This window comes from Thermus sp. NMX2.A1 (assembly GCF_000511705.1).
Lineage (GTDB): Bacteria > Deinococcota > Deinococci > Deinococcales > Thermaceae > Thermus > Thermus scotoductus.
Genome location: NZ_ATNI01000116.1, coordinates 1 through 49050 on the forward strand (window position 1 = coordinate 1; position 49050 = coordinate 49050).

At 64.6% G+C, this 49050-nt stretch carries 41 protein-coding genes, 1 tRNA gene, 1 pseudogene and 1 riboswitch; of the genes and pseudogenes, 22 read left to right on the forward strand and 21 right to left on the reverse strand.

Features of this window, described 5'->3' with window-relative positions:
• Positions 1-58 precede the first annotated feature (58 nt).
• Both TNMX_RS11465 and TNMX_RS11470 read left to right on the forward strand, forming a co-directional pair.
• Complete coding sequence (locus TNMX_RS11465) at positions 59-1624, forward strand: acyl-CoA carboxylase subunit beta (protein WP_038032407.1); 1566 nt, start codon at positions 59-61, stop codon at positions 1622-1624.
• Between the two features lie 96 nt (positions 1625-1720).
• Positions 1721-2392 (forward strand): type-5 uracil-DNA glycosylase, encoded by a 672-nt coding sequence (locus tag TNMX_RS11470; protein WP_038032408.1) that lies wholly within the window; start codon positions 1721-1723, stop codon positions 2390-2392.
• Here TNMX_RS11470 and polX read toward each other — a convergent pair.
• Positions 2370-4097 carry a DNA polymerase/3'-5' exonuclease PolX gene (gene polX / locus TNMX_RS11475; RefSeq protein ID WP_038032409.1) on the reverse strand — a complete coding sequence of 576 codons (1728 nt, stop codon included), beginning with the start codon at positions 4095-4097 and terminating at the stop codon, positions 2370-2372. The genes TNMX_RS11470 and polX overlap by 23 nt on opposite strands.
• A 32-nt stretch (positions 4098-4129) precedes the next feature.
• On the opposite strand from polX, the gene TNMX_RS11480 reads away from it, so the two are divergent.
• A complete protein-coding gene (locus tag TNMX_RS11480) occupies positions 4130-4378 on the forward strand; it encodes a hypothetical protein (RefSeq protein WP_015717202.1) in 249 nt (82 codons plus the stop codon).
• Here TNMX_RS11480 and TNMX_RS11485 read toward each other — a convergent pair.
• Positions 4344-5342: a dihydroorotate dehydrogenase-like protein gene (locus TNMX_RS11485; protein ID WP_038032410.1), complete on the reverse strand. Its 999-nt coding sequence runs from the start codon at positions 5340-5342 to the stop codon at positions 4344-4346. The two genes, TNMX_RS11480 and TNMX_RS11485, sit on opposite strands and share 35 nt — an antisense overlap.
• A 15-nt stretch (positions 5343-5357) precedes the next feature.
• A complete protein-coding gene (nifJ, locus tag TNMX_RS11490; protein ID WP_038032411.1) occupies positions 5358-8861 on the reverse strand; it encodes a pyruvate:ferredoxin (flavodoxin) oxidoreductase in 3504 nt (1167 codons plus the stop codon).
• An 82-nt stretch (positions 8862-8943) separates the two neighbouring features.
• Here nifJ and TNMX_RS13055 point away from each other — a divergent pair, with 82 nt between their 5' ends.
• Complete coding sequence (locus TNMX_RS13055; protein ID WP_019550208.1) at positions 8944-9081, forward strand: hypothetical protein; 138 nt, start codon at positions 8944-8946, stop codon at positions 9079-9081.
• A 32-nt stretch (positions 9082-9113) separates the two neighbouring features.
• Positions 9114-10340, forward strand: coding sequence for an aminopeptidase (locus tag TNMX_RS11495; protein WP_038032412.1), 1227 nt, complete (start codon positions 9114-9116; stop codon positions 10338-10340).
• A 117-nt stretch (positions 10341-10457) separates the two neighbouring features.
• Here the strand turns inward: TNMX_RS11495 and TNMX_RS11500 are convergent, their stop codons facing one another.
• From TNMX_RS11500 to hslO, 3 genes are all read right to left on the reverse strand, one after another.
• Positions 10458-11696 (reverse strand): O-acetylhomoserine aminocarboxypropyltransferase/cysteine synthase family protein, encoded by a 1239-nt coding sequence (locus tag TNMX_RS11500; protein WP_038032414.1) that lies wholly within the window; start codon positions 11694-11696, stop codon positions 10458-10460.
• A gap of 152 nt (positions 11697-11848) precedes the next feature.
• Positions 11849-12262, reverse strand: coding sequence for a universal stress protein (locus tag TNMX_RS11505; RefSeq protein ID WP_038032416.1), 414 nt, complete (start codon positions 12260-12262; stop codon positions 11849-11851).
• Positions 12263-12274: 12 nt separating this feature from the next.
• Complete coding sequence (hslO, locus tag TNMX_RS11510; RefSeq protein ID WP_038032418.1) at positions 12275-13297, reverse strand: Hsp33 family molecular chaperone HslO; 1023 nt, start codon at positions 13295-13297, stop codon at positions 12275-12277.
• 36 nt (positions 13298-13333) lie between these two features.
• Here hslO and cysS point away from each other — a divergent pair, with 36 nt between their 5' ends.
• Entirely contained in the window at positions 13334-14779 is a 1446-nt protein-coding gene (cysS, locus tag TNMX_RS11515) for a cysteine--tRNA ligase (protein ID WP_019550202.1), read from the forward strand.
• Between the two features lie 87 nt (positions 14780-14866).
• Here the strand turns inward: cysS and TNMX_RS11520 are convergent, their stop codons facing one another.
• From TNMX_RS11520 to TNMX_RS11540, 5 genes are all read right to left on the reverse strand, one after another.
• A complete protein-coding gene (locus tag TNMX_RS11520; RefSeq protein ID WP_038032420.1) occupies positions 14867-16600 on the reverse strand; it encodes an acyl-CoA dehydrogenase family protein in 1734 nt (577 codons plus the stop codon).
• Between the two features lie 9 nt (positions 16601-16609).
• A complete protein-coding gene (locus TNMX_RS11525) occupies positions 16610-17803 on the reverse strand; it encodes a thiolase family protein (protein WP_038032422.1) in 1194 nt (397 codons plus the stop codon).
• 12 nt (positions 17804-17815) lie between these two features.
• Positions 17816-20107 (reverse strand): 3-hydroxyacyl-CoA dehydrogenase/enoyl-CoA hydratase family protein, encoded by a 2292-nt coding sequence (locus tag TNMX_RS11530; protein WP_038032424.1) that lies wholly within the window; start codon positions 20105-20107, stop codon positions 17816-17818.
• 122 nt (positions 20108-20229) lie between these two features.
• Positions 20230-23166 (reverse strand): transcription-repair coupling factor, encoded by a 2937-nt coding sequence (gene mfd, locus TNMX_RS11535; RefSeq protein ID WP_038032426.1) that lies wholly within the window; start codon positions 23164-23166, stop codon positions 20230-20232.
• A gap of 54 nt (positions 23167-23220) precedes the next feature.
• Entirely contained in the window at positions 23221-24066 is an 846-nt protein-coding gene (locus TNMX_RS11540; RefSeq protein ID WP_038032428.1) for a DegV family protein, read from the reverse strand.
• A 52-nt stretch (positions 24067-24118) separates the two neighbouring features.
• Here TNMX_RS11540 and TNMX_RS11545 point away from each other — a divergent pair, with 52 nt between their 5' ends.
• Genes TNMX_RS11545 through TNMX_RS11560 form a run of 4 tightly spaced genes read left to right on the forward strand, consistent with a single transcriptional unit; the run spans position 24119 to position 28028 of the window.
• Positions 24119-24700, forward strand: a complete 582-nt coding sequence (locus TNMX_RS11545) for a pyroglutamyl-peptidase I (protein WP_015717218.1) — start codon at positions 24119-24121, stop codon at positions 24698-24700.
• A complete protein-coding gene (locus TNMX_RS11550; protein ID WP_038032429.1) occupies positions 24697-25734 on the forward strand; it encodes a glycosyltransferase family 4 protein in 1038 nt (345 codons plus the stop codon). Before TNMX_RS11545 ends, TNMX_RS11550 begins: the two co-directional genes overlap by 4 nt.
• Entirely contained in the window at positions 25728-26804 is a 1077-nt protein-coding gene (locus TNMX_RS11555; RefSeq protein WP_038032431.1) for a glycosyltransferase family 4 protein, read from the forward strand. Before TNMX_RS11550 ends, TNMX_RS11555 begins: the two co-directional genes overlap by 7 nt.
• Positions 26805-26816: 12 nt before the next feature.
• Positions 26817-28028, forward strand: a complete 1212-nt coding sequence (locus TNMX_RS11560; protein WP_038032433.1) for a glycosyltransferase family 4 protein — start codon at positions 26817-26819, stop codon at positions 28026-28028.
• On the opposite strand, the gene TNMX_RS11565 is transcribed toward TNMX_RS11560, so the two are convergent.
• On the reverse strand, positions 27967-28650 hold the full coding sequence (locus TNMX_RS11565) for a glycosyltransferase family A protein (RefSeq protein WP_038032434.1): 684 nt from the start codon (positions 28648-28650) through the stop codon (positions 27967-27969). The genes TNMX_RS11560 and TNMX_RS11565 overlap by 62 nt on opposite strands.
• Positions 28651-28664: 14 nt before the next feature.
• On the opposite strand from TNMX_RS11565, the gene TNMX_RS11570 reads away from it, so the two are divergent.
• Positions 28665-29831: an MFS transporter gene (locus tag TNMX_RS11570; protein WP_038032436.1), complete on the forward strand. Its 1167-nt coding sequence runs from the start codon at positions 28665-28667 to the stop codon at positions 29829-29831.
• Positions 29822-31003 (forward strand): polysaccharide deacetylase family protein, encoded by a 1182-nt coding sequence (locus tag TNMX_RS11575; protein WP_038032438.1) that lies wholly within the window; start codon positions 29822-29824, stop codon positions 31001-31003. Before TNMX_RS11570 ends, TNMX_RS11575 begins: the two co-directional genes overlap by 10 nt.
• Here the strand turns inward: TNMX_RS11575 and mnmD are convergent.
• Positions 30912-31565: a tRNA (5-methylaminomethyl-2-thiouridine)(34)-methyltransferase MnmD gene (gene mnmD / locus TNMX_RS11580; protein WP_038032439.1), complete on the reverse strand. Its 654-nt coding sequence runs from the start codon at positions 31563-31565 to the stop codon at positions 30912-30914. The two genes, TNMX_RS11575 and mnmD, sit on opposite strands and share 92 nt — an antisense overlap.
• Before the next feature lie 18 nt (positions 31566-31583).
• Here mnmD and TNMX_RS11585 point away from each other — a divergent pair, with 18 nt between their 5' ends.
• Genes TNMX_RS11585 through TNMX_RS11615 form a run of 7 tightly spaced genes read left to right on the forward strand, consistent with a single transcriptional unit; the run spans position 31584 to position 38215 of the window.
• The gene (locus TNMX_RS11585; RefSeq protein WP_038032441.1) at positions 31584-32327 is read left to right on the forward strand and encodes a DUF554 domain-containing protein; all 744 of its coding nucleotides are present in this window, start codon (positions 31584-31586) and stop codon (positions 32325-32327) included.
• A 26-nt stretch (positions 32328-32353) separates the two neighbouring features.
• Positions 32354-32623, forward strand: a complete 270-nt coding sequence (gene gatC / locus TNMX_RS11590) for an Asp-tRNA(Asn)/Glu-tRNA(Gln) amidotransferase subunit GatC (RefSeq protein ID WP_172640125.1) — start codon at positions 32354-32356, stop codon at positions 32621-32623.
• Between the two features lie 2 nt (positions 32624-32625).
• The gene (gene serS, locus TNMX_RS11595; protein WP_038032444.1) at positions 32626-33894 is read left to right on the forward strand and encodes a serine--tRNA ligase; all 1269 of its coding nucleotides are present in this window, start codon (positions 32626-32628) and stop codon (positions 33892-33894) included.
• Complete coding sequence (menC, locus tag TNMX_RS11600; protein ID WP_038032446.1) at positions 33885-34994, forward strand: o-succinylbenzoate synthase; 1110 nt, start codon at positions 33885-33887, stop codon at positions 34992-34994. The genes serS and menC overlap by 10 nt, the downstream gene beginning before the upstream one ends.
• Positions 34967-35749 (forward strand): GNAT family N-acetyltransferase, encoded by a 783-nt coding sequence (locus TNMX_RS11605; RefSeq protein ID WP_038032448.1) that lies wholly within the window; start codon positions 34967-34969, stop codon positions 35747-35749. The genes menC and TNMX_RS11605 overlap by 28 nt, the downstream gene beginning before the upstream one ends.
• Positions 35730-36839 (forward strand): amidohydrolase family protein, encoded by a 1110-nt coding sequence (locus tag TNMX_RS11610; protein ID WP_038032450.1) that lies wholly within the window; start codon positions 35730-35732, stop codon positions 36837-36839. The genes TNMX_RS11605 and TNMX_RS11610 overlap by 20 nt, the downstream gene beginning before the upstream one ends.
• Positions 36839-38215, forward strand: a complete 1377-nt coding sequence (locus tag TNMX_RS11615; protein WP_038032451.1) for a chloride channel protein — start codon at positions 36839-36841, stop codon at positions 38213-38215. The genes TNMX_RS11610 and TNMX_RS11615 overlap by 1 nt, the downstream gene beginning before the upstream one ends.
• Here the strand turns inward: TNMX_RS11615 and TNMX_RS11620 are convergent.
• Positions 38103-38756, reverse strand: coding sequence for a PIG-L deacetylase family protein (locus TNMX_RS11620; protein ID WP_038032453.1), 654 nt, complete (start codon positions 38754-38756; stop codon positions 38103-38105). The two genes, TNMX_RS11615 and TNMX_RS11620, sit on opposite strands and share 113 nt — an antisense overlap.
• 68 nt (positions 38757-38824) lie before the next feature.
• On the opposite strand from TNMX_RS11620, the gene aroH reads away from it, so the two are divergent.
• Complete coding sequence (gene aroH, locus TNMX_RS11625) at positions 38825-39193, forward strand: chorismate mutase (RefSeq protein ID WP_015717231.1); 369 nt, start codon at positions 38825-38827, stop codon at positions 39191-39193.
• Positions 39194-39225: 32 nt separating this feature from the next.
• On the opposite strand, the gene TNMX_RS11630 is transcribed toward aroH, so the two are convergent.
• From TNMX_RS11630 to TNMX_RS11650, 5 genes are all read right to left on the reverse strand, one after another.
• Positions 39226-40818, reverse strand: a complete 1593-nt coding sequence (locus tag TNMX_RS11630; protein WP_038032454.1) for an aldehyde dehydrogenase family protein — start codon at positions 40816-40818, stop codon at positions 39226-39228.
• A 19-nt stretch (positions 40819-40837) separates the two neighbouring features.
• Positions 40838-41323 (reverse strand): pantetheine-phosphate adenylyltransferase, encoded by a 486-nt coding sequence (coaD, locus tag TNMX_RS11635; protein WP_038032456.1) that lies wholly within the window; start codon positions 41321-41323, stop codon positions 40838-40840.
• Positions 41324-41839, reverse strand: a complete 516-nt coding sequence (locus TNMX_RS11640) for an RsmD family RNA methyltransferase (protein WP_019550176.1) — start codon at positions 41837-41839, stop codon at positions 41324-41326.
• A 10-nt stretch (positions 41840-41849) separates the two neighbouring features.
• Positions 41850-43340, reverse strand: coding sequence for a PhoU domain-containing protein (locus TNMX_RS11645; protein ID WP_038032464.1), 1491 nt, complete (start codon positions 43338-43340; stop codon positions 41850-41852).
• Positions 43341-43380: 40 nt separating this feature from the next.
• A tRNA-Pro gene (locus TNMX_RS11650) sits at positions 43381-43457 on the reverse strand.
• Between the two features lie 116 nt (positions 43458-43573).
• A riboswitch (SAM riboswitch) is annotated at positions 43574-43710 on the forward strand.
• 130 nt (positions 43711-43840) lie between these two features.
• Between TNMX_RS11650 and TNMX_RS11655 the strand changes: the two genes are divergently transcribed.
• Both TNMX_RS11655 and metX read left to right on the forward strand, forming a co-directional pair.
• Positions 43841-45106: an O-acetylhomoserine aminocarboxypropyltransferase/cysteine synthase family protein gene (locus TNMX_RS11655; protein ID WP_038032458.1), complete on the forward strand. Its 1266-nt coding sequence runs from the start codon at positions 43841-43843 to the stop codon at positions 45104-45106.
• A pseudogene (gene metX / locus TNMX_RS11660) lies at positions 45103-46246 on the forward strand (homoserine O-acetyltransferase). The gene TNMX_RS11655 and the pseudogene metX overlap by 4 nt, the downstream one beginning before the upstream one ends.
• A 9-nt stretch (positions 46247-46255) precedes the next feature.
• Here metX and mnmE read toward each other — a convergent pair.
• Together mnmE and hemL are read right to left on the reverse strand one after the other, a co-directional pair.
• A complete protein-coding gene (mnmE, locus tag TNMX_RS11665) occupies positions 46256-47554 on the reverse strand; it encodes a tRNA uridine-5-carboxymethylaminomethyl(34) synthesis GTPase MnmE (RefSeq protein WP_038032460.1) in 1299 nt (432 codons plus the stop codon).
• A gap of 3 nt (positions 47555-47557) precedes the next feature.
• Complete coding sequence (hemL, locus tag TNMX_RS11670) at positions 47558-48832, reverse strand: glutamate-1-semialdehyde 2,1-aminomutase (protein WP_038032462.1); 1275 nt, start codon at positions 48830-48832, stop codon at positions 47558-47560.
• Positions 48833-49050 lie beyond the last annotated feature (218 nt).

Consider the following 49050-nt stretch of genomic DNA (forward strand, 5'->3'; position numbering starts at 1 on the left):
GGCCGGGCCCCCTTACCGTGGAAGCAAACCCGGCTTCTTAGTATATCATGCGGCCAGTATGGCCGATAACGCCAAGCTTATCCTGGATGAGCTACTGGCTGAGCTGGAGGAAAGGCGGAAAAGGATCCTCCTCGGCGGGGGAGAGGAACGCATCCGCAAGCAGCACCAGCAGGGGAAACTCACCGCCCGGGAGCGAATAGACTACCTTTTGGACCCGGGAAGCTTCGTGGAACTCATGCCCTTCGCCGAGCACCTGGAAACCGGCCTCATGGAGGGGGTTGAGGCTCCAGCCGACGGGGTGGTGACCGGCTACGGCACCATCGGGGGCCGGCTGGTCTTTGTCTTCAGCCAGGACTTCACCGTCCTGGGCGGCTCCTTAGGCAAGATGCATGGGCGCAAGATCGCAAGCCTCATGGACCTGGCGGCTAAGGTGGGGGCTCCCATCATCGGTCTCAACGACTCCGCCGGGGCCCGCATCCAGGAGGGAGTGGATAGCCTCTCGGGGTACGGGGAGGTCTTCTACCGCAACGCCATCTACTCCGGGGTAGTGCCCCAGATCTCCGCCATCCTGGGGCCCTGCGCCGGGGGAGCGGTCTACAGCCCCGCCATGACCGACTTCATCCTCATGAGCCGGGGGACCAGCTACATGTTCATCACCGGCCCCGAGGTGATCAAGAGCGTGACCCGGGAGGAGGTGAGCTTTGAGGAGCTGGGCGGGGCGGACGTGCACATGGAGAAAAGCGGGGTGGCCCACCTCGAGGGCCAAAACGACCAGGAGGTCCTGGACCTCATCAAGAAGCTTCTCACGTACCTGCCCCAAAACAGCCGGGAAAAGCCCCCGGTGGTGGAACCCAAGGACGATCCCCTCCGCCCCACCCCGGAGATCCTGGACATCGTCCATCCCGATGCCAAAAGGCCTTACAACATGCACCAGGTGATCAGGACCCTCCTGGACGACGGGGAATTTTTGGAAATCCAGCCCGGCTTCGCCCGGAACATCATTGTGGGCTTAGGCCGGCTGGGCGGTTACCCCGTGGGGGTGGTGGCCAACAACCCCCGCTTCATGGCCGGGGCCTTGGACATCAACGCCTCCGACAAGGCGGCCCGCTTCATCCGCACCATGGATGCCTTCAACATCCCCATCCTCACCCTGGTGGATGTCACCGGGTTCCTGCCCGGGGTGGCCCAGGAGCATGGGGGCATCATCCGCCACGGGGCCAAGATGCTTTTCGCCTACGCCGAGGCCACGGTGCCCAAGATCACCCTCATCGCCCGCAAGGCCTACGGCGGGGCCTACCTGGCCATGAACTCCAAGGACATGGGGGCGGACGTGGTCCTGGCCTGGCCCACGGCGGCGGTGGCGGTGATGGGGGCCGAGGGGGCCGCCAACATCATCTACCGGCGGGAAATCCAGTCCTCCAAAAACCCCGAGGAAACCCGCCGCCGCAAGATCGAGGAGTACCGCCGGGCCTTTGACAACCCCTGGGTGGCCGCCGGCCGAGGTTACATTGACGATGTCATAGACCCCACCCACACCCGCCGCATCCTCTACCAGCACCTGAGGATGCTCTGGGACAAGAAAGAGGAACGCCCCTTCAAGAAGCACGACAACATACCCCTTTAGGGTGCATGGCCTAAAATGGGACTAGACCATGGTCTGGGTCTGGCTTGACCCGCCCAATAACCCCCGCCCTAGGGCGGGGGTTATGCTTATAAGCCGATGGATCTTTTCTCGTGGGATGCCTTTAAACAGGAACTCACCGCCTGCACCCGCTGCCCACGGCTGGTGGCCCACCGGGAAGAGGTGGGGCGGAAAAAGCGCCGCGCCTTTCAGGATTGGACCTACTGGGCCAGGCCCGTCCCCGGTTTCGGGGACCCCCAGGCACGCCTGGTTCTCTTCGGCCTGGCCCCCGGGGCCCATGGTTCCAACCGCACGGGCCGGTCCTTCACCGGGGATGCCTCCGGAGCCTTCCTCTACCCCCTCCTCTACCAGGCGGGCCTCTCCAGCAAGCCGGAAAGCGAGCCCCACGACGACCTAAGGCTCTACGGAACCTACCTTACCGCCGCCGTGCGGTGCGCTCCCCCGGAGAACAAGCCCACCCGGGAAGAACTCCTGGCCTGTAGCACTTGGACCCGGTTGGAGCTCGGGCTCCTTCGGGAGGCCAGGGTCTACCTGGCCTTGGGCCGCATCGCCCTCGAGGCCCTCCTGGACCACTTCGGCATGAAGAAGTCCGCCCATCCCTTTTTCCACGGGGCCCACTACCTCCTGCCGGATGGCCGCCACCTCCTGGCCAGCTACCACGTTTCCCGACAGAATACCCAGACGGGCAGGCTCACCCGGGAGATGTTCCTGGAAATCCTGCTAAAGGCTAAAGGCCTCGCCGGCCTTTAAGCCAGGCGGTGAGCTCCGGGTAGGAGAGCACGTTGAGCACGCGCTCGGGCCCTATCCAGGCCCTCTGCGCCGTGCCCACCGCAAGCTCCATGAAGCGCAGGTGCTCCACCTGGTGGGCATCGGTGGAAAGGCTGATCCATAGGCCCATCCCGTAGGCCATGCGGGCCAGGTCATCCGGGAGGTCCATGCGGTCGTAATACCCATCGATCTCCACCGCCACGCCCCGTTCCATGGCCTTTTTAAACACCGCCTCCCAATCCGCCTCAACGGGCGCCCGCCTCCCGATGAGCCGGGCCGTGGGGTGGGCCAGCACGTGCACGAAGGGGTTTTCCAGGGCGCGCAGGATCCTTTTGGTCTGCTCGGCCTTGGAAAGCTTAAAGCTTGAGTGGATGGAGATGAGCACCAGGTCCAGCTCCCGCAAAACCCAGTCCGGGTAGTCCAGGGAGCCATCGGGCCGGATGTCCACCTCGGCCCCCGCCAGCAGGTAGGGAGGACCATGGGTTTCGTTGAAGCGGCGGATGGCTTCTATCCGCTTCAGGGCCTCCTCTGGGGAAGGACCTCCCGCCACCCGCACCGCCGGGGAGTGGTCGGTGACCCCCAGGTACTCGTAACCGAGGGACTTGGCCGCCTGCCAGAGCTCCTCGAGGCTATTCTGCCCGTCGGAGTACGTGGAGTGGACCTGCAAGTCTCCCTTCACCTCGGAAAGCTCGAGAAGCCTGGGAAGCCTTCCCTCCAAGGCTGCCTCGATCTCCCCGTGGTCCTCCCGTAAGGCAGGGGGAATGAAGGGTAGCCCCAGGGCCTCGTAAACCCCTTCCTCGGTCTCCCCTGCCAGGCGCTCTTCGCCCCTAAAAACCCCGTACTCGGAAAGCTTCAAACCCTTTTCCTGGGCCAGGCTCCGAAGCCGGATGGAGTGTTCCTTGCTCCCCGTGAGGTACTGGAGCCCGGAGCCCCAACTCTCGGGCGGCACCACCCTCAGGTCCACCTGGAGGCCGTTTTTCAAAAACACCGTGGCCCGCTCCTTGCCCTGGGCGTACACATCCTTCACTTGGGGAAGCTTCACGAACGCCCTCACCACCTCCTCGCTTCTTTCGCTGGCCACCAGGTAGTCCAGGTCCCCCACCGTGTCCTTATACCGCCGGGCGGACCCGCAAAGTTCCGCCCTCTCCACCCCGGGCAGCTCCCGGATGGCAGCGAGGAGGTTCCGCGCCAAGGAAAGCACCGCCCCCAAGGGCCTTCGCTTGCCCGCCACCTGCACCAGGGCCAAGCCCTCCCGGATGCGCTCCGCCTTCTTCTGGCCAAAGCCCTTCAGGCGAAGGAGATCGCCCCTATCCAGGGCTTCCCTTAGTTTTTCCAGGGAGTCGATGCCCAGCTCGTCGTAGAGCTGCCGGGCGGTCTTGGGTCCCACCCCGGGCACCTCCATCACCGCCAAAACCCCCTTTGGCACCCGCCCCGCAAGCTCCCGGTGTTTTTTAATCTCCCCGGTTTTGAGAAACTCCAAGATCTTTTCCGCCAGATCGGGCCCGATCCCGGGAAGGGCCAGCAGGGCTTCCCTTCCTCCCTTGGCCACCTCCTCAATGGGGGTATCCAGGTCGTACAGGGTGCGAGCCGCCTGGTAGTAGGCCCGGACCCTAAAGGGGTTGTCCCCCAAGAACTCGCTCATGAGCCCGATCTCCTCAAAGAGGCGGGCCAGCTCCTGGTTCCTCATGCCCTCACTATACGGGTATACTGGGCCTGCCCATGCCCCCACCGGACCGGTTCCGCAAGGCGGTGTTGGAGATGCTGAAACAGGAGGGCCGGCCCCTTCACTATACCGAGGTGGGCCGCCGCCTGAAGGAAGCAGGGCTCTGGGCCGAAGTGAAGGAGCCGGAAAAGATCGCCAAGATCCGACTTTCCGCCTTAGCCCGCTGGTCCAGAAGCCCGGTGGTGGCCCTGGGAAAGGGGTTTTACGCCCTTAGGGAAGAAGGCGATACGAGCCCAGAACCTTGAGGTAGTTGGCCCTTTCCAGGGCAGCGGGTTCCGCCACCTTCAGGTAGCTCATCACCCCCCGCATCTCCTCCACGCTTGCGTACTCCTTTTCCTCCATAAAGGCCTTGAGTTCCTCCAGTACGGTGCGGAAGTGCCCGGGCCCCTTTTCCAGGACGGCCGAGGTCATCATCACCACCTGGGCCCCGGAAAGAAGCCCCTTAATCGCCTCCTTCCCCGAATGCACGCCCCCGGTCAAGGCCAGCTCCAGGCCGACCCGGCCGTAGAGGAGGGCGATCCAGTGGATGCGCAAAAGGGCCTCGTAGGGACGCGAAAGGCTTAAGGTAGGCACCACGGAAAGGGTCTCCAGGTCCAAGTCGGGCTGGTAGAAACGGTTGAAGAGGACTAGGGCCCGGGCCCCTGTGGCCTCCACCTGTTTGGCAAAGTGGGCGAAGGCGGTGAAGGCGTGCCCCACCTTGACCGCCACAGGGATCCGCACGCTTTCCACCACCGCCTGGATGGTTTCCAGGTACATGGCCTCCACCTCCGCCCCGGAAAGGGCCGGGTCGGTGGGAATGTAGTAGAGGTTAAGCTCTATAGCGTCGGCCCCTGCCTCCTCCAGAAGCTTGGCGTACTCCACCCAGCCTCCCCGGCTGATGCCGTTCAAGCTGGCGATGAGGGGGATGGAAACCCGTTCCTTGGCCCGGGCAAGAAGGTCCAGGTGGCGCTCAGGGGTCAGGCGGTACTCGTGGGCCCGGGGAAAGTAGGAAAGGGCCTCGGCGTAGCTTTCGTGGCCGTAGTGCAGGTAGTGGTCCAGCATCTCCTCCTCGAGGGTCACCTGCTCCTCAAAGAGGGAGTGCATCACGATGGCCGAAGCCCCTCCGTCCTCCAAACGCAAAAACCCATCCAGCTTCTCCGTAAGGGGCGAGGCGGAAGCCACCAAGGGATGCTCCAGCTTTAGCCCCATATAGGTGGTGCTGAGGTCCATACCTCCCTCCTCCCTTTAGCTCGGCACAGCCTCCTTCGCCGCCATGCGGGAAAGCCTCTCCCACCTTTCCCGCACCGCCTGCTCCGCCAGCCTTAAGAAGGCCTCGGCCCCCTCGGGGTGGGTCTGGAGGAGAAGCCGGTAGCGGTTTTCCACATAGAGGTATTCCCTAAGGGGCAGCGTCGGGGGCTTGGAGTCCAGGGTGAGCCCCTGGCCAGGGATGTAGCGGAAGAGGGGCCAGTACCCCGTGCGCTCCGCCAGCCTCTGGTGCTCCATTCCCTTGGCCATGTCAATGCCGTGGGCGATGCAGTGGCTGTAGGCGATAATGAGGGCCGGGCCCTTATGGGCCTCCGCCTCGAGGAAGGCCTTCAGGGTATGGGCGTCGCTGGCCCCCATGGCCACCTGGGCCACGTAGACATGCCCGTAGCTCATGGCCATGAAGGCCAAGTCCTTCTTGGGGGTGGGCTTGCCTGCTGCGGCGAACTTGGCCACCGCCCCCAGGCCCGTGGCCTTGGAGGCCTGCCCCCCGGTGTTGGAGTAGACCTCAGTATCCAGGACCAACACCTTCACGTTGGCCCCGCTGGCCAGCACGTGGTCCAGGCCCCCGTAGCCGATATCGTAGGCCCAGCCATCCCCCCCCACGATCCAGACGGAATGGGGGATCAGGGCATCCGCCACCGCCAGGAGGTCCCTAGCCCTGGGATCGTCCAGGCCCTTTAGCCTTTCCCGCAAGAGGGCCACGTCCCGCCGCCTCTTTTCCACTCCCTCGGGCCCCTCCTCGGAAAGTAGCCTCTCCAAAAGCTCCTGGCCCAGGATGCCTTGGAAAGCCCTTAGAAGCTCCCTGGCGTATTCCGCCTTCTTGTCCAAGGCCAGGCGCATGCCCAGGCCAAACTCGGCGTTGTCCTCAAAGAGGGAGTTGGCCCAGGCCGGGCCCCGGCCCTCCTTGTTCTTGCTCCAGGGGGTGGTGGGCAGGTTGCCCCCGTAGATGGAGCTACACCCGGTGGCGTTGGCCACGATGAGGCGGTCGCCGAAAAGCTGGGAAAGAAGCCTTAGGTAAGGGGTTTCCCCACATCCCGCACAGGCCCCCGGGAACTCAAAAAGGGGCTCTAGAAGCTGCACGTCCTTGACGGTGTGGAGCTTAAGCCCAGACCTGGGAGTTTCCGGCAAGGAGAGGAAGAAATCCCAGTGGCGGTTCATGGCCTCCCGCACCTCGAGGCGGGGTGCCAGGTTCAAGGCCTTGCGGCTCGGGTTCTGCTTGTCCTTGGCGGGGCAGACCTCCACGCAAAGGGAGCAACCCGTGCAGTCGTCGGGGCTGATGGCCAGGGTAAACTCCCCGGTGAGTTCCTTCCACATGGCCTTGCGGTGGGGGGAACCTTCGGGAGCCTGGGCCAAGGCCTCCTCCGGCACCACCTTGGCCCGGATCACCGCATGGGGGCAGACCAAGACGCACTTGCCGCACTGCACGCACACCTGGGGATCCCAGGTGGGGATGAACTCCGCGATGCCCCGCTTCTCGTACCTGGCCGTCCCCGTGGGGTAGGTTCCATCCGGGGGAAAGGCGGAAACCGGCAGGGAATCCCCTCGCCCCAGGGCGATGGGGCCCAGCACCTCCCGCACAAAGGTCGGCGGGTGGTCCACCATAGGGGGCACCCGTTCCTTTTCCGAGGTGATCCTTCCGGGAATGGGCAGGGGCTCCACCGCCTCAAAACCCAGCTCCACCGCCTGGAAGTTTTTCTCCAGAACCGTCTTTCCCCGCTTGCCGTAGGTTTTCTCTATGGCCTTCTTGATGCGGGCCTTGGCCTCCTCCTCGGGCAACACCCCGGAAAGCTTGAAGAAGGCCGCCTGCATGATCACGTTGATCCGCCCGGGAAGACCCACCTTTCGTGCCAGCTCGTAGGCGTTGACCACATAGACCCTAAGCTTCTTCCTGAGGATCTCTTCCTGAACGGGCCTCGGCAACCGGTCCCACACCTCCTCCCGGGGATAGGGGCTATTGATGAGCACCGCGGCCCCTTCTTCGGCCACCTCCAGCATGGGCAGGCGTTCCAGGAAACTCCACTGGTGGATGCCCACGAAGCTGGCCTTCTGCACCAGGTAGGGCTTGTTGAGGGGATTTGGCCCAAAACGCAGGTGGCTTACCGTGCGGGAGCCCGACTTCTTGGAGTCATAGACGAAGTACCCTTGGGCGTAAAGGGGGGTCTCCTCCCCGATGATCTTGATGGTATTCTTGTTGGCGCTCACCGTGCCATCGGCCCCCAGGGCGAAGAAGACCGCCCGCACCGAGGCCGGATCCTCAAAGTCCACCTGTGGGTAGGAAAGGCTTGTGCCCGTCACATCGTCCACGATGCCCACGGTGAAGCCGTGGCGGGGCCGGTCCTTTTTGAGCTCCTCGTATACCCCCAAGGCCATGGCCGGGGTGAACTCCTTGGAAGAGAGGCCGTACCGCCCCCCCACCAGCAGCGGTACCTCCCCGCCCCTAAGGGCAAAGGCCGCCGCCACCTCCTGGAAAAGGGGCTCCCCTATGGCCCCCGGCTCCTTGCCCCGGTCCAAGACCACCACCTTGCGCACCGTTTTGGGGAAGGCGGCAAGAAAACCCTCCGCGTGGAAGGGCCGGTACAGGCGTACCCGCACCATCCCCACCCTTTCCCCTCGCTTTAGGAGGTGTTCCACCGCCTCCTCCACCGCCAAGGAGCCCGAGCCCATCACCACCACCACCCGCTCGGCCTCTTGGTGCCCAAAGTACTCGTAGGGGGCATAGCGGCGCCCGGTGACCTGGGAGAAGTGCTCCATAACCTCGGCCACCACCTCGGGTAGCCGCAGGTAGTAGGGGTTGATGGCCTCCCGGTTTTGGAAGTAATGGTCGGGGTTTTGCGCGGTACCGCGGATCACCGGGGCCTCGGGGGTCAGGGCACGCCGCCGATAGGCCTCGAGGGCCCCGAAGGGAAAGAGGGCCTTAAGCTCCCGGTCGGAAAGGGGCACGATCTTCTGCACCTCGTGGGAGGTGCGGAAGCCATCCATGGCGTGAAGCACGGGCAGGCTTGCCTTCAGGGCGGTGATTTGGGCGATGCCCGCCAAGTCCTGGGCCGCCTGCACGGAGTCCGACACCAAGATCGCCCACCCGGTGGGCCGCACCGCATAGAGGTCCTGATGATCCCCGAAGATGGACAGGGCATGGGTGGCCAAAGCCCGGGCCGCCACATGGATGACCCCGGGCAGGGCCTGGCCGGCGATCTTGTACATGTCGGGGATCATGAGAAGGAGGCCCTGGCTGGCGGTGAAGGTGGTGGCCAGCACACCCTCCTGGAGGGCTCCGTGCAGGGCCCCCGCCGCCCCGCCCTCGGACTGCATCTCCACCACCTTGGGTACAAGCCCCAATAGGTTGGGCTCCCCCTTGGCCGCCCACTCGTCGCAAAGCTCGGCCATGGGGCTTGAGGGCGTGATGGGGTAAATGGCCACCACCTCGCTCAGGCGGTAGGCCACCCGAGCCACCGCCTCGTTGCCGTCCACGGTGATGGGACGCATAGGACTCACCTCTCCTCCACCATAGTGGGCCCGGTGGGTGAGAAATGTCCCCCCTTGGCGGTGCGGGGTGTAGGCTAAGGGCATGGCAGCGTGGCGCTACCCCTTGGCCTTGCTCCTGGTGGGGATAGCTTTCGCCTGGGAGGCTTACCGGCCACTTTTCCTTCTGCTGGCCGCCCTCGTCCTCCTCTTGGGCCGGCCCAAAACCTGCCCCCGGCCTTGACGAAAGTCCTTCCAGAGGGAAGACTTGAGGGCGTGGGCACGCTTCAGGAGAATCTAGAAAAGCTGGCCGCACTGGCCATCCGGGTGGGGCTCAACCTGCAACCGGGGCAGGAAATCATCGCCACCGCCCCCATCGAGGCCGTGGACTTCGTCCGCCTCCTGGCGGAAAAAGCCTACGGGCAGGGGGCAAGCCTCTTTACCGTGATCTACGGGGATAACCAGCTTTCCCGTAAGCGCCTCTCCCTGGCCCCAGAGGAGGGGCTGGACAGGGCTCCCGCTTGGCTTTACGAGGGCATGGCCAAGGCTTTTCGCGAAGGCGCTGCCCGGCTTGCGGTTTCCGGGAATGACCCCAAGGCCTTAGAAGGCCTTCCCCCTGAGCGCATCGGACGGGCCCAGCAGGCCCAGAGCCGAGCCTACAAGCCGGCCCTCGAGGCCATCACGGAGTTCGTCACCAACTGGACCATCGTCCCCTTCGCCCACCCCGGCTGGGCCAGGGCGGTCTTCCCGGATCTTCCCGAGGAGGAAGCCGTGGCCAAGCTCTGGCAGGCCATCTTTCAGGCTACCCGGGTGGACAGGCCGGATCCCGTGGCCGCCTGGGAGGCCCACAACCGAAGCCTCCACGAAAAGGTGGCCTTTCTGAACGCCAAGCGCTTTGCCGCCCTCCACTTCCAGGGGCCGGGCACGGACCTGACGGTGGGCCTCGCGGAAGGCCACCTGTGGCAAGGTGGGGCCACCCCCACCAAAAAGGGACGCATCTGCAACCCCAATCTGCCCACGGAGGAGGTCTTCACCGCCCCCCACCGGGAGCGGGTGGAGGGGGTGGTGCGCTCAACCCGGCCCCTGGCCCTGGGAGGCCAGTTGGTGGAAGGCATCTGGGCCCGGTTTGAAGGGGGGTATGCGGTGGAGGTAGGGGCGGAAAAAGGCCAGGAGGTGCTCCTCAAGGTCCTCGCCACCGACGAGGGAGCCCGCAGGCTGGGAGAGGTGGCCCTGGTACCCGCCGACAACCCCATCGCCCGAACGGGTTTGGTCTTCTTCGACACCCTTTTTGACGAAAACGCCGCCAGCCACATCGCCTTCGGCCAAGCCTATGCGGAGAACCTGGAGGGCCGCCCCATCGGGGAGGAGTTCCGGAAGCGCGGGGCCAACGAAAGCCTGGTGCACATCGACTGGATGATCGGCTCTATGGAGATGCAGGTGGATGGGATTTTGCAGGATGGTACCCGCGTGCCCCTCATGCGCGAGGGGCTTTGGGTGATCTGAAAGCTGGGAGTTTCCTAGAGGATCCCGCCGTGGAAATCCCACCGGCGGGATCTAGGCTTGGGGTGGCGAGTTAGTGCACAGCTTCACGATACCACACGCTTGTGCCTTTCTTCCCCCCTAGGCCCCTTCCAAGGCCTCCCGGAACCAAGCCACAAGATCCTCGGGATCCTCCAGCCCCACGGAAACCCGCACCAGCCCCGGGGTAACCCCCGCCTGAAGCCTCCCCTCCTCCGAAAGGCGGCTATGGGTGGTGGTCCAAGGATGCACCAAAAGGGTGCGGGCATCTCCCAGGTTGGCGGCCTTTGGCAGGGGTATGGCCTTGAGGAAACGGCTGGCTGCCTCCTGGCTTCCCAGGTCCAGGGTGAGCATGGGCCCCCCCGAGGCCAGGTACTTCCGGGCCATGGGATAGGCCGGATCCTCGGGCAGGCCAGGGTAGCGAAGGGACTGGATCTTCGGGTGCCCCTTCAGGGCCTCGGCCAGGCGATGGGCGGTTTCGCTCATGCGCCTCACCCGCAGGGCCACGGTTTCCAAACCCTGGAAGAGAAGGTAGGCGTTGAAGGGGGAAAGGGCCATGCCCATAAGGGATAGCCCCAGGGTACGCACCCGCTCCGGATAACACCGAGGTCCCAGGGCCTCCCAGGGAACCTGGCCCCTGGCATCCTTCTCCAGGAACTGGGGATAGTTTTGCCAGATGCGGCTTTCCCTCACCACCACCGCCCCTCCCAGCACGGAGCCGTGGCCGCTTGCCCATTTGGTGAGGCTTTCCACCACCACGTGGGCCCCCCACTGGAGGGGCTTGGCCAGGGCACCGGCAGCGCCAAAGGTGTTGTCCACCACCAGGGCCATGGCCTTTTCCTCCGCCAAGGAGGCTAAGCCCTCGAGGTCCGGCACCACCAGGGCAGGGTTGGCCATGGTCTCCACGAAGATGGCCCGGGTCCTCTCCGTGAGGGCTTCCCGTACCCGATCGGGCTCGGGCTCCACATAGCGCACCCTTATGCCCATGGGAGCCAGGACCTGCTGGAAAAGGCCGATGGTCTGGCCGAAAAGCCCCTTGGCCGCCACCACCTCATCCCCCGGGCGCAGGAGGGAAAAAAGGGCGGCAAAGGTGGCCGCCTGGCCCGAGGCGAAGACCAAGGCCTCCATGCCCCCTTCCAGGGCCTTTAACCGCTCCTCCAGGGCCTTGCCAGTGGGGTCCTTCTGCCGGGCGTAGACGTAGCCCTCCCCACTGGCAAAGCGCTCGGCTCCTTCCTCCAGGGTCTTAAAGCCGTAGGCGGCCACCGCGTAGATGGGAAGCCCCACCGCCCCATAGGGGTCCTCCGGTAGACCTGAAAGCACCGCCAGGGTCTCGTACTCCATGCCCTAAGATTACCGGAAGGCCGCCACGCCCTCAGCTCCGAGAAAGGGCAAAGGCCAAACCCCCTAACGAAAGGTAGAAGAGTCACCTCCAGCCAGCCGCCAAGGCTGGAGGTAATCCTGCTCCACCCTCAAGCCTTCCAGACCCCTACCAGCTAGCGCACCAGGAGTACGGGGCAAGGGGCCTCCGCCAACACCTTCTGGCTTTGGCTTCCCAGGAAGAGGCTGCCGATCGCCCCCAGGCCCCGGGTACCCATGACGATGAGGTCAGCCTGCTCCCCTATGGCGGCTTCCAGGATGGCCTCCGCAGGGCGTCCCTCGAGGAGAAGGGCATCCTCCCGGGGCACTCCCGTGAGGCCCACGGCCTCCGCCAGGATTTTTTCCGCCCGCTCCAGCCGCCTTTTCAAGGCCTCCTGGAAGAAGGGCTCCCCCAGGTAGTCGGGGACAGGCTCATAGACATGAACCACCACCAGCCTGGCCCCATGGGCCTCGGCTTCCATCTTGGCTATCCTTGCCGCCCGCTTGGCATGCTCCGAACCGTCATAGGCCAGGAGGATGGTCTTGAACATGGCCTCAGCTTATCAGGCCTGGGCCCGTTTTTCCGAAGGAATTTCCACCTTACGCCCGCAACGGCAGGTATCCCCCTCGATCCGGAAAAGGGTGCCGTCCGCCTTGGGATACAGCCAAAGGGTGCCGCAGTCAGGGCAACGCACCTCCGCCACCAGGGAACGGATCTCCTCCGGGGAGAAGCGGTAGACCTCCCCGCACCAGTGGCAGACCACCTCCGCACCCCCGTCCTTCACGATCATGTCCTCCCGTTCCTCGGGGGTGAAGAAGACCAGGGCCTCGAGGGCCTTCTCCCGGTTGCAACGGCAGCGGAAGCGGGCGGGGATCTCGTTTAAAGGGTAGCCCAGGGCCTTGAGATCCGTCCTTTCAAAACCCAGGCCAGCAAGAAGCCTTTCCAAAGCGGCCTCCAAGCCCTCCCGCAAGAGGGGCGTGATGCCGCTTAAACCTGCCAGGTTGGCCTCGAGGCGGGAAAGAACCTCCTCGGGAGTATCCGGCATCACCTGGATGGCCACACCCCCCGCCACCTCCACCTCCCCTTCCCCCTTGACCCGCACCCCTAAGAGGACGGCGGAGGGAATCTGCTCCGACTGCCAAAGGTAGTGGGCGAGGTCCTCGGCAATCTCCCCGGAAACCAGGGGCACAGTGCTGGTGTAGACCTCCCCATTCGGAAGGCTCCGGTCCACCCGCAACACCCCGGCCCCGAGGAGCTCCCCCACGTTGAGCTTCCCATCCTCCCGCAAGGGCACCTCCGCCCTCGGGTTTCGCACGTACCCCCGGACGTTTCCAGCCGCATCCGCCTCGGCCACGAGCCCGCCCAAGGGCCCCGTGCCCTCGATGCGCAGGGTTATCCGCTCCTTGGGCGTCTTTAGGAGGAGCTGCGCCAGCAGCAAGGCCCCGGTCATGGCCCGGCCCAGGGCGGCGGTGGCCGTGGGGGAAAGCCCGTGGCGGCGCCGGGCTTCCTCCACCACATCCCCTGTGTCTGCGGCCACCACCCTAAGCTGGCCACCCCCTGCCAAGCCCCTCAGGATCCTGCCCATACCCCGCCATTATGCCATGGGCCTATAATCCCCCATATGGGCCTGCGCATCTACGACACCTTGCAAAGGAGCAAAGTGGATTTCACCCCCGCCACCCCGGGGCACGTGGGGATCTATGTCTGCGGCCCCACCGTATACTCCGACCCCCACCTGGGCCATGCCCGGGGACCCATTGTTTACGACGTGCTCCGCCGCTACCTGCTCCACCAAGGCTACCGGGTGCGCTTCGTCTCCAACATCACCGACGTGGGCCACCTTACCGACGACGCCGACCAGGGGGAGGATAAGATTGAGCGCCGGGCCAAGCTGGAAAGGCTCGAACCCATGGAGGTGGCGGAGAAGTACACCTGGAGCTACTTTGACGCCATCACCGCCCTAAACGTGCTCCGACCTTCCATCGCCCCTAGGGCCAGCGGTCATATCCCGGAGCAGATCGAGCTCACGGAAAGGCTCTTAAAGCTGGGTTTCGCCTACGAGCGAAAGGGTAGCGTCTACTTCCGGGTGCGGGCCTTTCCTGGGTACGGAAAGCTTTCGGGAAAGCGCCTGGAGGAGCTTAGAGCCGGGGCCAGGGTGGAGGTGCGGGAGGAGAAGGAGGACCCCCTAGACTTCGCCCTTTGGAAAGCCGCCGAGCCCGGCCACATCATGCGCTGGAAAAGCCCCTGGGGGGAGGGGTACCCGGGCTGGCACATCGAGTGCACCGCTATGAGCCTCAAGTACCTGGGAGAAGGGTTTGACATCCACGCCGGGGGCATAGACCTCCAGTTTCCCCACCACGAGTGCGAGATCGCCCAGGCAGAGGCCGCGGGCTACCGCTTCGCCCGCCACTGGATGCACCACAACCATGTGCTTCTGGAAGGGGAAAAGATGGCCAAGAGCACGGGGAACCTGGTCCTCCTCCACGACCTCCTTAAGGCCCACGAGCCCATGGCCCTGCGCTTTTACCTCCTCCAAACCCACTACCGAAGCCCCATGGACTTCACCTGGGAGGGCCTCGAGGCAGCCAAGCGAGGCTATGCCCGCCTCCTCCAGGCCTACCGCGAGGTGCGAACCCGCCTGAATGCGGCTTACCCTGGCACCACCCCGGAGCTGGAAAGGGCCTTGGATGCCCTGGAAAAGGATTTCCTGGAGGCCATAGAGGACGACCTCAGCACCCCAGAGGCCCTGGCCGCCTTCTTCACCTTCCTCCCCGAGCTCAACAAGCTTCTCCCTGAGGCCAAGAGGGACACCCTAAGGCGAACCGCCCAGGTCTTCCACACTCTGGGGGAAGGCATCCTGGGCCTCTTCCCCGAAAGGGTGCTGGAGGAAAAGGTGTCCGGGCCCCTTTTGGAGGGGTTAGTCGCCCTTCTTCTGGAACTTAGGGAAGAAGCCCGGCGGGCCAAGGATTACGCCAAAAGCGACCTGATCCGGGAAAGGCTCAAATCCCTGGGCATCATCGTGGAGGACACCAAGGAAGGCCCCAAGTGGCGGATTGGCCTGGAGTAGCCTAACCAAAGCAGGTCCACGGGGTAGCGGAGGCAACCCAATAACAACCCCTGCCGGGGCCTGGCCCCGGCAGGGAAACGCCCAGGTTCAGTGGGGGATCGGGTAGCCCTCCGCCTCGAGGACCGCCCCCGCCACCTCCCGCCTCAAGGCCACCAGGTCCACGGGTTCATGCTTGGTGAGCCTCCGGGCTGCGGAGTACACCACCCGGGCCTCATCCCCTTCCACCAAGCGGGGCAGGACGGAAAGAGCCCAGGCCTGGGCCCGGTCCAGAGCTTGGAGCAGGTATAGCCGGGCCATGGCAGGCGCAACCCCCCCAAGCCTCCTGGCCCTCAGGAGGGCGCTTTCGGCGGCGTAAGCATCGATCAGGATATCCGCCACCGCCCCAAGGACCTCCTGCTCCTCCTCCACCTTCTGCCCGTACTTCTGGGCCGCAAGGCCCGCCACCATGAGGGCGAGCTTCTTGAGCGCCGCCACCTGGTGGGCCTCGAGGTCCTCGGGCTCCTCAAAGCTCGGCTCCAGAAGCTCCTTCTGAAGCTTCATGGCCGCCTGGAAGAGGGGTAGCTGCCCCTTCAGGGCCCTTCTCAGGAGCATCCCGGGGATGAGGAGGCGGTTGATCTCGTTGGTGCCCTCAAAGATGCGGTTGATGCGAGCATCCCGGTAGGCCCTCTCGATGGGGTACTCCTGGGAGTAGCCGTAGCCCCCGTGGATCTGCACCCCTTCGTCCACCACGTAGTCCAGCACCTCGGAGCCCAGCACCTTGATGATGCTGGCCTCCACCGCATACTCCTCGATCCCCGCCATCACCGCTTCAGGCCCCTTCTTGCCCTGAAGGGCCTCGTCGATCAGGCCCACGGTGCGGTAGACGGCGCTTTCGGCGGCGTAGATGCGGCTCGCCATCTCCCCCAGCTTGTGCTGGATCAGGCCGAAGCTCCCGATGGGCCGGCCGAACTGGTGGCGCTCCTTGGCGTACTTGGCGGAAAGCTCCAGGGCCCGCTTGGCCCCGCCCACCGCCCCCGCCCCCAGCTTGTACCGGCCCACGTTGAGGACGTTGAAGGCGATCTTGTGCCCCTTGCCGATCTCCCCCAGGACGTTTTCCACGGGGACCTTCACATCCTCGAGGATCACCTGGCGGGTGCTGGAGGCCTTGATGCCCATCTTCTTCTCCTCAGGGCCAAAGGAAAGCCCGGGAGTATCCCGCTCCACCAGGAAGGCGGTGAAGTGCTCCCCATCCACCTTGGCGAAGACGGTGAAGAGGTTGGCAAAGCCCGCGTTGGAGATCCACTGCTTGACCCCGTTCAGGATGTAGTGCCTGCCGTCCGCCGAAAGGGTGGCCCGGGTCTTGGCCGCCAGGGCATCCGAGCCCGAGCCCGGTTCCGTGAGGCAGTAGGCGGCGATCCACTCCCCGCTCGCCAGCTTGGGCAAGTACTTACGCTTCTGCTCCTCGGTGCCGAAGTAGACCAGGGGCAGGGTGCCGATGGAGGTGTGGGCCCCGTAGGTGACGGAAAAGCCCCCCGTGCCCGATAGTTCCTCCGCCACCACCGTGGAGATCACCTTGGGAAGGTCCAGCCCCCCGTACTCCTCGGGCACGTCGATCGCAAGGAGCCCCAGCTCCCCTGCCTTCCGCATGAGGGGCAGGTTGAGCTCCAGCTCCCCGTGCTCCATGCGTTCCAAAAGGGGCAGCACCTCCTTCTCCACGAAGGTGCGGGTGGTGCGGGCGATCTCCTTGACGCTCTCGTCGAAGTCCTCGGGGGTATAGACCCGCTCGGGGGCCTCCAACAACCAACCCCCACCCTTCTGCCAAAGCTTCTTCTCCTCCGTCATGGCTCCCTCCTAGGCTGGGTAAACCTCAAACACCCCGGCGGCCCCCATGCCGCCGCCGATGCACATGGTCACCAGGCCGTACCCCCCACCCCGCTTCCCCAGCTCGGCGATGAGCTGGGCGGTGAGCTTGGCCCCCGTGGCCCCCAAGGGGTGTCCCAGGGCGATGGCCCCGCCGTTCACGTTGGTCCTCTCCTCGGGCATTTCCAGGGTGCGCATCACCGCCAGCACCTGGGCGGCGAAGGCCTCGTTGAACTCGATGAGGCTGATCTGGTCCAGGCTCAGGCCTGCCCGCTTCAGGGCCTTGGGCACCGCCTTGATGGGGCCTATGCCCATGACATCCGGCTCCACCCCGGCCACGGCGAAGCTGATGAAGCGGGCCAAGGGTTTCAGGCCCAGGGCCTCCGCCTTCTCCCGGCTCATGACCACCACCGCCGCCGCCCCATCGGAGTAGGGGCTTGCGTTCCCCGCCGTCACGGTGCCGCCCTTTTTGAAAGCAGGCCGGAGCTTGGCCAAGGCCTCCAGGGAGGTCTCGGGCCTCACGGTTTCGTCCCGTTCAAACAGGGTTTCCTCCACCACCTTCTTGGTTCCCTGGTAGCGCACCTTGGGTACCCGGATGGGCACCACCTCGGTAAACCGACCCTCGGCCCAGGCCTGGGCCGCCCTCTGGTGGCTTCTCAGGGCCCAGCGGTCCTGGTCCTCCCGGCTGATGCCAAAGCGCTCCGCCACCCTCTCAGCGGTGAAGCCCATGCCGATATAGGTGGAGTACCCTTCCGGAGTCCACTCCGTGGGGGTGAGGTCGGGGTGGAGGCGGGTGTGGTAGCCCGACATGGGCACCTGGCTCATCATCTCCACCCCACCCGCCAGCATCGCATCCGCCATCCCGGTCATCACCGCCTGGGCGGCCATGGCGATGGTCTGGAGGCCGCTGGAGCAAAAGCGGTTGATGGTGGCTCCCGCCACTTCCACGGGAAAGCCCGCCCTTAAAAGGGCCAGGCGGGCGATGTTCAGCCCCTGGGCTGCCTCGGGCATGGCGCAACCCCAGAGGACATCCTCGAGCTCCTTCGGATCCAGGCCCACCCGCTCCACCGCCTGCCGCATCACCTGGGCCGAGAGGTCCACGGGATGCAAGGTGGCCAAGGCTCCATCCTTCTTGCCCCGGGCCACGGGGCTCCGCACTGCGCTGACGATTACCGCTTCCCGCATGGTTCCACCTCTTTAGTTCCTAAGGGGCTTGCCCGTCTTCAAGGTGTAGGCGATCCGCTCCTGGGTCTTCCGGGTGCCGAGAAGCTTCAAGAAGGCCTCCCGTTCCAGATCCAGAAGGTCCCACTCGGAAACCTCCCGCGCCGGGCCTTCCCCACCCGTGAGCACCTGGGCGATCTCCAGGCCGATTCGCATGTCGTGGTCCGTGATCTCCCCTGCCTCCCGGAAGGCCCAGACCGCATAGCGCAGGTTACCCAGGGCCTCGCTACCCAGGACGCGGATCCTGGGGGGAAGGGGCGGGCGGTAGTCCGGGGCCAGCTCCAGAACCCGCCGCTTGGCGTCAGCGATGAGGAAATCCCGGTTCATGCTGATCCGGTCCCGGTCCCTCAAGAAGCCCATCTTGCGGGCCTCGAGGGCACTGGTGGAGGTCTTGGCCAAGGCGATGAGGTTGAAGGCCCTCTTCACCGCTTCAAAGGGATCCGCCTCCTCGTAGGGCTCGAGCTCCTGGGTAAACCGGAGGAGCACTTCCTTGGTGCCCCCCCCAGCGGGCAAAAGCCCCACGCCAGCCTCCACCAAGCCCATATAAAGCTCGGCGTGAGCCTGAACGCTATCCGCATGCAAGGTAAACTCCGCCCCACCTCCCAGGGTCAGGCCGAAGGGAGCCACCACCACCGGGAAGGGGCTATAGCGCAAGGACATGGAAGCCTTCTGGAACTGCCGCACCGCCAGGGAAAGCTCGTCCCAGTCCCCTTCCTGGGCCAGGGAGAGGATCAAGGCCAGGTTGGCCCCGGCGGAGAAGGCCCTCGGGTCATCGTTGCCGATGACCAGGCCCACATAGCCCTTTTCCTCCACATACTCCAGGCTCTTCTGGAGCATGCGGATCACACCCTCCCCGATGGCGTTCATCTTGGTGCGGAACTCCAAAAGGGCCACCCCATCCCCGAGGTCCAGCAGGGCCGCCTCCTTGCCCTCCAGCAGGGTCTTGCCCTCGGACTTGAGGGCTTTCAGGGAAATAACCCCTTCCCGTTTGGGCAAGGGGTGGTAGGCCCCGTCAAAGCCCAGGTAGGTGCCGTTTCGGTAGAAGGCCCCCTGGGCCTTGCCCAAAAGCTCGGGCTTGGGAAGGCCGTGCTCTGCGAAAAGGGCCTCGAGGCGCCCGTGGCCCAGGGCATCCATGTTCTTGAAGGGCCCTTCCTCCCAGCCGAAGCCCCACTCCAGGGCCTGGTCCACGGAAACCAGGTCGTAGGCGATCTCGGAAGCCTTCTCCAAGGTGTAGTGGGCGGTGCGGGCGAAAAGCTCCCTGAGGAAAGCCCCGTACTTGCCGGGAAGCTCCACCACCTTCGGAAGCCTTTCCGCCAGGGGCAGGTCCCGAAGGGCCTTAAGCTCCGGGAGGTCCACCTTGGCCCGGGGCACGTACTCCAGGGTGCGGTAATCCAGGGTGTAGATCTCCCCGTTTACCCGTTTGTAAAACCCCGCACCCGTCTTCTCCCCAAGCCGGCCTTCCGCCACCAGGCGCAGAACCCACTCCGGCAGGGCGAAGTCCTCCCCGGTAGCCTGGGCCAGCTCCTCGGTAACCAGCTTCAGCACATCCAACCCCGTGAGGTCGGCGGTGCGGAAGGTGGCGGAGTTGGGGCGGCCCAGTAGGGGCCCCGTGAGGGCATCCACCTCGTCAATGCTGAGGCCGTGCTTTTCCATGAGGCGCACCGCCTGAACCATGCCGTAAACCCCAAGCCGGTTGGCGATGAAGCCCGGGGAGTCCTTGGCCAGGACCGTGCCCTTGCCCAGGATGCGCTCGCCGAAGCGCCGGATTTCCCTTAAGACCTCCGGGTCGGTTTCAGGGGTGGGGATCAGCTCCAAGAGGTGCAGGTAGCGGGGTGGGTTGAAGAAGTGGGTGCCCAAAAAGCGGCGGCGAAAGGCCTCCGATCGGCCTTCCAAAAGCACCCGCATGGGGATTCCGCTGGTGTTGGAGCTGATGATGGCCGTGGGTTTTAGGATGGCCTCGAGTCGCTCGTAAAGGGCCCGCTTGGGCTCGGGCTTCTCAATGATGGCCTCCACCACCCAGTCGCAGTCCGCCAGCTTCCCCAGGTCGTCCTCGGTGTTGCCGATTTCCACATAGCGGGCCAGATCAGGGTCCATGAAGGCTGCGGGCTTGGCCTTCAAGGCCCTCTCCAGGCCCCTTTTGGCCAGCTCGTTGCGGTCCTCCCTGCCCGGGATGTCCAAAAGGACCACCGGGATCCCGGCGCTTACCACCAAAGCGGCAATCCCGCTCCCCATGGTTCCCGCGCCCACCACGCCTACCTTCTTGATCATGGCCACCTCCTTATACTGAGTCAAAGTTTACGGCAGCAGAGAGGGCTTGTCAAACCGGACGTTTGACACTCAAGCCTTCAACCCCCTCTAAGGCTCAAGCTTTTTAACCTGATCCCGAACCCCTAGTTATCGGCGAAGAGGTACAGGGCCTGGAGCAAAGCCTCGGGGTAGTCCCGGGGCTTCAAGCCCTTTTTCTCCAGGCGAAAGCCGGGAGGATACTGGGTAAGCTCCACCCGGAAGGGCAGTTGCCTCAAAGCCTTGGCGTCATAATCCAGGGGCCAGCGGGGAAAGATGACCTGGAGGTAGGTAAGGTCCTCCGTGATGGAGACCACCCCTTTCCGCTCCGCCACCAGGCGGAGCCGGGCAAGGGCCAAGAAGTTTTCCGCCTCCTCGGGAAGGGGGCCATACCGGTCCTTGAGCTCCCTGGCGATGCGAGAAACCTCCGCCAGGCTCCTGGCCTCGGCCAGGCGGCCGTAGTAGCGGCTACGGCCCTCGAGGCTCGGCACGTACTCCGCAGGAAGCCGGGCGGAAACTCCCAGGTCCAGGGTAACGTGCCTTCTCTCCTCCTTGGCCTCCCCCTTGAGCTTGCGAATGGCCTCCTCCAGAAGCTCGCTGTAGACCTCGAGGGATAGGGCCCGGATGTGCCCGTGTTGCTCAGGGCCCAGGAGATTCCCCACGCCGCGGATCTCCATGTCCTTCTCCGCCAGGAGATGGCCGCTTCCCAGGTCGGAAAGATCAGCGATGGCGCTGAGGCGCTTTTCCGCCGCCTCGCTGAGCCGGGGAGGATGGAAGAGGTAGGCGTAGGCCTCCTGCTCCCGCCGCCCCACCCGGCCCCGGAGCTGGTACAAGGTGGCGAGGCCCAGACGGTCAGCCCGCTCGATGAGGATGGTGTTGGCCTCGCCCACGTCCAGGCCCGACTCGATGATGGTGGTGGCCAAAAGGACATCGTAAGCTCCCTCGGCAAAGAGGAGCATGGTCTCCTCCACCAGGCCCTCAGGCATCTGGCCGTGGACCACCCCGATCCGGGCTTCGGGCACCAGGTTTTCCAGGTAGCGCCTTCTCGCCTCAATGGAGGCCACCCGGTCGTGCACATAAAACACCTTGCCTCCCCTTTCCAGCTCAAAGAGGATGGCCTCCCGAACCAGAAGGGGATCAAAGGGAGCCAGGAAGGTGCGAATGGGCTTCCGGCCCGGGGGTGGGGTTTTGATGCTGGATAGGTCCTTCAGGCCCACCAGGGCGGAATAAAGGGTACGGGGGATGGGCGTGGCGGAGAGGTAAAGGGTATCCACTTCAGCCTTCAGCTCCCGGATCCGCTCCTTCTGCGCCACCCCGAAGCGGTGCTCCTCGTCCACAATCAAAAGCCCGAGATCCTTAAAGCGCACGTCGGGCTGGAGAAGACGGTGGGTGCCGATGACGATGTCCAGGGTGCCCTTTTCCAAGCCCTCCAGGATGGACTTCTCCTCTTTCTCGGGGGTAAAGCGGGAAAGCACCCCGATGCGCACGGGAAGCCCGGCAAACCGTTCCCGGAAGGTCTTGCCATGCTGCTCCGCCAAAAGGGTGGTGGGCACCAAAAAGGCCACCTGGGCCCCGTGCCCCACCACCCGGTGGGCAGCCCGGAGGGCAATCTCCGTCTTGCCAAAGCCCACGTCCCCGGAGATGAGTCGGTCCATGGGGAAAGGAGCCTCGAGGTCCCGCAGAACCTCCTCCAGGGCCTGTTTTTGGTCCGGAGTGAGCTCGTAGGGGAAGCCCCTCTCGATAAGGGGATCCCACTCCGGCAAGGGAGGAAAGGCCCGGCCCGGGGTAGCCTTCCGCTTGGCCTGAAGGATGAGAAGCCGTGCCGCCAGCTCCTCCACATCCTTCCTGGCCTTCTCCTTAAGCCGCTGCCACTCCCCTTTGCCCAGGGAAGAAAGTTCCGGAGGGTCATCTGTGGTGCCGGGATGGCGCCTGAGAAGGGGCAGCTGCTCCACCGGAAGGTAAAGCTTCCCCTCCCCCTTGTAGCGGAGGACCAGGTAGTCCCGCCTAACCCCCAGGACCTCCCGGGTTTCCAAGCCCAGGTACTGGCCCACGCCGTGGTCGGGGTGGATGAGGAAATCCCCAGGGGAGAGAGCCCCGGGGTCGGTAAGCCCCTCCCCGACCCGCAACCTGGCCCGCACCGCACCGGTGGCAAAGACCAAGGCCTCGGTGAGGAAAACCTCCTCCCCCCACTCCGCCCCTCCCTCGAAGGCTCCCCTGAAAAGGGAAAGCTGGCCTTTGGGACCCGGAAACCGCTCGGGTACCTGGGGACGGAAGGGGGCAAGCCGCCTTTTCAGGTAGTCCAGGGTGCGCTCGTGGGCCACGAAGAGGCTAACCCGCCTCCCCTCCCCAAGCCAGCGGGCAAGGTCCTTTTCCAGGGATTTAAGGCTTCCCCTGTACGGGGGAAGCGGTCTCACCCCCAGGTCCAAGGGAGGAAGCTCCACCCCGCTCCCCAGGGCCACCACCTGACGCCCCCTTAAAAGGGACCAGACCTCCTTGGGGGCCAGGGCTGGGGTGTCCAGGTACACGGGGCCAGGAAAGTGGAGGAGTTTTCTGGAGGTAAAGGCTTCGGCCTTGCCCGGCTTGGGTAGAAGGATGTGCCGCCTGCGTTCCTCTCCCTCCACCAAAAGCCTCTCTAGCTCTTCCCCAAAGAACTCCAGCCGCACCCCGCCAAGCTCCAGCACCTCCCCCAGCACCCGGTAATCCTCATCCCGGGCGTACCCCATGCGCAGGAGGCGGTCCAGGAGCTCCCTTCGAGGATAGCTTCGGCCCACCTCCAAAACGAGCCGCCAGGCGGAGGGGTCCTCAGGAAAGGGAGCGAGGGCCTCCTCGTAACTCATCACGAAGAGGGCCCGCTCCTCCCAGGCCTCGAGGCCAGGGTTCACGTAAACCGGCACGCCAAAGGCTAGGAGGTCCCGGTAGCGCCTCAAGCGCTCCTCTGGGACCAGAAGGAGGGCCGGGGGCTTCTCCCGGGCAAAAATCAAGGCCGCCACCACCTGGGGCAGGGCCAGGCGGTGACCGTAATACCGTTCCAGGGCGATCTCCATGGGCAAGAAGCATCCACCCCCTCTGACCCGGAAGCCGGAGGGGGCACCCTTGGCCTATTCTATCGAGTAAGCATGGATGGCTATGGCCCCAAGACCCACGTTGGCGGCGATGGTGGCTCCGCTTCGCGTGATGCGCCCCCTTTCCAGGCGCAAAGCGCCCTCCAAGCTCTTCTTTAAGCCTTCAATCCACTCGCTTTTGGCATCGGTGTGGGCAATGGTGATGCGGGCCGGTTTTCCTTGAAGCTCCTCGAGGACCAGCCGGGCAAGAACCTCGGGCACCGCACCCTCCCTGGCCACCTTGAAAAACCGGATATGCCCCTTCTCTATGCGCAAAATGGGGCGAAGGCCCAGAAGGTTACCCACCACCTCGCCGAACCGCGGAAGCCGGCCGTTCCGGGCCAAGTGGGATAAATCGGCCACGCTGAAGTACAGGCTGGAATGCTTTAGCCTCTCCCACTCCCGCACCACAGCCTCCTCCTCCGCTCCCTTCCTCAGCATCTCCACCGCCCTCAGCACCATGGCCCCAAGCCCAGCGGATACCATGCCCGAGTCCACCACCCGGATGCGGGTGGGAGCCACCTTCAAAGCTGCTTCCCGGGCCCTGTCCACGGTTTTGGAGAGCTCCCCGGAAACATGCAGGGAAAGAACGCGGTCATAAATCTGGAGGTAGCGCTCGTAAACCTCGGCAAAGTCCTCCACCCCTGGAGGCTCGGTCACGGGCTCGGCCCCTGCCCGTATGGCCTGATAGAGGGCATCCGGGGTAAGCTCCTGCCAGTCCTTGTACCTCCTGCCCCCCAGGTGGACGTAGATGGGCACCAGGCCCACCGCCTCCTCTTCTAGGAACCGCGGGGACAGGTCCGCTGCGGCATCCGTCACCAGACCCAGTTCCACGTACCCCATCTTATACCGGGTAAAAGAAGACCTCAGCTATAATGGCGACGGAGTTTAGCTCATGATCCTGGTCACCGGTTTCGAACCCTTTGGCGGTCTTAAACACAATCCCTCGGCCACCCTTCTAGAGCGATTACCCCAAGGGGTGGGTGACCATCCCCTCCACAAGGCCATCCTTCCCGTGGACTCCGCTGCACTTCCGGGGGTCCTGAGGAAGCTTCACGCACTGAAGCCTAAGGTGGTTCTCCATCTAGGCCTGGCGGAAGGAAGACCCCTCCTCAGCCTGGAGCGTCTGGCGATAAACCTCTTGGACTTCGAGCGCCCCGACAACCGGGGCATCCGATGGGAGGATACGCCGGTGGTACCTGGGGGACCCCTAGCCCTCGAGGCCCGCTTTCCCTTAAAAGAATCCCTCCGCCGACTTCGGGAAGCCGGGATACCCGCCAAACAAAGCCTCTCCGCAGGAAGCTATCTCTGTAACCAAGCCTTCTATTTGTCGCTTTTCCACCTGCCCCCCGAAGTTCCCGTAGGCTTCGTCCACCTTCCCCCTGATGAAACCCTTGCCCTGGAACGGGGTGGGGCCTACCTTCCCCTGGCGGAACAGGTAAGGGCAGTCACGCTTCTTCTGGACACCCTATTATGAGGATTCTCTTTCTCACCGACGCCAAGACCGTGGGGGGAAGCGAGATCTACCTCAAGGAGATGCTTCCCCGGCTTCGCCAGCTCGGCCTCGAGGCCGAGGCCGCCTTGCCCCTGGCAGAGGGCAACGCATGGATCCGCCAGGCTTTAGAAGCAAGGGGGGTACCTGTGCACGCCTACCGATCCTTCGAGGACCTCCCTTTGGGATATGACCGCGTGGTAGCCTCTGCCTGGTACCCCCAAAGCTACAAGAAGTTCTTCGCGAGATATACCCGCTTAACCCTCCTGATCCACGATCAGATCGAGATCTTTTATCCGCTCGGTCTCCGCTACGCATACCGATTGGGCTACCGCCTTCTCCAAGTTCCCAACCTAACCCGGGCCGAGGCCGTGATCACCGTCTCCCGCTGGGCAGCCCGGTGGTTGAAAGAAGTTCACGGGATTAGGAACGTCTATGCCGTTCCCAACGGGGTGGATACGGAACACTTCCGCCCCCCAGGACCCGGGGAAAAGGAAGCGCTCAGGAAACGCTATGGCCTCCAGAGGTTTTCCGTAATCGTACCCGCGCGAATGAGCCTGGAAAAGAACCATCTCGCTGTACTTCTCACCGCCAAGCTGTTACCTGAGGCCGATTTTTTGCTCGTGGGTACGGGAGAGCTAATGGGGCTTTGGCAAAAAACTGCTTGGTTCCTTAATCTAAAGAACGTGCACTTCCTCGGACGACGCACGGACATGCCAGAGCTGTACCGAGCGGTGGACGCCATGCTCCTCCCCACCCTAGGGGAGAACCAGAGCCTGGCCACCCTCGAGGCCATGGCTTCCGCTCTGCCCACGGTAAGCACACCTATCCCTGCACAACAAGAGCTGATCGTCAGGGGGCAAACAGGCCTGCTCACACCCCCGTGGCCCTCAGCTCTAGCCCGGGCCCTGCAAAATCTGCCCCTCCACCTTGGAAAGCAAGCGCGAGCCCACGTTCTTGCTCATCACACCCTGGAAAAAAGTGCGCACACCTTGGCCTCCGTTTTAGCGATATGCTGAGAGCTGCGTTCATAACCGATGCTCCTAGGATAGCTGGTAGCGAAATATGGCTTCTCGAAACGCTGCCAAAACTCCCGCAGCAAAGGATCAGCCCAGCCGTCTTTCTTCCTTCCTCGTCGGGGTTGGCTAGGCTTAAGGAACTTCTGGAAGCAAGGGGAGTCCCCACTCACACATACCCAAGCCATAACGCTCTCGTTTACCTCACTGAGAACTATGATGTCCGCATCCTCCAGGCGTGGTACCCAAAGACATATCTCCTTTTAAAGAAGCTCCCCTCTCCTAAGGCCGTGTTCCTACACGACCAGCTGGAATACCACTACCCGTTCGGAATTAAACGGCTATACCAACTCATCTACGGTGCCACCAAAGCATCTAAGCTTAAGGACGCCGATGCGGTGTTGGTAGGTACCCACTGGGCTGCCCATTATCTCCGCCGCCACTTTGGCCTAGAAACCCAAGTGGTGGCCGTGGGCGTAGACCCCGACCGTTTCCGCCCCCCCTCTCCAGAAGAGCGGCAAGCCCTTCGGTCCCTTTACCAATTCTCCCGCTTCACCCTTCTGACACCTGCCAGATTCACCCTGGAAAAGAATCACCTAGCCGTCCTTCTAACCGCGCGCCTCACGCCGGATGCCGATTTCGTCTTGGTGGGAGAAGGTTCCTGGTCCAAGGGCCTACGCTCCCTGGCCCGGGTTTTGAATTTGTCCAACGTAAGGTTCCTGGGAAGAAGGGAAGACATCGCAGAGCTCTACCGAGCAGCGGACGCAGTGCTTTTCCCTACGCTTGCGGATAATCCAGGGCTGGTCATCTTGGAAGGTATGGCGTCCGGCTTACCCGTTATCACCAGTCCCTTCCCTCCTCAACAGGAAGTTATTTCACCCAGGGAAGGGTTGCTTGTGCCTCCCCATCCCAGGAACCTGAGCCAGACTGTCCGCTGGCTGATGCAAAATCCCCAAAAAGCGCGTGAGCTAGGCGAAAAAGGCCGCCAGCGTATCCTTTCCGAAAGGAGCGTGGACGTTGGAGCGCTTATGTTGGCAGATGTGCTCCGCGCCCTATCCAAGGTCCCGTTGTAAAATCGTGGGCGCATGCGCCTCTACCGCGTAGGCCTCTTCACCGATGTCTACTTCCCCAACCCCAACGGGGTAACCACCAGCGTTTACCTCCTCCTTAGGGAGCTTAGGCGCATGGGGCACGAGGCCTGGGTGGTGGCACCCCACCATCCCGAGGCCCCTGAGCGCGAAGAAGGCGTGGTCCGGGTTCCTTCCGTGCCCTATCCCTTTTACGAGGGACAGCAGATTGCCCTGCCCTCCTCCCGTCATTTGCCCACGGAGTTTGAGGTCATTCATACCCACACCCCCCTAACCCTGGGCGTGTGGGGCCTCAGGATCGCGCGCAATAAAGAGCTCCCCCACGTATCCACCTTCCACACCCATTACGAAAAGTACGCCCACTACGTGCCAGGTCTCGCCGTCTTAGACAAATACACAGGAATCATTCCCAGGCTTGCCAAGGCTTTTTACAACCGGGTGGAGGTGGTCATCGCCCCCACCGAACCGGTAAAGCGGCTGGCAGAGGGCTACGGCATCCAAAGGCCCATACGGGTTATTCCCACGGGTATTGACAACCGTATCCTGGAAGAAGCACCCCTTCCCTCACCCTCCCCCTGGCCCGAGGGAAAAAGGCGCCTCATCACCGTGGGCCGGCTGGGTAAGGAAAAGTCCTTTGACGTGGTCCTCAAGGCGGTGGCCGAGATGGCCCGGGAAGAGGATGTCTTCTTGGTTCACATAGGCGAGGGGCCGGAACTGGAAAACCTGAAGCGCTTGGCAGCCCACCTGGGCATACAGGACCGGGTGCGCTTCTTGGGCACGGTGCCCTACCGGTACATCGGGGGCTACTACCGGATGGCGGAGCTCTTCCTCTTCGCCAGCGAAACGGAAACCCAGGGGCTGGTGATCTGGGAGGCCCAGGCCATGGGGGTGCCGGTGGTGGCCGTGGGGGCAGAAGGGGTACTGGAGGGGGTAGTGGACGGCCAGACCGGGTACCTGGTGGCTCCAAAGGACTTCCAAGCCCTGGCAGCCAGGGCCTTGGAACTTCTGAAAGACGAGGAGAAGCGCCGACGCTTCAGCCTCGAGGCCCGGGCCTGGGCCATGGAACGCTCTGCGGAGCGGATCGCCGAAAAAATCGTGGCCGTGTATGACGAAGCCAACGAGATTCTTCGGGTGGAACCCCGAAGGCTTATCTTCCCCTTTCCCCGTCTTCCCCGAAGTAGCCTCGAGGATCACCCAGGAGGTTTTTAACCTGCTGGGCCAAAAACCTCACCCACCCGCCCTTTAACCTCCTGGGCGAGGTGAGGACCAACGCCTCGGGCACATAACGCACCTTTCCCACCCGCTTAAGCCTCCACCCTAAAAGCACGTCCTCCCGGGCCTCCACCTCGGGAAATCCTCCCACTTCCAAGGCGGCTTCCCGCAAAAACATCATGTTGGCCCCGGCCAGGTTGGGTTTCCCCAAGAAGGCCATGAGGTTCAGGAAAGCCCGGTAGCCCCACTCGGAAACAAAAGCCGTCCAGGGAGAAACCCCATAGAACCGCAAGGGACCGTAGAGGGCCACCGCCCCTTCCCCATGCCGGGCTAGGGTCTGAAGCCAGGTGGGAAGGGGGATGGAGTCGGCATCGGTCATGGCCACCCACTCCCCACGGGCGGCCAGAAGCCCCGCCTGGCGGGCGTAGGCTACCCCCTTCCGGGGGCAATACACCACCCGCACGCCAAATCCCTCCGCCACCTCCCGGGTGCGGTCGGTGGAGGCATTGTCCACCACGATCACCTCAAAAGGCGGCAGCGTCTGCGCCAAAACCGCCTGCAAGGCCTTGGGCAAAAAAGCCTCCTCGTTGTGGGCGGGAATCACCACGCTGATGCGCACGGGTATACTTTAGCGTGTTTCGCTATCTGCCATGGGCCAGGGAGGGACTTTTTGTATTCCTGCGCCTGGTCCTAGCTGTAGGCCTCATGGAGGGGGTACGAAGCGGCTATTTCGCAGGTCTTCTCCCCTTCTACGCTCCCGAGCACCTGGGGCTCGGCCCAGCGGCCTTCACTCTGGCCTTTACCTTTCACCAACTCTCGGAAAACCTCTCCAAAACCTTTGGCGGCCTCCTGGCGGAAAGGGTGGGGTTCGGGAAAACGGTAAGCCTGGCTGCCTTTGCCGGCTTCCTTACCCTCCTCCTCACCCCCATGGCCCACGCCGCTTGGCTCCTATGGGTCCTGGCCGTACTTTGGGGGCTTAGCATGTCCACCCTATACCCTGGACTCATGACCCTGGCGAGCCGCATTGCCGTGCCCGGGCGAGAAGCACGGGCCCTATCCTTTACCCTCACCCTGGTGATGCCCTGGGTGGGCATCGGCCTGGTGGGGGTGGGGCAGGTGGCCCAAAAAGAACCCGAGGCCGCCCTCACCTTGCTCCTTGCCGCCCAGGGTGTCACCCTCCTCCTTGCCCTAAGCCTCTTCCCCTTTCGCATCCCCATTCCCCAAAAGGCACGGGAACCCTATCCCCTTAAGCGGCTTCTCTTTTTCCTGCCTGCAGGGTTCGGTCAGACCTTCGCTCCCGCCTTGGTTTCCCTCTTCATCCTCCGCTACGCCAAGGAGGAGCTGGCCCTCGAGCCCATTGCCCTGGGAGGGCTTCTCCTTTTGGGGGGAGGCCTGGCCTTCGGCCTTTTGCCCTTCACCGGCCGGCAAGTGGACCGGAGGGGCTACCGCTTCGCCCTGGTGAGCGGGCTTCTCCTTTTGGCCCTGGTGATGGCCCGCCTGGCCTTTACCCCTAGCCCGGGCGAACTGGCCCTGCTGGCTGCCTTGGGCGGCCTGGGCTTCAGCCTGTTCCTGCCCGGGTGGAATGGCTTCCTGGCTAGGAACCTGCCCGAGGAAAACCGGGCAGCCATATGGGGAGGGCTGATGACCGTGGAAGGGCTGGGGGTGGCCTTGGGACCTGCGGTGGGAGGTCTTTTATGGGAAACCTTGGGCATAAAGGCACCCTTTCTCGCAGGTAGCGCCACCTTTTTGCTTCTCAGCCTCTTTTACACGGTTCTTTTCTGGAGGATGCGGTGGAACTGATCCTGGGCTTGATCCTCCTACTCTATGGGCTTTCCGACCTCCTCTTTCGCTTTCTGGGCCTCGGAGCCTATGCCCACGCCTCGAGGCGCACCCCCAAGGTGGCCCTGACCTTCGACGACGGCCCCTCGGAGAGGACGGAAGCCCTCTTGGAGCTTTTGCGCCAGCACGGGGTCAAGGCCACCTTCTTCCTGACCGGGGAACGGGCCAAGGCCCGGCCGGACCTGGTGGAGGCCATCAAGCGCGAAGGCCACCAGGTGGAGGACCACGGGGAGTGGCACCAGGCCTGGAGGCTTTTCCTGCCCTGGGTGGAGTGGGAGCACATGCGCCGGAACCCCGGGCGCTACTACCGGCCTCCCCATGGACTCCACACCCCTTTTACCCGCCTCTTTGCCCGCCTCCTGGGCAAGCGCATCGCCCTGTGGGACCTGGAAAGCAAGGACTGGCTGGACCTTCCCCCTGAGGCCCTGGCGGAAAGGCTTCTTTACTACCTGCGCCCAGGGTCCATCGTCCTCCTCCACGATGGGCCGGAGCGCACCCTCAGGCTCCTGGAGCGGGTGGTTCCCGAGATGCTACGGCTGGGATACCAACCCGTCACCCTGGACGGCCTCGCCCCCTTACCCCTCACCCCGAGGCTCGCCCTTATCCGGGGGCTCCAGGGATTTGAGGAACGGTACAACGCCAAGCATCGGGTGGCCCGGGCGGGATACGGTCCCTTCGACCTCTTCCGGGTGGAGAAGAAGCCTTTTCCCGGACCCGATCTACCCGGGCTACCCCGGGTCACCCCCGCCTTGGAGCTCCATCTGGAAAGCCAGCGGAGCATGGAACTCTCCCCCCTCGAGGCCATCCGATACGTGCGAGAAAGCCTCAAGAAGGTGGCGGAACGGGTGGCTCAAGACCCCGAGGTGCGTTTGGTCTACGGCTACAGCTACCTGGCCCAGGGGGCCAGGCTCTTTGGCTTCCACACCCATCCCCTTCCCCCTTGGCCCCGTCTCGTGGCCACCCTGAGCAGCGCCTGGTTCCTTTGGCTGTACCGGGGGGAGCTGCCCAAGCCCGACCGCTCCTGGGCCGAGCTGGCCTACCTCAGCCGGGAGGAGGTTTTAAGGCGATTCCCACCGTCCACTCCCGCTTCCCCACCCCAGGCACCCGGTGAAGGGCAAACCCCGCCTCCTTGAGGGCCCGGCGGAAAACCCCTTGAGCGGAGTAGGTGGCAAGCCTTCCCCCACGCCGCAAAGCCCGGTGAAGCCCCTTTAGAACAGGCAAGGACCAAGGCCCCGGGTTCACCCGAGGGCTGAAGGGATCCAGGTAAACCGCCGTGGCCCAGTCCTGGGGAAGCTCCAAAGCCTCCACCTCCCCAAAGAGGATGCGAAGCTCGCCCCAAGGCCCAAGGAAGCAGGCATTGGGCCAGCCCTTAAGGATTTCCGCAAACACCTCCTCCGCCCTGGGAAGAGGGAGGCGCACCCGCGCGAGCACCTCCCAGGGTAGCGGCTCCCGTTCGACGGCCCAATAGCGAAGGTACACCCCCCGACCCAAAGTGCTTTCCAGGGTCACGCGGAAGTTCACCAAAAGCCCCAGGCCCACCTCGAGGACCCTGGGAGCGGGATGCAGATGGGTGAGGCTCTTCTCCAGGTAAAGCCGCCTGGCCTGGAGTAAGGCTCCCTGCCGGGGATGGTAGGCCTCCCCGTACCCTGGGTGGAAGAGGGTGGGGGTTCCATCCTGGGTGAGGATAAGCTTCACTCCCGTAGAATAGCCCCCATGGAGCTCAGCCTTCTGGACAAGCTCTCGGGAACCCTGGCCAACGCCGCCACCGTGACCCTGGGCACAGGGCTTGGCCTCATGCTTCGGGGCCGGCTTCCCGAGCGCATGGCCCGCATCATGGTGCAGGGGGTGGGGCTCACCACCCTCTTTATCGGGTTCTCCATGGCCAGCGCCCTGGGGAAAGCCAGGGGTGGGGCCATAGACGGGGTGGTCCTGGGGCTCATCGCCCTGGTGCTGGGAGGGCTACTTGGGGAGTGGTGGCGGATTGAGGAGGCCCTCGAGGGGATAGGGGAGAAGATCAAGCGGGCTGTGAGGGGCGGGGGAAGCTTCACCGAGGGCTTCGTGGCCGCAAGCCTTCTCTTTTGCGTGGGCCCCATGACCCTTCTCGGCTCCATCCAAAACGGCCTCACCGGGGATCCCAGTATCCTTCTTCTTAAGGCCACCCTGGACGGCCTTTCCGCCATCGCCCTCACCAGCTCTTTCGGCGTGGGTGTTGGGTTTGGCGTACTGGTCATCCTCGGCTACCAAGGGGGTATCGCCCTTCTGGCCGGTACCCTGAGCCAGGTTCTCCCCGACCCCGCCCAGGACCCCCGGGTCCTCCTGGTGACCGGGGTGGGAGGGCTTATGGTCCTGGGGGTGGGGATCAACCTCCTGGGCCTCACCAAGGTGCGGGTGGGCTCTTTCTTGCCCGCCCTCCTCCTGGCCCCCTTGGTCTGGGCTTTGGCCAACTGGCTTTCGTAGGGCTTCCCGAGGGTAAAATGCGGGGCATGGAGCTATCCCCGGAGCTTCTGCGCAAGCTGGAAAGCCTTGCCAAAATCCGGCTTTCCCCCGAGGAGGAAGCCTTGCTGCTATCGGATCTCAAGCGGATCCTGGAGTTCGTGGACGCCCTTCCCCAGGTGGGGGAAGCCTGGGAGGAGGAAGCCCAAGGCCGCCTCAGGGAGGATGAGCCCCTTCCTTCCCTTTCCCAGGAAGAAGCCCTAAGAGTAGCCCCCGAGGCTGAAGAGGGGTTTTTCCGGGTGCCTAAGGTGCTGGAGTAGCCATGGTGGACCTCAAGCATCTCCGCCGCAACCCCGAGGTCTATCGGGAAGCCATCCGCCTGAAGGGGGTAGCCCTGGATCTGGATGCCCTTCTGGCCCTGGACGCCGAGGTACAGGGCTTAAAGGCCCGGCTCCAGGAGCTTCAGACCGAGCGCAACCGCATCGCCAAGGAGGTCCCCAAGGCACCCCCTGAGGCGAGGCCCGACCTGGTGGCCCGCGGCAAGGCCCTGGCGGAGGAGGCCAAGAGGGTGGAGGAAGCCCTGCGGGAGAAGGAAGCCCAGCTCTGGGAACTTCTCCTTAAGGTACCCCTTCCCCCCTGGCCAGGGGCTCCGGTGGGCCCTGACGACTCCGCCAACGTGGAGATCAAGCGAGTGGGAGCCCCACCGGAGTTTTCCTTCCCCCTCCTGGACCACGTGAGCCTCCTGGAGAAAAACGGTTGGTGGGAACCCAGGATCAGCCAGGTTTCGGGAAGCCGCACCTATGCCTTGAGGGGGGACTTGGCCCTTTATGAGCTGGCCCTCATCCGCTTCGCCATGGACTTCATGGTGCGAAAGGGCTACACTCCCTTGACCCTTCCCTCCTACGCCAGGGAGAAGGCCTTCATCGGCACCGGGCACTTCCCGGCCGCCAGGGACCAGGTCTGGCCCATCGCCGGCACCGACCTCTACCTCACGGGCACCGCGGAGGTGGTCTTAAACGCCCTTCATAGCGGGGAGATTTTGCAGCAGGAAGAGCTTCCCAAGCGGTACGCCGGCTACGCTCCCGCCTTCCGCTCGGAAGCGGGCAGCTTCGGCAAGGACGTGCGGGGCCTCATGCGGGTGCACCAGTTCCACAAGGTGGAGCAGTACGTGCTCACCGAGGCGAGCCTCGAGGCCTCGGACCAAGCCTTCCAGGAGCTTTTGCAAAACGCCGAGGAGATCCTCGGCCTCCTGGAGCTTCCCTACCGCCTACTGGAGGTTTCCACGGGGGACATGGGTCCGGGGAAGTGGCGGCAGGTGGACCTGGAGGTCTGGGTCCCCTCGGAGGGGCGGTACCGGGAAACCCACTCCTGCTCGGCCCTTCTGGACTGGCAGGCCCGGAGGGCAGACCTCCGCTACCGGGACAAGGAGGGCAGGGTGCAGTACGCCTACACCCTGAACAACACGGCTTTGGCCACCCCCAGGATCCTGGTGATGCTTTTGGAAAACCATCAGCTTCCCGATGGACGGGTGAGGGTACCCGAGGCCCTTGTTCCTTACCTGGGCAAGGAGGTGCTGGAGCCATGCGTCTAGAAGCTGCAGAGCTTAGGATCCTGGAGCTACCCCTGAAGTTCCGGTTTGAAACCAGCTTCGGGGTGCAGACCAAGCGAACCATCCTCCTCCTGAGGCTTTTCGGAGAGGGCCTCGAGGGCCTAGGGGAAGGGGTGATGGAGAAGCTCCCCCTCTACCGGGAGGAGACCGTGGCCAGCGCCCGCTACCTCCTGGAGGAGGTCTTCCTGCCCCAGGCTCTGGGAAAGGACTTTCCCAACCCTGAGGCCCTAAGCCAGGCCCTCGCCCCTTTCCGGGGAAACCCCATGGCCAAGGCGGTCCTGGAGATGGCCTTCTGGGACCTCTTTGCCAAGGGCCTGGGGAAGCCTCTTTGGCAGGTCTTGGGCGGGGTACGGCAGGCGGTGGAGGTAGGCGTCTCCCTGGGCATCCAGCCCACAGTGGCGGACACCCTGAAGGCAGTGGAACGGCACCTTTCCGAGGGGTACCGGCGCATCAAGCTCAAGATCAAGCCGGGCTGGGACTACGAGGTGCTGAAAGCCGTGCGCCAGGCCTTCCCGGAAGCCACCCTAACCGCCGACGCCAACAGCGCCTACCGCCTCTCCGACTTTCCCCGGCTGAAACGGCTGGACGAGCTCTTCCTGGATTACATCGAGCAACCCCTGGGCTACGATGACCTCCTGGACCACGCCCGGCTTCAACGGGAGATCGCCACCCCCATCTGCCTGGACGAAAGCCTCACCTCCGCGGAAAAGGCGAGAAAGGCCATGGAGCTCATGTCAGGAAAGGTGTTCAACATCAAGCCGGCCCGGCTTGGGGGCCATGGGGAAAGCCTCAAGGTCCACGCCCTGGCCCAAAGCGCTGGGATTCCCCTTTGGATGGGAGGAATGCTGGAGGCTGGGGTGGGCCGGGCCCACAACCTCCACCTGGCCACCCTGCCCGCCTTCACCAAGCCCGGGGACGTGAGCTCGGCCAGCCGCTACTGGGAGGAGGACATCGTGGAGGAGGCCCTCGAGGCGGAGGAGGGCCTTATGCCCGTGCCCGAGGGTCCAGGTATCGGCGTGCACCTGAAGCTTCCCTTGGTGGAGCGGATCACCCTATGGCAGAGGTACATGTCCGCGAGCTAAAGGGCCCTGAGGAGATGGAGGCCGTGGTGGAGCTCCAGCGGGAGGTCTGGGGCCGTGCGGAAAGCGATCTGGTGCCAAGGGGCCTTCTCATTGCGGTTCAGGATGAAGGGGGCCTGGTGGCGGGAGCCTTCGTGGAAGGGCGGATGGTGGGCTTCGTCTTTGGCTTCCCCACCCAAGACCCCACCCTGCAGCACTCCCACATGCTGGGGGTTCTGGAAGCCTACCGGGGCACGGGGGCCGCGCTTTGGCTAAAGCGCTTCCAGCGGGACTGGTGCCTGGCCCGGGGGATAAAGAAGGTGGTCTGGACCTTCGACCCCTTACGGGGGGTAAACGCCAACTTCAACCTGAGGAAGCTTGGGGCCACCGCCAAAACCTACCTTCCCGACCACTACGGCCCCATGACGGGCATCAACGCCGGGGCCCCCTCGGACCGGCTTCTGGCGGAGTGGGAGCTCCTTTCGGAAAGGGTCTACGCCCGCATCTACACCCCGCCGCCTGAACCCCTGCTGGAGGGGTTGCCCCAGACCAACCGGGTGGAGGCGGAAAAGCCCGTGGAGGCCTTCTTGGACCTCGAGGGCCCCCGTCTCCTTTTCCAAATCCCCGAGGACTGGGGAAGGATCCTGCGGGAAGACCCAGCCCTGGCGCTGGTGTGGCGGGAACATAGCCGCCTGGTCCTAGGCCACTACTTCGCCCAGGGCTACCGGGCCGTGGACTTCGCCCGAAACCCCAACCGCTATGTTCTGGCTAAGGACTGAGCTCTGGACCGCCGAGGTGGTCTACACGGGTTTCGGCACCCCCATGCTCCGGGGGGCCATAGCGGTCCAGGGACCCACCGTGGTGGGCCAGGGAAGCCTGGAGGAGCTTCGGGCGCGCTTCCCCCAGGCGGAAGTGGTCCCCAAGGGAAAGGCCCTCTTCCCACCCCCCGTGAACGCCCACACCCACCTGGATCTTTCCCTACACCCCCTTTACCGGGGTCCCTTTTCCGGCTTCATCCCCCATGTGGTGGCCCATAGGGAAAAGCGGGGCCTCGAGGCGGCAAAGCAGGGCCTGGAGGAACTCCTGCGCTCCGGGGCAGGGGCCTTCGCCGACGTGGTGTTCAAGGATGAGGTCATGGAGTTCCTGCTTCGGGAAAGCCCCCTGCCGGGGGTGGCCTTCTACGAGGTCTTCGCCCCGGATCCCGAGGACGCCGAGGAAGTGTTCCAGCAGGTCCAGGCTAAGGTCAAGGCCTGGCGGCGCCTGGAAGGACGGGTGAGGGTGGGGCTTTCCCCCCATGCCCCCTACTCGGTGAGCGCACCGCTGTTGCGGCGGCTCGCCCAGTACGCCAGGGCCGAGGGCCTTCCCCTCATGATCCACGCAGGGGAAAGCCAGGAAGAAGCAGCCTTCCTGCAAAAAGGAGAGGGGTTTTTAACCCAGATCCACGGACGCTTCAGCCGAACCCCCTTTGAACCCCCGGGCCTAACCCCTATCCGCTACCTTCAGGCCCTTGGCGCCTTGGGCCCCAACACCCTTTTGGTCCACGGGGTGCAGGTGGACGAGGAAGAGATGAGGATGCTAGCGGATTCCGGCACCAAGGTCATCCTCTGCCCCCGGTCCAACGCTTACCTGCAGGTGGGGGAGGCTCCCATCCACCTCTACGCCCGCCATGGGGTGGAGCTGGCCCTGGGCACGGACTCCCGGGCCAGCAGCCCAGACCTGGACGTGAAAAACGAGGCCCTTTTCCTCTGGGAGAAGGTGGATCCCCGGGTTCTCATTCGGGCCCTGACCCGGGGAGGGTACCGGGCCCTGAGCCTTCCCACCCCCCGCCTGACCCGGGGAAGCCCCGCCAGTCTGGTACACTCCCTCTGATGCGCCCCTTGGGCCGCGGCCCCCAGCTCGGCTTCCCCTCCCTCTGGGACCAGGAGGTCCGGCATACGGGACCTCTCATCCTCTATAGCGCCTTCACCGGAGCCTTGGCCGGGCTCCTCCTGGCCTTTCTGAACGCCTTGCTTAGAGCCTTGACCGAGGCCTTGGGCCTTTTCTTCGGGTACCTGGCCCCCGAACCCCCCGGGGAAGGAGGCCTGGCCCAGGCCTTCACCGGACCATCCCTCTGGCCCCTTGCCTTCCTCCTGCCCCTCCTCTTCGCCCTCACCAGCTTCCTGGGAACCGGCCAGGGGCTTGCCGCCTTTCTTCTCCAGGCCCGGGAGGACCGGCCGACCCCTCCTTCCTCCCACCTGCGGGCCGTGTTGGGAGGGATACTCCAGCTTTCCCTCTACTCCCCCATGGGGCGCGAGGGTCCCTTTGGGGTGCTGGGGCTTTGGCTGGGCCGGGGGCTGGACCGGCGCTTTCCTCGACTGGGCGGGGGGCTGGCCTTTGCCGGGCTCGCCGCCGGGCTTGGAGCCAGCCTGCACGCTCCCGTGGCCGGAGCCCTCCTCGCCACGGAGATTCTTTACCGGAGCCTGCTCCTCGAGGCCCGGGCCCTTACCCCAGCCTTGATCGGGGCCTTGGCGGGTTTTGCCGTCTACGGGGCCTTCTACGGCTACACTCCCCTTCTAACCTTCCAGGCCCAGGTGGATATGGGTGCCCTCCCTGCCGGCGCCCTGGTAGGGCTGGTGGCCGCTGCCCTGGCCACCCTTTGGGTGGAAGGCTCCCGCTTTCTGGAAGGCCGCATCCGCCCTCTTCCCTACCCCTGGCGCCATGCCCTTTTGGGCCTGGCCTTGGCCCTGGCCCTCCTCGTTCTGCCCGAAGCCTTGGGGAGTGGCCTGGGCTGGGTAGCCGTGGCCACCACTCCCCTTCTGCCCCCCCTAGCCGTGCTGTCCCTCCTTTTCGCCAAGCTCCTCCTTCTCCTCCTGGCCAGCGGGATAAGGGCCTACGGGGGCCCCTACACCCCTGCCCTGGTCCTGGGAGGGCTCTTGGGAGCTTTCCTGGCCCATCTGCCGGGCCCGCTGGCCCTTCCTCCTGAAACCCTGGCCCTGGCCGGGGGCGTGGCGGTGCTGGCGGGGGTAGCCCGCGCTCCCTTCGCGGCCACCGTTCTGGCAGCGGAGTGGGGCGGGTACGCCACCTTGCCCCTGGTCCTTCCCGCAGTGCTCTTAGCTTACGTGCTCACCCCTGCCTACAATCCCGCGGAAGGCGTTAGGGAAGAGCAGGCCACGCCGGAGGGGAGTCCGTCTGAAACGCCTCCGCAAAGGGAACCCCCGCCTCCCGACCCCGAAGGCGCCGGCGGGCGCGAAACTCCTCCAGGGTAAAGGGCCAGCGGTAGAACTCCTGGTAAAAGGCAAACACCGCTTCAGCCACCTCTTGGGTGGCGGTGGTATCCACGTAGAGCCACGGTCTCACAAGCTCCTTCCTGGGATAGTGGTAAAGCCGTACCGGCTTCCGGTGCGCTTCCCCCACGAGTTTGGGTATGCGGCAAAACTTTAAGGCGGAAAGGACCGCCTGATGGGTGGCCCGGTGGTCAGGGTGGACGTCCAGGGGATCCCAGGTGATCACGGCATCCGGCCGAAACTCGGCCATCAACCGAGCCAAGGCCAGGGCTTCCTCCCTGCCCCCGGTGAGAAAGGTATCACGAAAGGGTAGAAAACGGTACTCGGCCCCGATCAACCGGGCCACATGGGCCCCATGCCCCTCCCGTATCTCGGCCACCCTGTCCTCTTCCAGCTCCCCGAACTGGCTCGCCAACTCCCCCTTGGTCATCCAGACCAAAAGCACCCGGTCCCCCCGCCGGCCGTGGAGGGCCAGGGTGCCTGAAGCCCCGATCTCGTCATCGGGATGGGCGAACACCGCCATCAGATTCACAACTCCCAGTCTACCCATCTTGTGCCAAAGGCCTAAACCCCTTAGCATGGAGCCCAACTATGGTCCGGGGCATCAGGGGTGCCATCACCGTGGAGGAGGATACGCCGGAGGCCATCCATCAAGCCACGCGGGAGCTTCTCCTTAAGATGCTGGAGGCAAACGGCATCCAAAGCCATGAGGAGCTGGCAGCCATCATCTTCACGGTTACGGAGGACCTACATTCGGCCTTCCCCGCCGAGGCTGCCCGCCAGATAGGCATGCACCGGGTTCCCCTGCTGTCCGCCCGGGAGGTGCCGGTGCCGGGAAGCCTGCCCCGGGTGATCCGGGTCCTAGCCCTTTGGAACACCGACACCCCTCAGGACCAGGTACGCCACGTGTACCTTAGGGATGCGGTGCGCCTGAGGCCCGACCTGGAAAGCGCCCAGTAACGCTACCCCTCTTGAGCGGAAAGGGGTACAGGCTAGAAACCGAGGACCTCGGCCCAGGGGGTAGGGGCCTTGGGGCTCACGTAGCCGGTATCCATCTGGGCCAGCTGGAGGCGGCCCGAGTACTCCTCGTTCACCGCATGCCAGTAGGTGTACTCCTCTATGACCCAAATCCCGGATTCCCGGGCCCCATTGCCGCTGGCTTTTACCCCGCCGAAGGGCAGGTGGGCCTCGGCGCCCACGGTGGTGTTGTTGATGCTGGTCATCCCCGCCCGGATGCCCACCTTGAAGAGGTAGGCCCAGTGGCGGTGGTTGGTGTAAATGGCGCTGGATAGGCCGTAGGGCGTGGCGTTGGCCACCTCGAGGGCCTCCTCGATGCCGTCCACCTTAACCAGGTTGATGGTGGGGCCGAAGATCTCCTCGGCGAACTGGCGCATGCCGGGCTTGGCCTCCCACACCGTGGGCCAGCCGTAGAGCCCAGTTTCCGGGTCCCCCAGGAACCGGGGATAAGGGTTCTCCCGCGTAATCCGCCCCTTGCCAAAGAGCAAGGTAGCCCCATCCTCCTGCCCCCAGGTGTAGTGTTCCAGCCAGCGCTGGAACAGGCGCTCGTTGATGAAGGGGCCGTAGGTGACCTCGGGGTGGAGAAGAGGGTTTCCCACCACCGTGGCCTCGGTCCTTTCCAGGAAGCGCTTCTTGAACTCCTCGTAGATGGGGGCATCCACCAGGATGTTCCCCGCCGAGGTGCACCGCTGCCCCCCGGTGGCGAAGGCACTCCACCAGGCCCCTTCCACCGCCAAATCCAGATCGGCATCCCGCATCACCACCAGGGGGTTCTTTCCCCCAAGCTCCAGGGTGGGCCGGATCAGGTTCCGCCCCGCCACCTCCCCGATCCAGCGCCCCACCTTGGTGCTGCCGGTGAAGGCGAACTTGTTGAGGAGACCCTCGTCCATGAGTTCCACCAGCCACTGGCCCGTGGAGTCCTTCCCCCCTCCAAAGACCACGTTGATGACCCCGGGAGGGAGGCCCGCCTCCTCAAAGAGCTTGACGAAGATATAGGAAAGAACCGGGGAGTCATCGGAAGGCTTCCAGACCACGGTGTTGCCCGCAAGGACCGCAGGGATCAGCTTCCAGCTGGGCACGGCGATGGGGAAGTTCCCGGCGGTGATCATCCCCACCACCCCCAAAGGCCTGCGGAAGGTGAAGAGCTCCTTGTTCCGCATCTCGCTGGGCACGGTCTGGCCGTAAAGCCTCCGGCCCTCGGAGGCAAAGAAGATGGCGGTGTCTATGGCCTCCTGGACATCTCCCCCCGCCTCCTTGAAGGTCTTCCCCACCTCCCTGACCATCAGCCGGGTCAGGGTGGGCTTCTCCCGTTCCAGGATCTTGGCCAGGTTGAAAAGCACCTGCCCCCGCACGGGCGCCGGGGTCTGGCTCCACTCCTTAAAGGCTTCCCGCGCCTTTAAGGCGGCTTTCCTCAGGGTTTCCTTGGTGCCCTCGGGGAAACGGGCCACCAGGTCCTCGAGGTCCGAGGGATTCCGCCTCTCGAGGACCTTCCCTTCAAAGACCTCCTCCCCCCCGATGAGGTGACCGAACTCCAGGGTGTTCCCGTACTTGCTGGAAAAAGCCTTCATGACAACCTCCAAGGGGATTTTACCCCTGGCCGAACTTGGACTTGAGGGCCCTAAGGGTGGCCGGGGGCACCAGCTTGGATACATCCCCCCCGTAGCGGGCGATCTCCTTGACCATGGTGCTGGACACAAAGGAGTACCGGGTGGCGGCCAGGATGAAGAGGGTTTCCAAGCCCGGCAAAAGCTGGCGGTTCAGGTGGGCCATCTGGAGCTCATACTCATAGTCGGAAACCGCCCTCAGGCCCTTGACGATGGCCTGGGCCCCCACCTGCCTCACGAAATCCACCAGAAGGCCGGAAAAGGTGCGGGCCTCCACGTTGGGCAGGTGGGCAGTGGCCTCCCGCACGATGTTGAGGCGCTCCTCGGCGGTAAAGAGGTACTGCCCCCGCTTGTTGGGGTTTTCCAGCACCGCCACCGTGACCCGGTCAAAGAGGCGGCTTGCCCGCTGGATCACGTCCAAATGGCCGTTGGTAAGGGGATCAAAGCTTCCGGGATAGACCACGTGCATCTAAGCCTCCACCAGGGTGAGGGCGTTTTCCCCGTAAACCCGCCGCTCCCCAAAGGGCAGGTGCAGGTCCTTAGGGTGCTGCAGGATGTAAAGGCCCCCCTTCTCCACCAGGCCGCTTTCCAGGAGGGCCTGGAAGGCCTGGACCAGGTCCAGGGGATAGGGCGGTGCCATGAAGGCCACCGTGTAGCGTTCGCCCCGGGCCTTGGCCTCCGGCAGAAAGACCTCCACGGGAAGGGGAACGATCCGGGCCCGAAGCCCCGTGCGGCGGAGGTTTTCCTTAAGGAGGGCCACCGCTTCCTGGTCCTTCTCCACCAGGGTGGCCTCAAAGCCCTCGCTGGCCGCCTCGAGGCCCACCGCCCCGCTCCCCGCATAGAGGTCCAGGAACCGGCCCCGCTTGGGGTAGCGCAAGCGCAGGTAGTCAAAAAGCGCCTTCCGCAGGCGCACGGGGGAGGGCCTGGCCGAAGCCGGCACCTTCAAGGGCACCCCCTTGGCCTTGCCGCCCAGAATCCTCACCACGCTTCCTAGCTTAAAGCTCCAGGACCAGGCGGCAAAGCCTGTCCACCCCGCTGGAAACCTCCTCCAGGGTGATGAGGAGGTCCAGGTGGGCCAAGGTGGTGGCCCGGCTTTCCGCCCGGCCGCTTTCCAAACGGCTCAGGTGGGCCCGGCGCAGGCGATCCAGAAAGGCCGCCACCTCCCTTTCCTCGGACAAAACCCCTTCCGCCAGGGCCTTGTCCCCCGTGGCCAAGGCGGCCGCCATGCGCTCGAGGCGGCCCAGCACCAACCTTCCCGCCTCCAGGAGGTCCTCCTTGCCTTCCGGGCTAAAGGTCAGGCCCTGGGCCCAAAGCTTCGCCGCCTGGCGCACCACCCGGCGCACCAGGTCCCCGAGGTGCTCAAGCTCACTGGCCGCCACGAAGAACCGCACCGCCCGCTCGTCCCGGGTGCGGGTGGAAAGCTCGGCGGTATAGAGGACCACCTCCCGGGTAAGCCGGTCCACCTTGTCCTCCAGCGCCTCGAGCTCCGCCTCGCCCCCTTCCTCCTGGGCCAGGATCCGCACCGCCCGCGCCAGCATGTTCCGCACGGCATCCGCCACCCGGCCAAGCTCCCGCTGCACCAGGGCGTAGGCCAGGCTAGGGGTTTCCAAAGCCTCGGGGGAAAGGTACTTGGGGCTTACGGTGCGGCGGGGAAAGAGACCTTCGGTAAGGCGCAGGTAACGCCCCTGGAGGGGAAGAAAGGCTATGGCGTAGGCCAGGTGGCTTAGGAGGTGGAGCCCCACCACCCCCACGCTCCCAAGCGGCCCAAGCAGAAGCAAAAAGGGCAGGGAAAAGAGAAAGCGATGCCCCAAAAGGGCCACCCCCAAAGCCCATCCCTCCCGCCTGCCCCCCAAGGCCGCCAGAAAAAGGGCTCCCGAAACCCCCACCCCCGCCCCCAGGGTCAAGGCCATGCTCCCCCCTTGTCCCAAAAAGGGCATAAGGGCAAGGGCCAAGGCCGCCACCCCGTTGGCGGTTCCCAGGAAAAAGGCCAGGACGATCCCCACCACATACAGGGCCCATGGACCCGGATTAAGCAGGCTCAAAAGGGGCGCAAAAGCCTTGGCCCCCTGGCCCATCTCCAAAAAGCCCAGGAAAAGAAGGCCCAAGCCCAAAAGAACCAGCCCGCCGCTTCGGCTTCCCCGGAAGAGGAAAAGAGGAAGGCCCAGAGCCAGCAGGACCTCGGCCACCTCCCTTTGCGCCAGGGCCACCACCCCCACCCAGGCGCCGGCCCCGGCGGTGGCGGCCAGGGAAAGGAGGGCGGCCTGCCCCAGGGAGAAGATCCCCCCTTCCAAAAGCCCCAGGGCCAGGAGGGAAAGGCCGGTGCCGCTACCCGAAAGAAGCCCCAGGAGAAGACCCGAAAGCAGAAGGCTCCCCGGCCTGGAAAAGGCCCGGGCCAGCAGGTACCTTTTCCCCTTTACCGAGGAAAGCCCTTCCCCGATCAGGTGCAACCCCAAAAGCAAGAGGGCAAGGCCCGCCAGAAAGCCCACGGGAGGAGTATACGAAAAGCCGGCCCGTGGGCCGGCCTTCTGGTCGGGGAGACTGGATTTGAACCAGCGACCCCCTCGTCCCGAACGAGGTGCGCTACCGGGCTGCGCTACTCCCCGTAGCGGAGTTCAGTATAGGGGAGGAGGGCCAAAAGGTCAAAGGGTGTTGACGGCCAAGCCCCAAGCCCCTACACTGACCCTTAACCGCGCCGGGGCGCGGCGAAAACCAGCCCGTTCTCTTATCCAGAGCGGTGGAGGGTACGGCCCTGTGAAACCGCGGCAACCTCCCATCCCTTCCGTTTCATGGCCGGATGCGGGTGGGGCTGGTGCCAAGGCCGGCCCGGGTGGGGGAAACGCCCGGGGACGATAAGAGAGGGGGGTAAGCGCCACGCCCAACCCCTTCTAGGCGAGAGAACGGTGCCCTTGCACTTCCCGCCAGAAGGGGCCTTCTTATTGGCCCCTTCCCAAGCGCCCCAGGCGGGTTCTTGGAAAGGAGGCCAAGGATGCGCTTTGAAACCTTGCAGCTCCACGCTGGCTACGAGCCCGAGCCCACCACCTTAAGCCGCCAGGTGCCCATCTACCCCACCACCAGCTACCTTTTCCAGAGTCCCGAGCACGCCGCCAACCTCTTCGCCTTGAAGGAGTTCGGGAACATCTATAGCCGCATTATGAACCCCACGGTGGAGGTGCTGGAACGGCGTCTGGCGGCCCTCGAGGGGGGCAAGGCTGCGCTGGCCACCTCTTCGGGCCACGCCGCCCAGTTCCTGGCCCTCACCACCCTGGCCCAGGCGGGGGACAACATCGTTTCCACTCCGAACCTGTACGGGGGCACCTTCAACCAGTTCAAGGTAACCCTGAAGCGGCTTGGAATAGAGGTGCGCTTCACCTCCAGGGAAGAGCGCCCCGAGGAGTTCTTAGCCCTCACCGACGGGAAAACCCGGGCCTGGTGGGTGGAGTCCATCGGCAACCCCGCCCTGAACATCCCGGACCTCGAGGCCCTGGCCCAAGCCGCCCGGGAAGTGGGGGTAGCCCTTTTCGTGGACAACACCTTCGGCATGGGGGGCTACCTCCTTAGGCCCCTGGAATGGGGAGCGGCGGTGGTAACCCATTCCCTCACCAAGTGGGTGGGAGGGCACGGGGCGGTGATCGCCGGGGGCATAGTGGACGGGGGGAACTTCCCCTGGGACAACGGCCGCTACCCCCTCCTCACCGAGCCTCAGCCCGGGTACCACGGCCTCAGGTTGGTGGAGGCCTTTGGGGACCTGGCCTTCATCGTGAAGGCCCGGGTGGATGGGCTTCGGGACCAGGGACAGGCCCTGGGGCCCTTTGAGGCCTGGGTGGTGCTTCTCGGCATGGAAACCCTTTCCCTACGGGCGGAGCGCCACGTGGAAAACACCCTCCACCTGGCCCACTGGCTTGCGGAGCAACCCCAGGTGGCCTGGGTGAACTACCCGGGCCTCCCCCAGCATCCCCACCACGCCCGCGCCCAGAAGTACTTCCGGGGGAAACCGGGAGCTGTCCTCACCTTTGGCCTGAAGGGAGGGTACGAGGCCGCCAAGCGCTTCATCTCCCGCCTTAAGCTCATCTCCCACCTGGCCAACGTGGGGGATACCCGTACCCTGGCCATCCACCCCGCCTCCACCACCCACTCCCAGCTCTCCCCGGAGGAGCAGGTCCTGGCGGGGGTTTTGCCGGAGATGGTGCGCTTGAGCGTGGGCCTCGAGCATGTGGACGACTTGAAAGCGGAGCTTAGGGAGGCCCTGGCATGAGCGAGATCGCCCTGGAAACCTGGGGGGAGCACGAGGCCCTCATCCTCAAGCCTCCCCGCTCCCCCCTTTCCCATCCCCCCTCCCAGGCCCCGCACCGCCGTGCTCTTCCCCAGGCGGGAAGGGTTTTACACCGAGCTTGGGGGCTTCCTGCCCGAGGTGCGCCTGCGGTTTGAAACCTACGGCCGGCTTTCCCGGCTCAGGGACAACGCGGTCTTGGTCTTCCACGCCCTCACGGGAAGCGCCCACCTGGCAGGCACCTACGACGAGGCCACCTTCCAAAGCCTCTCCCCCCTGGAGAAGGCCTTCGGCCCCCAAGGGTGGTGGGATGCCCTGGTGGGCCCCGGGCGGATCCTGGACCCTGCTCTCTACTACGTGATCTCCGCCAACCACCTGGGAAGCTGCTATGGCTCCACCGGACCCCTCTCCCTAGACCCCCGCACGGGAAGGCCCTACGCCAAGGAGTTTCCCCTCCTTACCATCCGTGACCTGGCCCGGGTCCAGGCAAGGCTTTTGGACCACCTGGGGGTGGAGAAGGCCATCGTGATCGGGGGAAGCTTGGGCGGAATGGTGGCCCTGGAGTTCGCCCTCATGTACCCGGAAAGGGTGAAGAAACTGGTGGTCCTGGCCGCTCCCGCAAGGCATGGCCCCTGGGCCCGGGCCTTCAACCATCTAAGCCGCCAGGCTATCCTCCTAGACCCTGAGTACCATGCCGGTCATCCTGCCCCCAAGGGCATGGCCCTGGCCCGGGGCATCGCCATGATGAGCTACCGGGCACCCAAGGGCTTTGAAACCCGCTGGGGCCAGGAGCCCGAAAAGGGGGAAACCTACCTGGACTACCAGGGGGAGAAGTTCCTTAAGCGCTTCCATGCGGAAAGCTATCTGGTTCTCTCCCGGGCCATGGATACCCACGATGTGGGCCGGGGAAGGGGTGGGGTGGAGGAAGCCCTGAAGCGGCTAAAAAACCTGCCCTCCCTCTTCGTGGGCATAGACACCGACCTCCTCTACCCCGCCGAGGAGGTGCGGCAGGTGGCCCGCTTAAGCGGAGGAAGGTACCGGGAGATCCGTAGCCCCCATGGCCACGACGCCTTCCTGATCGAAACCGACCAGGTGGAGGCCATCCTGGATTCCTTCCTGCCCTGAGGGGCCTGGCTACTTCCCCACGCAGAAATTCTGGAAAACCCGGGCCACCACCTCCTCGGAAACCTCCTTCCTGCCCCTCAAGGAAGCCAGGGCCTTGAGGGCCTCCTCGAGAGCCAATCCCATAAGGTCCTCCGGGAGGTTTTTCGCCTCCAAAAGCCTCTCCCTGGCCTGATGAAGGGCCTCGATCTGCCGCTCGCTCAGGAGGTACTCCCCTCCCCCCCTGCCCAAAAACGCCTCCCGGATGGCCTCCTTAAGCTGGCCTAATCCCTCCCCCGTCACGCTGGACACCGGGATAAACTCCGCATCCTCCCAAAGGGGAGGTAGGTCCGCCTTGGTGGCCACCTTCAAGGTCCTTGGGGGTAAGGGAGGAAGGGAAGGCCTGGGAGCCGAGCGGTCGGCCACGTAGAGCACGAGATCGGCTTCCTCAGCAATTCTTAAAGCTCTTTCCACCCCTGCCCGCTCCAGGGGATCCAAGGTGTCCCGAATGCCCGCTGTGTCCACCGCCACCAGGGGGATGCCGAAGAGCTCCAAAGGCGCTTCCAGGTAGTCCCGGGTGGTGCCGGGGATGGGGGAAACCAAGGCCCGCTCGTAGCCCAGAAGGGCGTTTAGAAGCGAGCTTTTGCCCGCATTGGGAGCTCCGATCAAGGCCAGGCGGGCCCCCCGTTGGGCCAGGCGGGAGGACCTTGCCTGGGCAAGGAGGGCCTCCACCTCCTCCAGCACCTCCCCGATCACCCTTCTGGCCTCGAGGGGCTCCACCCCCTCCTCGGGATAGTCCAGAAGGGCCTGGATGTGGGCAAGAAGGGAAAGAAGCCTATCCTCCAAGGCGGCGATTTTCCGGGAGAAGCTCCCCTCGAGGCTCCTCAAAGCCTGGCGGCGGGCCAGGTCCCCTTCCGCCTCCACCAGGGCCAAGACCGCCTCCGCCTGCGCCAGGTCCAGCTTCCCGTTCATGTAGGCCCGGAAGGTGAACTCCCCAGGACCAGCCAGCCGGGCTCCCGCCTTCACCAGGGCCTCCAGGACCCTCCTCAGCACCGCCATCGAACCATGGGTGTGGAACTCGCAGGCATCCTCCCCCGTGTAGGACCTGGGGGCTCGGAAGACCAAAAGCAGGGCTTGGTCCAACACCTCCCCGGTTTCCGGGTCCACCACCTCCCCCAGGGTAAAGCGCCCCCCTTTCAGCTTCCTGGGGTCCTTTCCCCGCCACACCCGGCTTGCCACCTCCAGGGCTCCCTCCCCGGAAAGCCGCACCACCCCGATGGCCCCCTTGCCCAAGGGAGTGGCGATGGCGCAGATGGGGTCCTTCAGGGTCATGGGCTAGAGGGCTTTCTCCAGGGCCTCGAGGGTAAGGGCCACATCCTCCTCCTTATGCGCCACGGACAGAAAGGCCGCCTCAAAGTTGGAGGGCGGCCAGTACACCCCCCGGTCCAACAGGCCGTGGAAGAAGCGCTTGAAGAGCTCCGTATCCGTGCGCCTGGCCTCCTGGAAGGTGGCCACGGGCCCTTCGGTGAAGAAAACCGTGATCATGGAGCCCAGGCGGTTTACCGTGTGGGGAAGGCCCTTTTGGGAAAGCACCTCCTTGAGCCCTGCCTCCAGCCTGGCCCCCAGGGTTTCCAGGTACCCGTAGTAGCCGGGATTCCTCTCCAGGATCTCCAGGGTAGCCAGGCCCGCGGCCATGGCCAGGGGATTCCCCGAAAGGGTCCCCGCCTGGTAGACGGGTCCCAAGGGGGCCACCTCTTCCATGATCTCCCGCCTGCCCCCGTAGGCGGCGGCGGGAAGGCCGCCTCCCAGGATTTTGCCCAGGGTGATGAGATCGGGCTTAAGCCCAAGCCGCTCCGTGGCCCCACCGAAGGCCAGGCGAAAGCCCGTCATCACCTCGTCGGCGATGAGGAGGATTCCGTACTCCCGGGCCTGGTGCAAGGCCTTGAGGAACTCCTCCGTGGGGATAAGGACCCCGGCGTTGCCCACCACCGGTTCAAAGATGATGGCGGCGATCTCCTCACCCCGTGCCCTAAGAAGCTCCCTAAGCCCCTCGGGATCGTTGTACTCCAGGACCAGGGTAAGGCTGGCGTACTCCTCGGGCACCCCGGCGCTGCTGGGCACGCCCAAGGTGAGGGCTCCGCTTCCCGCCTCCACCAAAAGGCCATCCGCATGCCCGTGGTAGTTGCCCCGGAACTTGACGACATACTTTCTCCCTGTATATCCCCTGGCCAGGCGCAAGGCGCTCATGGTGGCCTCGGTCCCCGAGTTCACGAAACGGACCAGCTCCACCTGGGGGTAGGCCCGCTTCACCGCCTTGGCCAGCTCGGCCTCGAGGGGATGGGGAGCCCCGAAGGTCAGGCCCTGCTCCGCCACCTCCTTCACCCTCCTGACCACCTCCGGGTGGGCGTGGCCCAGAATCAAGGGCCCCCAGCTCAGCACGTAGTCCACGTACCGGTTCCCATCGGCGTCCCACACGTAGGCTCCCTCCCCCCGCACCAGGAAGGGAGGGGTACCCCCCACCGCCTTGAAGGCCCTAACGGGGCTGGAAACCCCGCCCGGGATGTGGGCTTGCGCCTCGGAAAAAAGCCGCTCGGAAATGGGCCTCTCCATACCCTTCACTTTACGCCAGTGGAAAGCCGTGGCCAAACCCCCCGGCCATGTAACCAAAGGATGCCCAGCCCCTGAACCTACGTGGTAAGGTTCCTTATGAGCATGCGGGGCAAAGATGGCCTTTTCAGGGTCGAAAAGGCCCATACTCCTAGGCTCCTCGTCTACATAGACGGCAGCTGCCCTCTCTGCACCAGAGCAGGGCACTTAATCCTCCGCCT

Coding starts and splice junctions, on each gene's coding strand:
- menC (WP_038032446.1), top strand. CDS start 33,885: ATGCGTCTAGAAGCTGCAGAGCTTAGGATCCTGGAGCTACCCCTGAAG.
- gatC (WP_172640125.1), top strand. CDS start 32,354: ATGGAGCTATCCCCGGAGCTTCTGCGCAAGCTGGAAAGCCTTGCCAAA.
- TNMX_RS11655 (WP_038032458.1), top strand. CDS start 43,841: ATGCGCTTTGAAACCTTGCAGCTCCACGCTGGCTACGAGCCCGAGCCC.
- TNMX_RS11560 (WP_038032433.1), top strand. CDS start 26,817: ATGCGCCTCTACCGCGTAGGCCTCTTCACCGATGTCTACTTCCCCAAC.
- TNMX_RS11520 (WP_038032420.1), bottom strand. CDS start 16,600: ATGACGGAGGAGAAGAAGCTTTGGCAGAAGGGTGGGGGTTGGTTGTTG.
- aroH (WP_015717231.1), top strand. CDS start 38,825: ATGGTCCGGGGCATCAGGGGTGCCATCACCGTGGAGGAGGATACGCCG.
- hslO (WP_038032418.1), bottom strand. CDS start 13,297: ATGGGCAGGATCCTGAGGGGCTTGGCAGGGGGTGGCCAGCTTAGGGTG.
- TNMX_RS11545 (WP_015717218.1), top strand. CDS start 24,119: ATGATCCTGGTCACCGGTTTCGAACCCTTTGGCGGTCTTAAACACAAT.
- cysS (WP_019550202.1), top strand. CDS start 13,334: ATGGGCCTGCGCATCTACGACACCTTGCAAAGGAGCAAAGTGGATTTC.
- polX (WP_038032409.1), bottom strand. CDS start 4,097: ATGAGGAACCAGGAGCTGGCCCGCCTCTTTGAGGAGATCGGGCTCATG.
- TNMX_RS11630 (WP_038032454.1), bottom strand. CDS start 40,818: ATGAAGGCTTTTTCCAGCAAGTACGGGAACACCCTGGAGTTCGGTCAC.
- TNMX_RS11505 (WP_038032416.1), bottom strand. CDS start 12,262: ATGTTCAAGACCATCCTCCTGGCCTATGACGGTTCGGAGCATGCCAAG.
- coaD (WP_038032456.1), bottom strand. CDS start 41,323: ATGCACGTGGTCTATCCCGGAAGCTTTGATCCCCTTACCAACGGCCAT.
- serS (WP_038032444.1), top strand. CDS start 32,626: ATGGTGGACCTCAAGCATCTCCGCCGCAACCCCGAGGTCTATCGGGAA.
- TNMX_RS11585 (WP_038032441.1), top strand. CDS start 31,584: ATGGAGCTCAGCCTTCTGGACAAGCTCTCGGGAACCCTGGCCAACGCC.
- TNMX_RS11500 (WP_038032414.1), bottom strand. CDS start 11,696: ATGGAGTACGAGACCCTGGCGGTGCTTTCAGGTCTACCGGAGGACCCC.
- TNMX_RS11480 (WP_015717202.1), top strand. CDS start 4,130: ATGCCCCCACCGGACCGGTTCCGCAAGGCGGTGTTGGAGATGCTGAAA.
- TNMX_RS11465 (WP_038032407.1), top strand. CDS start 59: ATGGCCGATAACGCCAAGCTTATCCTGGATGAGCTACTGGCTGAGCTG.
- TNMX_RS11610 (WP_038032450.1), top strand. CDS start 35,730: ATGTTCTGGCTAAGGACTGAGCTCTGGACCGCCGAGGTGGTCTACACG.
- nifJ (WP_038032411.1), bottom strand. CDS start 8,861: ATGCGTCCCATCACCGTGGACGGCAACGAGGCGGTGGCTCGGGTGGCC.
- TNMX_RS11525 (WP_038032422.1), bottom strand. CDS start 17,803: ATGCGGGAAGCGGTAATCGTCAGCGCAGTGCGGAGCCCCGTGGCCCGG.
- TNMX_RS11540 (WP_038032428.1), bottom strand. CDS start 24,066: ATGGGGTACGTGGAACTGGGTCTGGTGACGGATGCCGCAGCGGACCTG.
- TNMX_RS11530 (WP_038032424.1), bottom strand. CDS start 20,107: ATGATCAAGAAGGTAGGCGTGGTGGGCGCGGGAACCATGGGGAGCGGG.
- TNMX_RS11470 (WP_038032408.1), top strand. CDS start 1,721: ATGGATCTTTTCTCGTGGGATGCCTTTAAACAGGAACTCACCGCCTGC.
- TNMX_RS11550 (WP_038032429.1), top strand. CDS start 24,697: ATGAGGATTCTCTTTCTCACCGACGCCAAGACCGTGGGGGGAAGCGAG.
- TNMX_RS11555 (WP_038032431.1), top strand. CDS start 25,728: ATGCTGAGAGCTGCGTTCATAACCGATGCTCCTAGGATAGCTGGTAGC.
- TNMX_RS11605 (WP_038032448.1), top strand. CDS start 34,967: ATGGCAGAGGTACATGTCCGCGAGCTAAAGGGCCCTGAGGAGATGGAG.
- mnmE (WP_038032460.1), bottom strand. CDS start 47,554: ATGACCCTGAAGGACCCCATCTGCGCCATCGCCACTCCCTTGGGCAAG.
- TNMX_RS11620 (WP_038032453.1), bottom strand. CDS start 38,756: ATGGCGGTGTTCGCCCATCCCGATGACGAGATCGGGGCTTCAGGCACC.
- TNMX_RS13055 (WP_019550208.1), top strand. CDS start 8,944: ATGGCAGCGTGGCGCTACCCCTTGGCCTTGCTCCTGGTGGGGATAGCT.
- TNMX_RS11485 (WP_038032410.1), bottom strand. CDS start 5,342: ATGGACCTCAGCACCACCTATATGGGGCTAAAGCTGGAGCATCCCTTG.
- mfd (WP_038032426.1), bottom strand. CDS start 23,166: ATGGAGATCGCCCTGGAACGGTATTACGGTCACCGCCTGGCCCTGCCC.
- hemL (WP_038032462.1), bottom strand. CDS start 48,832: ATGGAGAGGCCCATTTCCGAGCGGCTTTTTTCCGAGGCGCAAGCCCAC.
- TNMX_RS11615 (WP_038032451.1), top strand. CDS start 36,839: ATGCGCCCCTTGGGCCGCGGCCCCCAGCTCGGCTTCCCCTCCCTCTGG.